The organism is Neobacillus niacini (genome assembly GCF_048572935.1).
GTDB lineage: Bacteria > Bacillota > Bacilli > Bacillales > Cytobacillaceae > Neobacillus > Neobacillus niacini.
In genome coordinates, this window is record NZ_CP183883.1 from 5,447,345 (window position 1) to 5,505,015 (window position 57,671).

At 36.8% G+C, this 57,671-nt stretch carries 61 protein-coding genes and 1 riboswitch (2 of these 62 running past the window's edge); of the genes, 23 read left to right on the forward strand and 38 right to left on the reverse strand.

Going from position 1 to position 57,671, the window contains the following annotated elements; translation table 11 throughout:
- The 5 genes from ACN6MT_RS26750 to hemE form a co-directional block, all read right to left on the reverse strand.
- Positions 1–693 carry the 5' portion of a lipoate--protein ligase gene (locus ACN6MT_RS26750; RefSeq protein WP_419888751.1) on the reverse strand. Its footprint begins 294 nt before the window's first position, so the window shows 693 of its 987 coding nt (coding positions 1–693); its start codon is at positions 691–693; its stop codon lies off the left edge, out of view.
- Positions 694–708: 15 nt separating this feature from the next.
- Positions 709–1,443, reverse strand: a complete 735-nt coding sequence (locus ACN6MT_RS26755; RefSeq protein ID WP_419888752.1) for an MBL fold metallo-hydrolase — start codon at positions 1,441–1,443, stop codon at positions 709–711.
- Between the two features lie 53 nt (positions 1,444–1,496).
- Positions 1,497–2,918, reverse strand: coding sequence for a protoporphyrinogen oxidase (gene hemY / locus ACN6MT_RS26760; protein ID WP_419888753.1), 1,422 nt, complete (start codon positions 2,916–2,918; stop codon positions 1,497–1,499).
- Between the two features lie 19 nt (positions 2,919–2,937).
- Entirely contained in the window at positions 2,938–3,885 is a 948-nt protein-coding gene (hemH, locus tag ACN6MT_RS26765) for a ferrochelatase (protein ID WP_419888754.1), read from the reverse strand.
- Between the two features lie 175 nt (positions 3,886–4,060).
- The gene (hemE, locus tag ACN6MT_RS26770) at positions 4,061–5,107 is read right to left on the reverse strand and encodes a uroporphyrinogen decarboxylase (protein WP_419888755.1); all 1,047 of its coding nucleotides are present in this window, start codon (positions 5,105–5,107) and stop codon (positions 4,061–4,063) included.
- A 231-nt stretch (positions 5,108–5,338) separates the two neighbouring features.
- Between hemE and ACN6MT_RS26775 the strand changes: the two genes are divergently transcribed.
- Both ACN6MT_RS26775 and ACN6MT_RS26780 read left to right on the forward strand, forming a co-directional pair.
- Positions 5,339–5,833 (forward strand): antibiotic biosynthesis monooxygenase family protein, encoded by a 495-nt coding sequence (locus ACN6MT_RS26775; RefSeq protein ID WP_419888756.1) that lies wholly within the window; start codon positions 5,339–5,341, stop codon positions 5,831–5,833.
- 208 nt (positions 5,834–6,041) lie between these two features.
- The gene (locus ACN6MT_RS26780; protein WP_063253203.1) at positions 6,042–7,439 is read left to right on the forward strand and encodes a hypothetical protein; all 1,398 of its coding nucleotides are present in this window, start codon (positions 6,042–6,044) and stop codon (positions 7,437–7,439) included.
- Between the two features lie 64 nt (positions 7,440–7,503).
- On the opposite strand, the gene ACN6MT_RS26785 is transcribed toward ACN6MT_RS26780, so the two are convergent.
- A complete protein-coding gene (locus ACN6MT_RS26785; protein ID WP_419888757.1) occupies positions 7,504–8,142 on the reverse strand; it encodes a phosphatase PAP2 family protein in 639 nt (212 codons plus the stop codon).
- A gap of 127 nt (positions 8,143–8,269) precedes the next feature.
- Here ACN6MT_RS26785 and ACN6MT_RS26790 point away from each other — a divergent pair, with 127 nt between their 5' ends.
- A complete protein-coding gene (locus ACN6MT_RS26790) occupies positions 8,270–9,448 on the forward strand; it encodes a M20 family metallopeptidase (protein ID WP_419888758.1) in 1,179 nt (392 codons plus the stop codon).
- 19 nt (positions 9,449–9,467) lie between these two features.
- Here the strand turns inward: ACN6MT_RS26790 and ACN6MT_RS26795 are convergent, their stop codons facing one another.
- Genes ACN6MT_RS26795 through ACN6MT_RS26805 form a run of 3 tightly spaced genes read right to left on the reverse strand, consistent with a single transcriptional unit; the run spans position 9,468 to position 12,182 of the window.
- A complete protein-coding gene (locus ACN6MT_RS26795) occupies positions 9,468–10,190 on the reverse strand; it encodes an EcsC family protein (RefSeq protein WP_419888759.1) in 723 nt (240 codons plus the stop codon).
- 47 nt (positions 10,191–10,237) lie between these two features.
- Positions 10,238–11,449, reverse strand: coding sequence for an ABC transporter permease (locus ACN6MT_RS26800; RefSeq protein WP_419888760.1), 1,212 nt, complete (start codon positions 11,447–11,449; stop codon positions 10,238–10,240).
- Entirely contained in the window at positions 11,442–12,182 is a 741-nt protein-coding gene (locus tag ACN6MT_RS26805; protein ID WP_419888761.1) for an ABC transporter ATP-binding protein, read from the reverse strand. Before ACN6MT_RS26805 ends, ACN6MT_RS26800 begins: the two co-directional genes overlap by 8 nt.
- Positions 12,183–12,770: 588 nt before the next feature.
- Between ACN6MT_RS26805 and ACN6MT_RS26810 the strand changes: the two genes are divergently transcribed.
- Both ACN6MT_RS26810 and ACN6MT_RS26815 read left to right on the forward strand, forming a co-directional pair.
- Positions 12,771–13,190 (forward strand): HIT family protein, encoded by a 420-nt coding sequence (locus ACN6MT_RS26810; RefSeq protein WP_063253209.1) that lies wholly within the window; start codon positions 12,771–12,773, stop codon positions 13,188–13,190.
- A 140-nt stretch (positions 13,191–13,330) separates the two neighbouring features.
- On the forward strand, positions 13,331–13,855 hold the full coding sequence (locus ACN6MT_RS26815; RefSeq protein WP_419888762.1) for a tryptophan transporter: 525 nt from the start codon (positions 13,331–13,333) through the stop codon (positions 13,853–13,855).
- A 59-nt stretch (positions 13,856–13,914) separates the two neighbouring features.
- On the opposite strand, the gene ACN6MT_RS26820 is transcribed toward ACN6MT_RS26815, so the two are convergent.
- Complete coding sequence (locus ACN6MT_RS26820) at positions 13,915–14,103, reverse strand: hypothetical protein (protein ID WP_419888763.1); 189 nt, start codon at positions 14,101–14,103, stop codon at positions 13,915–13,917.
- A 277-nt stretch (positions 14,104–14,380) separates the two neighbouring features.
- Between ACN6MT_RS26820 and ACN6MT_RS26825 the strand changes: the two genes are divergently transcribed.
- Positions 14,381–14,956, forward strand: coding sequence for an HTH-type transcriptional regulator Hpr (locus ACN6MT_RS26825; RefSeq protein ID WP_063253212.1), 576 nt, complete (start codon positions 14,381–14,383; stop codon positions 14,954–14,956).
- Here ACN6MT_RS26825 and ACN6MT_RS26830 read toward each other — a convergent pair.
- On the reverse strand, positions 14,953–15,291 hold the full coding sequence (locus tag ACN6MT_RS26830) for a DUF1878 family protein (protein WP_419888764.1): 339 nt from the start codon (positions 15,289–15,291) through the stop codon (positions 14,953–14,955). The genes ACN6MT_RS26825 and ACN6MT_RS26830 overlap by 4 nt on opposite strands.
- 219 nt (positions 15,292–15,510) lie before the next feature.
- Between ACN6MT_RS26830 and ACN6MT_RS26835 the strand changes: the two genes are divergently transcribed.
- Positions 15,511–15,690, forward strand: a complete 180-nt coding sequence (locus ACN6MT_RS26835) for a hypothetical protein (protein WP_063253273.1) — start codon at positions 15,511–15,513, stop codon at positions 15,688–15,690.
- Positions 15,691–15,773: 83 nt separating this feature from the next.
- Here the strand turns inward: ACN6MT_RS26835 and ACN6MT_RS26840 are convergent, their stop codons facing one another.
- Together ACN6MT_RS26840 and ACN6MT_RS26845 are read right to left on the reverse strand one after the other, a co-directional pair.
- Complete coding sequence (locus ACN6MT_RS26840) at positions 15,774–15,866, reverse strand: YjcZ family sporulation protein (RefSeq protein ID WP_063253214.1); 93 nt, start codon at positions 15,864–15,866, stop codon at positions 15,774–15,776.
- A gap of 60 nt (positions 15,867–15,926) precedes the next feature.
- The gene (locus ACN6MT_RS26845) at positions 15,927–16,016 is read right to left on the reverse strand and encodes a YjcZ family sporulation protein (protein WP_063253215.1); all 90 of its coding nucleotides are present in this window, start codon (positions 16,014–16,016) and stop codon (positions 15,927–15,929) included.
- Between the two features lie 328 nt (positions 16,017–16,344).
- On the opposite strand from ACN6MT_RS26845, the gene ACN6MT_RS26850 reads away from it, so the two are divergent.
- The gene (locus ACN6MT_RS26850) at positions 16,345–17,205 is read left to right on the forward strand and encodes a peptidylprolyl isomerase (RefSeq protein WP_063253216.1); all 861 of its coding nucleotides are present in this window, start codon (positions 16,345–16,347) and stop codon (positions 17,203–17,205) included.
- A gap of 40 nt (positions 17,206–17,245) precedes the next feature.
- Here the strand turns inward: ACN6MT_RS26850 and ACN6MT_RS26855 are convergent, their stop codons facing one another.
- The 6 genes from ACN6MT_RS26855 to ACN6MT_RS26880 form a co-directional block, all read right to left on the reverse strand.
- Positions 17,246–17,434: a sporulation YhaL family protein gene (locus ACN6MT_RS26855; protein WP_063253217.1), complete on the reverse strand. Its 189-nt coding sequence runs from the start codon at positions 17,432–17,434 to the stop codon at positions 17,246–17,248.
- A 111-nt stretch (positions 17,435–17,545) separates the two neighbouring features.
- Positions 17,546–18,490: a 3'-5' exoribonuclease YhaM gene (gene yhaM, locus ACN6MT_RS26860; protein WP_419888765.1), complete on the reverse strand. Its 945-nt coding sequence runs from the start codon at positions 18,488–18,490 to the stop codon at positions 17,546–17,548.
- A 38-nt stretch (positions 18,491–18,528) separates the two neighbouring features.
- A complete protein-coding gene (locus ACN6MT_RS26865) occupies positions 18,529–21,531 on the reverse strand; it encodes an AAA family ATPase (RefSeq protein ID WP_419888766.1) in 3,003 nt (1,000 codons plus the stop codon).
- A 16-nt stretch (positions 21,532–21,547) separates the two neighbouring features.
- Entirely contained in the window at positions 21,548–22,765 is a 1,218-nt protein-coding gene (locus ACN6MT_RS26870; protein ID WP_419888767.1) for a metallophosphoesterase family protein, read from the reverse strand.
- A gap of 113 nt (positions 22,766–22,878) precedes the next feature.
- Positions 22,879–24,132 carry an ABC transporter permease gene (locus tag ACN6MT_RS26875; protein ID WP_419888768.1) on the reverse strand — a complete coding sequence of 418 codons (1,254 nt, stop codon included), beginning with the start codon at positions 24,130–24,132 and terminating at the stop codon, positions 22,879–22,881.
- Positions 24,125–25,024 (reverse strand): ABC transporter ATP-binding protein, encoded by a 900-nt coding sequence (locus tag ACN6MT_RS26880; RefSeq protein ID WP_419888769.1) that lies wholly within the window; start codon positions 25,022–25,024, stop codon positions 24,125–24,127. Before ACN6MT_RS26880 ends, ACN6MT_RS26875 begins: the two co-directional genes overlap by 8 nt.
- Positions 25,025–25,140: 116 nt before the next feature.
- Here ACN6MT_RS26880 and ACN6MT_RS26885 point away from each other — a divergent pair, with 116 nt between their 5' ends.
- On the forward strand, positions 25,141–25,326 hold the full coding sequence (locus ACN6MT_RS26885) for a YhzD family protein (protein WP_419888770.1): 186 nt from the start codon (positions 25,141–25,143) through the stop codon (positions 25,324–25,326).
- A gap of 50 nt (positions 25,327–25,376) precedes the next feature.
- Here the strand turns inward: ACN6MT_RS26885 and ACN6MT_RS26890 are convergent, their stop codons facing one another.
- The 5 genes from ACN6MT_RS26890 to ACN6MT_RS26910 form a co-directional block, all read right to left on the reverse strand.
- Positions 25,377–26,165, reverse strand: a complete 789-nt coding sequence (locus ACN6MT_RS26890) for an enoyl-CoA hydratase (RefSeq protein WP_419888771.1) — start codon at positions 26,163–26,165, stop codon at positions 25,377–25,379.
- A gap of 160 nt (positions 26,166–26,325) precedes the next feature.
- Positions 26,326–27,942, reverse strand: a complete 1,617-nt coding sequence (locus ACN6MT_RS26895; RefSeq protein WP_419888772.1) for a long-chain fatty acid--CoA ligase — start codon at positions 27,940–27,942, stop codon at positions 26,326–26,328.
- 408 nt (positions 27,943–28,350) lie between these two features.
- Positions 28,351–29,862 carry a coproporphyrinogen III oxidase gene (locus ACN6MT_RS26900; protein WP_419888773.1) on the reverse strand — a complete coding sequence of 504 codons (1,512 nt, stop codon included), beginning with the start codon at positions 29,860–29,862 and terminating at the stop codon, positions 28,351–28,353.
- A gap of 123 nt (positions 29,863–29,985) precedes the next feature.
- Entirely contained in the window at positions 29,986–30,855 is an 870-nt protein-coding gene (locus tag ACN6MT_RS26905) for a Cof-type HAD-IIB family hydrolase (protein ID WP_419888774.1), read from the reverse strand.
- 125 nt (positions 30,856–30,980) lie between these two features.
- Positions 30,981–31,331, reverse strand: coding sequence for a YlbF family regulator (locus tag ACN6MT_RS26910; RefSeq protein WP_063253229.1), 351 nt, complete (start codon positions 31,329–31,331; stop codon positions 30,981–30,983).
- Positions 31,332–31,508: 177 nt separating this feature from the next.
- Here ACN6MT_RS26910 and ACN6MT_RS26915 point away from each other — a divergent pair, with 177 nt between their 5' ends.
- The 8 genes from ACN6MT_RS26915 to ACN6MT_RS26950 all read left to right on the forward strand — a co-directional run bounded on the left by ACN6MT_RS26915 (position 31,509) and on the right by ACN6MT_RS26950 (position 39,163).
- A complete protein-coding gene (locus tag ACN6MT_RS26915; RefSeq protein ID WP_419888775.1) occupies positions 31,509–32,870 on the forward strand; it encodes a YheC/YheD family protein in 1,362 nt (453 codons plus the stop codon).
- On the forward strand, positions 32,871–33,974 hold the full coding sequence (locus ACN6MT_RS26920; protein ID WP_419888776.1) for a YheC/YheD family protein: 1,104 nt from the start codon (positions 32,871–32,873) through the stop codon (positions 33,972–33,974).
- A complete protein-coding gene (locus tag ACN6MT_RS26925; protein WP_419888777.1) occupies positions 33,952–35,319 on the forward strand; it encodes a YheC/YheD family protein in 1,368 nt (455 codons plus the stop codon). Before ACN6MT_RS26920 ends, ACN6MT_RS26925 begins: the two co-directional genes overlap by 23 nt.
- Positions 35,313–36,377, forward strand: a complete 1,065-nt coding sequence (locus ACN6MT_RS26930) for a YheC/YheD family protein (RefSeq protein ID WP_419888778.1) — start codon at positions 35,313–35,315, stop codon at positions 36,375–36,377. The genes ACN6MT_RS26925 and ACN6MT_RS26930 overlap by 7 nt, the downstream gene beginning before the upstream one ends.
- 75 nt (positions 36,378–36,452) lie before the next feature.
- Positions 36,453–36,662: a YheE family protein gene (locus ACN6MT_RS26935; protein ID WP_034675245.1), complete on the forward strand. Its 210-nt coding sequence runs from the start codon at positions 36,453–36,455 to the stop codon at positions 36,660–36,662.
- 57 nt (positions 36,663–36,719) lie between these two features.
- Complete coding sequence (locus ACN6MT_RS26940; RefSeq protein ID WP_157411767.1) at positions 36,720–36,923, forward strand: hypothetical protein; 204 nt, start codon at positions 36,720–36,722, stop codon at positions 36,921–36,923.
- Between the two features lie 108 nt (positions 36,924–37,031).
- Entirely contained in the window at positions 37,032–37,934 is a 903-nt protein-coding gene (locus ACN6MT_RS26945) for a PucR family transcriptional regulator (protein WP_419888779.1), read from the forward strand.
- 119 nt (positions 37,935–38,053) lie between these two features.
- Complete coding sequence (locus ACN6MT_RS26950) at positions 38,054–39,163, forward strand: ABC transporter ATP-binding protein (RefSeq protein WP_034675251.1); 1,110 nt, start codon at positions 38,054–38,056, stop codon at positions 39,161–39,163.
- 42 nt (positions 39,164–39,205) lie between these two features.
- Here the strand turns inward: ACN6MT_RS26950 and ACN6MT_RS26955 are convergent, their stop codons facing one another.
- Positions 39,206–39,448 (reverse strand): hypothetical protein, encoded by a 243-nt coding sequence (locus ACN6MT_RS26955; RefSeq protein WP_419888780.1) that lies wholly within the window; start codon positions 39,446–39,448, stop codon positions 39,206–39,208.
- Positions 39,449–39,829: 381 nt separating this feature from the next.
- Here ACN6MT_RS26955 and ACN6MT_RS26960 point away from each other — a divergent pair, with 381 nt between their 5' ends.
- Complete coding sequence (locus ACN6MT_RS26960; protein WP_034675254.1) at positions 39,830–40,033, forward strand: alpha/beta-type small acid-soluble spore protein; 204 nt, start codon at positions 39,830–39,832, stop codon at positions 40,031–40,033.
- Positions 40,034–40,109: 76 nt separating this feature from the next.
- Here the strand turns inward: ACN6MT_RS26960 and fumC are convergent, their stop codons facing one another.
- The 12 genes from fumC to thiT form a co-directional block, all read right to left on the reverse strand.
- A complete protein-coding gene (fumC, locus tag ACN6MT_RS26965) occupies positions 40,110–41,489 on the reverse strand; it encodes a class II fumarate hydratase (RefSeq protein WP_419888781.1) in 1,380 nt (459 codons plus the stop codon).
- Between the two features lie 272 nt (positions 41,490–41,761).
- Positions 41,762–43,777: an ABC transporter ATP-binding protein gene (locus ACN6MT_RS26970; RefSeq protein WP_419888782.1), complete on the reverse strand. Its 2,016-nt coding sequence runs from the start codon at positions 43,775–43,777 to the stop codon at positions 41,762–41,764.
- A complete protein-coding gene (locus tag ACN6MT_RS26975; RefSeq protein ID WP_419888783.1) occupies positions 43,774–45,531 on the reverse strand; it encodes an ABC transporter ATP-binding protein in 1,758 nt (585 codons plus the stop codon). The genes ACN6MT_RS26970 and ACN6MT_RS26975 overlap by 4 nt, the downstream gene beginning before the upstream one ends.
- Positions 45,532–45,843: 312 nt before the next feature.
- On the reverse strand, positions 45,844–46,044 hold the full coding sequence (locus tag ACN6MT_RS26980; RefSeq protein ID WP_063253234.1) for a hypothetical protein: 201 nt from the start codon (positions 46,042–46,044) through the stop codon (positions 45,844–45,846).
- Positions 46,041–46,388, reverse strand: coding sequence for a YxlC family protein (locus tag ACN6MT_RS26985; RefSeq protein WP_419888784.1), 348 nt, complete (start codon positions 46,386–46,388; stop codon positions 46,041–46,043). Before ACN6MT_RS26985 ends, ACN6MT_RS26980 begins: the two co-directional genes overlap by 4 nt.
- Entirely contained in the window at positions 46,342–46,899 is a 558-nt protein-coding gene (gene sigY / locus ACN6MT_RS26990; protein ID WP_063253236.1) for an RNA polymerase sigma factor SigY, read from the reverse strand. The genes ACN6MT_RS26985 and sigY overlap by 47 nt, the downstream gene beginning before the upstream one ends.
- 138 nt (positions 46,900–47,037) lie before the next feature.
- A complete protein-coding gene (locus ACN6MT_RS26995; protein WP_419888785.1) occupies positions 47,038–49,062 on the reverse strand; it encodes a transglycosylase domain-containing protein in 2,025 nt (674 codons plus the stop codon).
- Positions 49,063–49,189: 127 nt separating this feature from the next.
- Entirely contained in the window at positions 49,190–49,645 is a 456-nt protein-coding gene (locus ACN6MT_RS27000; protein WP_063253238.1) for a helix-turn-helix transcriptional regulator, read from the reverse strand.
- A gap of 105 nt (positions 49,646–49,750) precedes the next feature.
- Positions 49,751–49,906: a FeoB-associated Cys-rich membrane protein gene (locus ACN6MT_RS27005; RefSeq protein WP_063253239.1), complete on the reverse strand. Its 156-nt coding sequence runs from the start codon at positions 49,904–49,906 to the stop codon at positions 49,751–49,753.
- Positions 49,907–49,924: 18 nt separating this feature from the next.
- Positions 49,925–51,931 carry a ferrous iron transport protein B gene (gene feoB / locus ACN6MT_RS27010; protein WP_419888786.1) on the reverse strand — a complete coding sequence of 669 codons (2,007 nt, stop codon included), beginning with the start codon at positions 51,929–51,931 and terminating at the stop codon, positions 49,925–49,927.
- Positions 51,932–52,156, reverse strand: coding sequence for a FeoA family protein (locus ACN6MT_RS27015; RefSeq protein ID WP_419888787.1), 225 nt, complete (start codon positions 52,154–52,156; stop codon positions 51,932–51,934).
- A gap of 133 nt (positions 52,157–52,289) precedes the next feature.
- The gene (thiT, locus tag ACN6MT_RS27020) at positions 52,290–52,865 is read right to left on the reverse strand and encodes an energy-coupled thiamine transporter ThiT (RefSeq protein ID WP_419888788.1); all 576 of its coding nucleotides are present in this window, start codon (positions 52,863–52,865) and stop codon (positions 52,290–52,292) included.
- Positions 52,866–52,993: 128 nt separating this feature from the next.
- A riboswitch (TPP riboswitch) is annotated at positions 52,994–53,100 on the reverse strand.
- A 196-nt stretch (positions 53,101–53,296) separates the two neighbouring features.
- On the opposite strand from thiT, the gene ACN6MT_RS27025 reads away from it, so the two are divergent.
- The 4 genes from ACN6MT_RS27025 to ACN6MT_RS27040 all read left to right on the forward strand — a co-directional run bounded on the left by ACN6MT_RS27025 (position 53,297) and on the right by ACN6MT_RS27040 (position 56,724).
- Positions 53,297–54,430, forward strand: a complete 1,134-nt coding sequence (locus ACN6MT_RS27025; RefSeq protein ID WP_063253243.1) for a histidine kinase N-terminal domain-containing protein — start codon at positions 53,297–53,299, stop codon at positions 54,428–54,430.
- A gap of 200 nt (positions 54,431–54,630) precedes the next feature.
- Positions 54,631–55,008 (forward strand): MerR family transcriptional regulator, encoded by a 378-nt coding sequence (locus tag ACN6MT_RS27030; RefSeq protein WP_419888789.1) that lies wholly within the window; start codon positions 54,631–54,633, stop codon positions 55,006–55,008.
- Between the two features lie 62 nt (positions 55,009–55,070).
- On the forward strand, positions 55,071–56,420 hold the full coding sequence (locus tag ACN6MT_RS27035; RefSeq protein WP_063253245.1) for a hemolysin family protein: 1,350 nt from the start codon (positions 55,071–55,073) through the stop codon (positions 56,418–56,420).
- A gap of 127 nt (positions 56,421–56,547) precedes the next feature.
- Complete coding sequence (locus ACN6MT_RS27040) at positions 56,548–56,724, forward strand: hypothetical protein (RefSeq protein WP_169803686.1); 177 nt, start codon at positions 56,548–56,550, stop codon at positions 56,722–56,724.
- A gap of 80 nt (positions 56,725–56,804) precedes the next feature.
- Here ACN6MT_RS27040 and ACN6MT_RS27045 read toward each other — a convergent pair whose 3' ends face one another.
- Complete coding sequence (locus ACN6MT_RS27045) at positions 56,805–57,140, reverse strand: hypothetical protein (RefSeq protein WP_419888790.1); 336 nt, start codon at positions 57,138–57,140, stop codon at positions 56,805–56,807.
- Between the two features lie 306 nt (positions 57,141–57,446).
- Between ACN6MT_RS27045 and ACN6MT_RS27050 the strand changes: the two genes are divergently transcribed.
- Positions 57,447–57,671: the 5' portion of a HesB/YadR/YfhF family protein gene (locus tag ACN6MT_RS27050; RefSeq protein ID WP_419888791.1), read on the forward strand. 60 nt of this gene lie beyond the right edge of the window; the window shows 225 of its 285 coding nt (coding positions 1–225); the start codon lies at positions 57,447–57,449; the stop codon falls past the right edge of the window.

A 57,671-nucleotide genomic window follows, 5' to 3' on the forward strand; every position in this document is an offset into this window, starting at 1 on the left:
TTCCTTGGATAGTTGGTGGATTTTCTCCCAATCCTCTTCCGTTAGTACATATTCCGTTACCTCTTGCCCTTGGAAGATAAACTTCAACAAGGCAGAACGAAACTCTTCAATCGTCCATTTATCTGTCAAGAATTCTGAAATATTAGCCACTCTACTCCGAACAGACTTGATTCCCTTGGATTCAATTTTATCTTTTTTCACTCTTAAGCTTGAGACAATGTGATCCATTTCCGAATTAAAGAGAAGCGTCCCATGGGTGAACATACGCCCCCTTGTTGAGAACTGAGCATTACCTGATATTTTCCTGCCCTCAGCTAAAATATCATTTCTACCACTTAATTCTGCATTAACTCCCATCTGTTTCAGTGCCTCAATTACAGGCTCTGTAAACTTGCGGAAGTTATGAAAGCTATCGCCGTCATCTTTTGTGATAAAGCTAAAATTAAGATTGCCAAGGTCGTGATAGACGGCTCCCCCGCCAGACAATCTGCGTACCACATGGATACCGTTACTCTCAACATACTCTGTATTAATTTCTTCTACTGAATTTTGGTTTTTTCCAATGATAATCGATGGTTCATTTATGTAAAATAATAAATAGGATTCATTAATATCGAGATTTTTTAACGCATACTCTTCAATGGCAAGATTTATTCTCGGATCGGTAATACCTTTATTATCGATAAATAACATACTTTCTTCCCCTTCTTATAGTGAAATGGTTTGAAATTCATCTGCTAGTTTTATTATACCAGTATATTCTGTACTAGCTTCATTAATCAGCTTAGATAAATCTCCGTAATGCGGCAAATGGGTTAAAACCAATTGTTTAACACCTGCTCTGGCAGCAAATCTTCCCGCGTCAATGCTATTCATATGTCCCGCAGACTTCCCATTTTGGTGTTGATAAAAATTACATTCACATAACAATAGATCGGCACCTTTAGTAAACTCAATAAATTCTTCTTTAAAGGAACTATCTGCTGTGTAAACAATTGACTTTCCGTTTGCTTCTATCCTCATGGCATAGCAAGCCACTGGATGATCTGTTTTTAAAAAGGAAGCCTTAAAAGGTCCAACAGTAAGAACTGCATTAGGTGAATATGTAATTCCCTTTGTAATTTCTTTATAGGTTAATTTCGCAAATTCCGCATTGTCCAATGAGTGTCCATAGATTGGTAATGTTGGAAAGCTCTTTCCTAAGAAGCCCTGGATTAACCGAGCGTGCTGCAGGACTCCAATATCCGCAATGTGATCTGGATGATAGTGAGAAACTAAAACAGCGTCGAGCTCTTCCGGCTCAATGATATTTTGCATTTTTGCAAGAACGCCGCTGCCACAATCAATCAATAGTTTAAATTCTTCATGTTCCAGTAAATACCCTGAACTTGCGCCATTTTGTTTTGGGTATCCGCCCCAAAACCCAACAATTGTTAACTTCAACTAAATACCCCCTTGGTTAAAAAAAAGAAGCTATTTATAAAACAGCTTCGCGTTTATTCTTTAACATTTAGATACTCTAATACAGATTTTACAGCTTCTTCACCTTGATCAATACAATCAGGAAGCCCTACACCGCCGAATGAGGCACTCGCTAAAAAGACACCTGGAAGCTCTGATTTGATATGCTTTCTGATGGTCTCTAAACGCTGTTTATGTCCCACTGTGTATTGCGGCATGGAATCCTTCCAGCGTGAAACAACAGCAAACTCAGGCTGCATTCCAATATCCATTGTCCTGCTTAAATCATCAAGAACAATCTGAATAATTCTATCATCAGAAAGATCAACTATCGTTTCGTCTCCTGCTCTTCCTACATAACAGCGAAGCAGCACCTTACCTTTTGGAGTAGAATGAACCCACTTTTTATGTGTCCAAGTGCAAGCTGTTATTGAATAATCACCATTTCTAGATACAACAAATCCGGTGCCGTCAATATCATTTTTTATTGCTTCTTCAGGAAATGCCAGAGCCACCGTTGCCACAGATGTTGATGGTACTGACTTAAAAGGATCAAAAAAACGATAGTCTGAAAACATAGATTGAGTTATTTTATGCGGTGTTGCCGCAACAATACAATCAGCAATCAATGTTTCACCGTTATTCAGATATAGCTCATATTGATGATTAGTCTTTGTAATTTTATCGACTCTGTGCCCTTTTAAGATTGATTTAGGGTCCAGTTTCGCTTCAATACCTTCTGCAAAGGACTGAAGGCCAGACTTAAAGGTTAAAAATGCCCCTTTTTTCTTCTCGGCAGGTTGATTTGCTATCGGTTTGGAAGGTGTGGTTTTCTTCATCCCAAGGATAAGGCTGCGATATTTTTGTTCAACTTCATAAAATTGTGGGAAGGTTGACATTAAACTCATTTGATCAATATCACCCGCATAAATACCCGATAATAACGGTTCAATTAAATTTTCAACTACCTCATCGCCCAACCTTCTTCGAAAAAACTCACCTAAAGATTGGTCAGTATTTCCTGCGGACCTTGGTAAGATAAAATCCGCAGCTGCTCTTAGTTTACCTGGTATTGAAAACAACCCCGTCGTTATAAATGGTCCTATTTCAGTCGGAATACCCATAATGGAGCCCCCAGGCATCGAATAGAGCTTGTCATTTACAAGAACATAGGATTTCCCAGTAGAATTAGATACCAGCTGCTCCTCCATCCCTACTTCCTTAGCAAGTCTAATCATGCTCACTTTTCTAGCTAAGAAGGAATCGGGACCTCTTTCAATGGTGAAACCGTCTCTTATCACGGTTTGCATTTTACCTCCGAGACGTTGTGAAGCTTCGATCAATTTGATTTCAAGAGGCAGCTTTTTATCATTTATGATTTTTTGAAGATAGAATGCCGCAGTAAGGCCCGCTATTCCGCCCCCAATAATGGCTACCTTCTTTTTTTCTTCCGTCACGGATGTCATCCTTCTTTCTTTATTCTGATTGCATTTGGCTGGATAATTTTTTTTGTATGACCGTTGCCATAGCATCAATTAAATCATCATGTGCGTTCGGCATTTCAGGACGGTAGTATTTTGCTCCTACTTCCTCTGCCGCTATTCTACACTCATAATCGTTATCATAGAGGACTTCCAAGTGTTCGCATACAAAGCCCACTGGCGCGTAAACAAAGGCTTTATAGGAATGTTCTTTTGCTAAGTCCCTCGTTAAATCCTGTACGTCTGGTCCTAACCATGGGTCAGGAGTGTTCCCCGCACTTTGCCAGCCAATCGTATATTTAGTGACACCAGCTTGTCTTGCAATTAAATCAGCGGTTTCCTGAAGCTGGCTTGGATAAGGGTCACCAAACTGTAAGATTTTCTCTGGAAGGCTATGCGCTGAAACAATCATCATAGCGTCATTTTTTTCTTCTTGCGGCATTTGATCATATATTTCCTTAATTTTATCTGCCCAGTAGTTAATAAATTTAGGTTCATCATACCAGCTATCAACGGAAGTAATTTTAATACCTCCAAGTTTTTCTGCTTCTTCATTTGCCCTGTTATTATAGGACTTAATGCTAAAAGTGGAATAATGAGGCGCCAATACAATACTAACTGCCTCTTTAATTCCATCTGCGTGCATTTCCTTAACAGCATCCTCGATAAATGGTTCAATATGCTTTAAGCCAAGATACATTTTGAATTGTATGTCATCTTGAAGCTTATTAAGATGTTCTTCTAGTTTTTTTGCCTGCTCCATCGTAATTTTAGCTAATGGTGAAATACCGCCAATTGCTTCATAGCGATTTCTTAACTCTTCAATCATTTCTGGAGTAGGCTTTCTGCCACGGCGAATATGTGTATAGTAACGTTCCAAGTCATCTAAATGATAGGGGGTACCGTATGCCATTACAAGTAAACCCATTTTCTTTTTCGTCATCTTCCGCACCTCGTTTTTATTTCTTGCTGATATAAAAATGTAGATTTTATCTTATGTTAAGGGCTCATATCAGGATTTAGAGGGCCTCTAATTTTTTAGGGCCCTCTTTTTCATGCATATTATATTGTGCCAAAAAAACACTTATCTTACCAATATTAACACTCGATCACAGTATTTATCTGCTTCGTTTTGATGCAGAATACTCATGGACAAATGAAGTTAATTTCTTTAAGGTTGCAGGGTTTACGGACGGGAAAACGCCATGGCCAAGATTAAAGATATAGCCGCCCTGAGCCATCCCCTGGTCTAAAATTGCTTTAGCTCTTTCTTCAATCACTTCCCAAGGGGATAACAGGATTGCTGGATCTAGATTACCTTGAACCGTTTTATGAATCCCCATTTCTCTTGCTTGTTGAATCGGAAGACGCCAGTCCAATCCAACTACATCAACCGGAAGGTCATTCCACTCTAAAGCAAGATGACTCGCACCTACTCCAAACATAATAAGTGGAACATTCTCTTCTTTCAGTTCTGTGAAAATCCTATTCATGACTGGCTTAATAAAATAGCGGTAGTCCTCGACATTTAGAGCTCCAACCCAAGAATCAAAGATTTGAATCGCTTTAACTCCGGCCTTAATTTGTGATTTCACATATGTAATAATCATATCAGCAAGTTTTTCCATAAGCGCAAACCATGCTTTTGGTTCTGAGTACATGAATGCTTTCGTCTTATTATAGTTTTTTGAAGGTCCTCCCTCAATCATATAACTAGCGAGCGTGAAAGGAGCCCCGGAAAATCCAATTAAAGGTACTGACAATTGTTCTTCGGTTAATAATTTAATCGTATCTAAAACGTATGGTACGTCCTCTTCCGGATGAATTTCTCCAAGTTTTTCAACATCTGCTAATGATGTAATTGGATTGTCGATGACAGGACCAATGCCTGATTTTATTTCAACCTGCATACCAATCGCCGGCAGCGGCGTCATGATATCTTTATAAAGTATAGCCGCATCAACATTGTACTGCTCTACTGGAAGGCGGGTTACATACGCACAAAGCTCAGGCTGGTGAGTAATTTCAAATAATGAGTACTTTTCTTTAATTTCTCTGTACTCTGGCTGTGAACGACCTGCTTGACGCATGTACCAAACTGGGACATGATCTGTCTTTTCTCCTCTTGCTGCTTTTAAAAATGTATCGTTGATTTGCTTCATCATGTAAATAAATCCACCTTTCAAAAGACATGTCTCGTTATATTCTAATATATGTAGCAAAAAATTAACAACTTTATAGAGTACATAGCACTGTTTTCACTATATCGATTATTCCTATTTATGTATAGGTTACAATGGAAAGTGTCAAAAAAAAGTCGTTTTTATGTAGGAATGAATTTATATAAGTTAGGGAATATACCCTTATAAGTAAAATTAACGAATGAGGTAATGAAAATGAATGTATATATCACCACAGGGACTTTTGAATACTTGAAAGGAATAGAAATGACGTATCCTTCTGAATCAATGGCAACCATGGTTAACCAAGATGGTGCCCTCCTGTTGCATGAAACTAGTAAAAAGTCAGTATTTAAGGAGCCAAGGAAATATGAGATATTAGAATCATCAGGGTTAATTGGGAAGGAAGGCTTTGCTGTTATAAACAACATACCAATAACAGAAGAAAGCGTCCCCCTATTTGAACACCAATTTAAGGATCTTCCCAGCCTGCTAGAGAAAGAAAAGGGTTTTATAGCCATTCGAGTCCTACGCCCTTTATCATCAAATACTTATATAATCCTAACAATTTGGGAAAGTGCGATTACCTTTGAAAACAGAAAAACACTTTTGGATTCTGAGATAAAAAAAGCTTATGAAAATGTTAAACACTCACACATATTTACTAGCGCACCATATGTCAGCAAATATACTATCGTTACTCCACAATAAGGTTTCAAAATAAATCCCCGACACTTGGTCACATGAACCTCTCATGTGATCTTTTTTGCTTTTACCTACACTTGATCTGGTCACATTTTATAAATAAATTTTTTTAAAAACCTCTCACCACAGAAATCTTATTTCATATTCTGTATTACATCAAAAGGGCGAATTACCTAATTATTGCTCTTAGATGAAGATGAAAGGAGGTCATTGTATGCTTGTCGAGCTTTCCGCTCTTCATTGGATATATGTTGTCTTTATTGCTCTTATTATCGGATTTATGGTCAAACGAAGAGATACCACCCTAATTTGTATCCTCGGAATATTCCTTATTGCTATTACTGCGACGGGCTCCTTAAGCAGTTCGGTTAGCAGCATCTTCAACAGTTTTATTTACGCAATTACAGAGTTGTTATCGACTATTTTAGTCATCTCGATTATTGTAGCTATGAGTAAAACCTTAACATCTACTGGAATAAACGATGTCATGATTTCACCTTTTACAAAACTAATTCGTAACCCTGCGCTCGCCTATTGGACCATTGGTATATTAATGATGGTCATTTCCTGGTTCTTTTGGCCGTCACCGGCTGTTGCGCTTCTTGGAGCCGTACTGCTTCCAGTCGCCTTACGAGCAGGTCTGCCAGCTTTGGGAGTGGCCATGGCAATGAACTTGTTTGGGCATGGTATAGCCTTATCAGGAGACTTCGTCATTCAGGCAGCGCCAAAATTAACATCGGACGCAGCAGGAATTCCAATCGGTGATGTTATCAATGCTAGTATTCCATTAGTATTTGTAATGGGGATTGTGACTACTATCGCTGCCTTCTATTTTTTAAGAAGAGATATGAAGAATGGTGTGTTGCAGCCAACCCCATTTGTACCTATCGAATCAACCGAAGAAACCACATCCGAGAAAAAACTTCTCACAATTGGGCAAAAGCGATTTTTTGCCATTCTCGTTCCGATTTTATTTGCTATAGACGTTGCCTCTATGTTTATCCTTGACCTTACTGGAGGAGACGCCACTGCTTTAGTCGGGGGAACATCGATTTTCATCCTTCTCTTAATCACAATGGTAAGCCATAAAAACAAAGGTCTCGAAAAAACAACCAGCTATTTAATAGAAGGATTTACTTTCGGATTTAAAGTCTTTGGTCCGGTGATCCCAATAGCAGCCTTCTTCTATTTAGGTGATGCTGGATTTGGTAAGATAATCGGAGATTTTTTACCAGATGGTTCTCAAGGTATTGTAAATGATCTAGGGATTGCACTAGCCAACATTGTTCCATTAAGTAAAGTGGTCGGAGCAGTCACTCTAACCACTGTAGGAGCGATTACAGGTTTAGATGGTTCTGGATTTTCAGGAATTTCACTCGCAGGTTCAGTAGCAGGTTTGTTTGCTGTTGCAATTGGTAAAGGTGTGGCAACTCTAACAGCCCTTGGCCAAATAGCAGCCATTTGGATTGGGGGCGGAACATTGGTACCCTGGGCATTAATCCCTGCAGCCGCAATTTGTAACGTCGACCCTTTTGAATTAGCAAGGCGAAATCTTCTCCCAGTGGTAATTGGTCTTGTAGTGACTACTATCGTAGCAATGTTTTTAATCTAAAGGTATCATCCTGACTAAATGATTAACATTAAAGCAAACAAAAAAGAGGCATCCGCCTCTTTTTCTATGCTTTTCTCAATCTTTTTTTAACAAGTTGGTATATATAGATCGATAAGAACAGCCAGATATATCCAAATGCAAAACCAGCGATTACATCTGTTGGATAATGTACTTGGAGTATGATACGGCTTGCACCAATCAGCAAGAGTAACAATACGGTGACAGTCACAACAATCCTTTTAGCAGCTGGAGACTTCATCCCCTCTTGCATGAGATAAGCTGTAAAAAAGTAAAAAACTAATCCAACCATTGCATGTCCACTAGGAAAACTTAAACTGTCAACATGTGCAAAATGTTCTAATTCGGGTCTTGGACGTGCAATCCAATCCTTTAAAAGCTTATTCACTTCATTTCCCAATCCGGTTGATAAGGAGAGTGCCGCTGCTCCCAAGAAATGCCGTTTTCTTAATAATAGCCAAACCAATACAATCAATGCAACGATACCAATACCCTTTTTATCACCTAATTCGGTCACCAGAAGAAAAAAAGGATGCAGGGTGTCAGGTACATCTGCAAATAAATCTGCTAGTTTAGTATCTATCCAAAAAGTTTCTTTTGCTGCCACTTTAATAGATATAAAAATGGCAATAATAACAGCTAAAAATAAGAATATGTACGAAAAATTATTCCCTTTTGTTTTCATAGATTAGATAAATCCTTTCTAATTCAAAATTCTTTAAAATTATAAATAAAAAAACAGTAAAAATCTACATAATAGTGTAAAAGTGTTAAAATAGTTTGAAAATGGGATAGGTGATGGGAGGATTCATATGTTGAAGCATTTATTTTCAAAATTAGAAGATTACTATGATGAAATGGTCACAATACGCAGGTTTATGCACCAACATCCAGAATTGTCCTTTCAGGAATTTAACACGGCCCAATATATAAAGAAATATTACGAAAAACTTGGAATCGAAGTAAAAGGAAATATTGGGGGAAATGGTGTTGTAGCAAAAGTATACGGCAATACCCCCGGCAAAACTGTCGCACTAAGGGCAGACTTTGACGCGTTACCTATTCATGATGAAAAGGATGTACCTTATAAATCATTAATTCCTGGTGTAATGCATGCTTGTGGTCATGATGGACATACCGCTACTCTTCTTATACTTGCAAAAGTATTAAATGAACTGCGGGCTGACCTAGTAGGAAACTATGTCTTCATTCATCAGCACGCTGAAGAATATGCACCAGGTGGAGCAATCACCATGATTGAGGATAGCTGCTTAGAAGGCGTTGATGTCATATTTGGAACTCATTTGTGGGCAAGTGAACCGACCGGTACCATCCAATATCGAACTGGCCCAATTATGGCTGCAGCAGATCGTTTTGAAATAGATATACAGGGTAAAGGCGGCCATGGTGCCCAGCCTCATAAAACAAAGGATGCCATCGTCACAGCTTCACAGTTAGTTTTAAATCTCCAACAAATTGTCAGCAGAAAGGTGAATCCAGTTGAATCAGCTGTAGTCACCGTAGGCTCTTTTATGTCTGAAAATGCATTTAATGTAATCGCAGATAAAGCAAAGCTGGTTGGCACCGTCCGAACATTTAATGATGATGTCCGCCAATACATTGAAGAGGAAATGGAAAGAATTATTCAAGGCACATGCCACTTGTCTGGCAGCACCTATACTTTTTTATATGAGAGAGGCTATCCAGCAGTAGTCAACCATGCAAAAGAAACAGAATTTCTCATTGCTGCTGCTAAAGAGGTTCCTGAGGTCATGAATATTGAGGAATCTGAGCCGCAAATGGGTGGAGAAGATTTTTCCTATTATTTAAAGGAAGTACCCGGAACTTTCTTTTTTACAGGCGCAAAACCACCAGGTGCCACCCCAAGCTATCCACATCATCATCCAAAGTTTGATATCGATGAAAACGCAATGTTAATAGCAGCGAAAACACTCGGGACAGCCGCAATACAAATACACAGTACTAAATAAGCTAATCCCCTGAACACAGTTAAAGTTCAGGGGATTTTTTTAGGATCCTTAATCTATATACATTCATCGCAGTTTCTCCCAAATGTTTAAGAAGATTGTTATTGGCATACGCACCTACAAACGCTCCAATTCCAGGAACTAACTGGAACATCTTAACAAGATCGATATAATCTCTATATTCCTGTTGAAATTTACGCCAATCCATTTCAACGAGCTCTTGCTTTCTCATATCCCAATTTTCAATCTCTGATAATGTTTCGCGGCGTATTTCATCACTAGAAAATGCAAGCTGGAAAATATGAAGAATAAACAGCCGCTCTTCAAACTCCTTCGTGTTAAATCCATAAATGGCAGCCGCTTCAAATAGAAATTTCATTTTAATCGACAGGAGTAAGGGAAAATCAGCCAGCCCCAGAAGAATTCCACCGGCGCCCGTTCCTGCACCTTCAACCAAAGCTGTTTTTTGGAAGACCGCTGTTTTTTTCCGCATTAATTCATCGCGTTCTTCCAGTGTCAGACCAGCAGCTTGATTTTTGTTGGTCGTAAGCTGCGACCCAAATAAGGTAGTTTTCACCATACCCTTTATGCTTTCTGTCATCACCTCGTGGACCTTATCAGGGATCATTTCATTTATTTTCCCTTGCGCCTTTTTAGAAATCCGATTCATCATTCCCGAACGTCTGGTTAATTTTCTTTTCCATTCGACCACTTCACCATATACTTTCAGCTCATATTCATTCATACTTACACCCCCTCAGCAAATAGATATTAGGCTTTTTTCCAATCCATTCATGCTTTTAGTCTTTTCTTACTATAAACAGTAACAAATAAAAAACTAAACAAGAGTCCAGATAGGAAAATTAATAACGAAAATATCCACTCCCCTTTAAACAAGATCACTAACGCAAATATGGAGGATTGAATAAATAAAATCCTAGTAAGAAGGGAATGAAAAGCAGTTAATTTATACTCTTGGGAAACTGGATACAAATCAATCCAAAGCTTGTTCTGGTGATGATTCCATAATGGCAGCAGCTGGAATCCGGTTAAATAGATAAATAAGAGCGAAAATACGACCTGCCCTGCTCCAAAGGAGATAAAATACAGTGCTAACCCGCCTATTACCGTTAATCGAATAAAAAGACCCAAATAATCAGATGATCTCAAGAATGTTCTTGCGAATAAATAATCAAGAGTTTTAGCTTGTGAAAAGGGTATCTGATTAATCAAAATATCAAGCCATTTTCTTCTTTTCACGGTATCTTTTAATTTTGGTACATCTGTGAATAAATTCGCTAATCGATAAAAAGAAGCCATCCGCTTTTCTTCTTGTGCAATAAGCAAATCCCATTTCAAACCCATTTTTTCCGCCCTGACATAGAAGGCTCGATAATAAGAAGCCATAATCAAAGCAAATATTAATAAAAAAAGGATAGGTGCGTTATTGAAAAGCAAAAAAGTAAATAACACATTAATAAAAAAACGGACGACCATGTCCGAAGTATAAACGGACGGCTGCACATAAAAGTGGATTTTCCAATTTACTGCAATATTCCAGCCCTTGATAACCAACAAAACCATTAAGAAAATAAAAAAGGATTGAAAGCCATTTTCGCTGACATGAGCATACATTGGCATAACAATGGCTAAAACCATCAATAGAATGTATCCCTGAAAAACTAAACTAAGCAGCCCAGAACGTAAAAAGTACCCTTTTAAACGCGTTTCAAGTGGAATTAAAAACACTTGGTCTGCTTCAAGTAAAAATGTATAAACAGGACTGTGTGTTAAAAATACACCTAAAATAACAGCAATAATGATCTCCGCGGGAAATTCATGAGACAATGATTTTACCCAGTCTTGATAATAAAAAGCAGCTGTGCCTAATAAAAACAAAAGGACAACGACAAGATGGCCATTAAGAATATATCGAAGATAAACACCAAATTCTTTTAAACGATGAACAGATCGGTCTTTCCATAGCTTTTTATCATCAAACATAATTTTCTTCCTTCGTTAATTGGATATATAGGTCATCTAAAGAAGCTTGTGGCATCGAGAACTGTTCTCTCAAATCAGTAAGAGTACCCTTTGCACGAATCTTTCCTTCATGAAGAATAACGAATCTGTCACAGTACTTTTCTGCGGTGGTAAGAATATGGGTAGACATTAATATGCCCGCCCCGTTTTCTTTCATTTTTTTCATTAAGTCAAGTAATGACTGAATTCCAAGTGGATCAAGACCAACAAATGGCTCATCAACAATATAGAGGGAAGGCTGCACCAGAAAAGCACACATGATCATTACCTTTTGTTTCATTCCTTTTGAAAAATGAGCCGGAAACCATTTCAGTCTTTTCTCCATTCGAAACTGTGTTAATAAATTTCCAATTCTTTTTTTATATGTAGACTCATCTAATCCGTATGCCATAGCCGTTAATCGTAAATGTTCTTCAAGGGTGAGTTCTTCGTAGAGTACCGGAGTTTCCGGGACAAAGGTAAACATCTTTCGATAAGCTTCCTTATCTTCCGTAATTGATTTTCCATTTATTTTCACTGCCCCGCTATGAGGCTCCATTAAACCGATAATGTGTTTAATTGTTGTACTTTTCCCGGCACCATTTAAACCGATTAGTCCTACTAATTCTTTTTCCTTTACCTCAAAAGTGACATCTTTTAGGACTGGATTTCTTGTATATCCTCCTGTAAGGCTTTCTATCGATAATAAAGACATGTGCTCCGTCCTTCCATAGCATAATAATTACCTTACATTTTACCAAAACAATGGCCATAAAAATAGGAATTCAAATTTTTGATTTTTTTTTGTATATTCTTCTCGAAACGGGTTATCATAATATTCGAAGGGGAAACACCTACTCGATGAAGTGATTCATCAAAAATTTGAAATGAGGTGTCTGTCAAAGACATTTAACTTTTCAAACCAGTAGCTTCTAAACGTTTCAAATAAGGGGATGGTTGTTTTGCACAAGTTGCCTGGTAACCATTTAGAGTTCATTTAACACCAGCTATTTATCAAAAAATAAATGAGGTGTTTACGGCAGATTATCATCCGTTTTTATAAGTTGATGCAACTATAAAAACAACATAGGGGATGGTCAGCTTGAACAATAATTACCGTTTATAAAAAACACTAAATTGTCAAATGAGGTGTTTATCAAACGTAATTCCTGATGAACGTATAATATGAAGCAATTCCCCTTCGAGAGGGCAGGATTCCATGCGGATCCTGTCTCTTTCTTTTTTTATTGCTCATTTATATGGTAAAATACGGATATAAAAACCAAAAGGGGTTGTATAGTTAATGAGTGATTGTATCTTTTGTAAAATTGTTAATGGTGATATCCCTGCTGCGAAGGTGTATGAAAATGAACATATTATTGCCTTCCTTGATATCAGTCAGGTCACAAAAGGTCATACATTGGTCATCCCGAAAGTACATAAAGAAAATTTATTTGAATTGACTCCTGAAATATCTAAAAACCTGTTCGAATCTGTACCCGAAATTGCCAATGCACTAAAAAAGGAGTTTAGTCCACTCGGATTAAATCTCGTTAATAATAACGGGGAACATGCAGGGCAAACAGTATTTCATTTCCATATTCATTTAATCCCGCGCTATGGTAAAGGAGACGGATTTGGAGCAGTTTGGAAAAGCAATACCAGCGATTATACTCAACAGACATTGCAAGAAATGGCAGCAAATATCAATAAACACCTCTAACAAAAGATTGAATTGTCCGAAAATTATTTCTTTATCATTTTTATATTCCTGTGATATAATGAAAACAAGTTTTTCGCTGCAGGCATTTAGGGCACTGCAGGAGGAACTAATAGCTTAGTTAAGCAGAGGAGAGATGAGAAATGAATACAAGGAATCTAGTAGTCCTATCACTTTTGGCGGGAATTGGGGTAGTTTTGCATACGGTAATGCCAGCCTTCCTCACTATTAAACCAGATATGATGCTGGCAATGATGTTTTTGGGAATTATTCTTATTCCAGAAATTAAAAGTGTTATGTTACTGTCAATTGTGACAGGAGGTCTTTCCGCACTCACAACAGGTTTTCCCGGAGGCCAACTGCCAAATATCATTGATAAGCCCATAACTGCCTTAGTCTTTTTTGGTTTATTTTTGGCATTAAAGCAATACCGAAACTCCATTATTAGTGTGGCCGTCTTAACTGCAATTGGGACATTGGTTTCAGGATCTGTCTTTTTGGGTTCTGCCTATTACATTGTAGGCTTACCAAGTTCTTTCACAGCTTTATTTGCTGCTGGTGTTTTACCTGCAGTTGCACTGAACACAATTATTATGGTTATTTTGTATCCAGTTGCTCTTTCTGTTGTAAAAAGAACAAAGACATCATCTATTGTCATTTCAAAATAACACCAAAAAGAAAAGAACCCGAGAAAGGTTCTTTTCTTTCTATAACATCAAATACATGATTAAAAGCGTGATAAAATAATTGTCACTAGCAAAAATATCACGCCAGCGACTGCTAAAGATGCAGCTCTCTTCTTTAATACTTGTTTAGGTGGATAAAATCCTGGTCTTTTTAAAGCTAGAGCATTCCAAAAAGCACTGATAAATAGCACTATACTTAGCAAAAAAAGGACCGAAGTTACGCTCTTCATTTAATACCCCCTATTGAAGAAACAAGAGTTGATATTATCATTAGTATGTATTGCCGAGCTCCCCTATGTAGAATATTCAAAAGGTTGGCATTATTTAAAGAAAAACCTTAAAATAAGGGAGAGTTATTTTTTTACATTTGTATTAAATATAAAAAAATATAAATTACAAGTAGAAAAAAACATAATTTCTAAAAATTTTGTGAATTTACATCTTTATTAATTTTTATTTTATTGGCATAATGTTAATAGAGAAATAAAAAAGTAGGTGAAATTGGGGATGTCGGAGAAACAGTATTCAATGAAAGAAGCGATGCTATTTAGCCAAAGGATTGCACAATTAAGCAAAGCCCTGTGGAAATCGATTGAGAAGGATTGGCAGCAATGGTTAAAGCCTTTTGATTTAAATATTAATGAACATCATATCCTTTGGATTGCATACCATTTAAATGGAGCATCAATTTCGGATGTGGCAAAGTTTGGTGTTATGCATGTCTCAACAGCGTTCAATTTTTCGAAAAAGTTGGAAGAAAGAGGTTTACTTACATTTTCAAAGAAAGAAAATGATAAACGAAATACGTATATTCAGCTCACCCCTGAAGGTGATGAGATCTTTCTTCGCTTAATGGAATCCTATCATCCCAGTGGCAATGCTGCATTTGTTGGTGCCTTGCCATTAAGAGATTTGTATGGAAAGTTTCCCGATATTATTGAAATGATGGCGATTGTTCGTAATATTTATGGTGAAGATTTTATGGAAATCTTTGAACGTTCTTTTCATAATATTGAAACAGAATTTAACGAGAATGATGGAAAACTTAAAAAGTCAGAAAAAACAGAACAAGAACTCTCTTAAAGACATTTAGTAAACTCTTTAAAAAGCGGTTCGAATAAATGTTGTTTTAAACAAGCATGAACAACTTCCTTTGCATTAAGATTTTCCGGTAAACAATATAGAAACTCATTAAAAAGCGGATGAAAGTTAATAAACCCTTCCGCTTTTTGTTCTTCCATTTTTTTGTTCAAATGCTCACATAGCTGGTTAAACGCCTCTACCTCATGTTCTGATACCCCGTTCTCGATTACCAATCTATAGAATTCAAGATTTGGGGCAGTCAGCAACTTTAAAAGTAATTTTTGATGGTATTCGAGAAGATTAACACGAGCTTGCAGTTCAACGTAATTGTCCATTGATTTTCGACCTCCGGGTCATTGCTTTACATTTCTACCTTCATTATGTACCTTTATCAGTCCGAGATAAACCTATCTAGAATAGAACGCGAAATAAAATTTTCCATAGTTTTTATTTCAATTTATTTCCTACTTTTCTACCATTCCTTTTAACTATCTTTTTATGTAAATTTTTGATAATGTATTAACATATCATGAACATCAGGGAGGGAATCGATGATGATCTCCATTTTTATTGTTTTGGCTATTTTCATTTTGTTCTACATTAACAAAATGACCAATTCCCTATGTATTCAAAAGGATATACCGGAAGAACGTCAGCATAAAGTATTTCGCACAATAAATGTACTTGTCACGATATTATTGATCACATCCTATGTGGAAATATTGTATACATAGGTTTACTTTATGTAATGTTTAAATGTTAGAGAAAAACAGAAGCGATGAGAAAACTTTCTCATCGCTTTTACATTTGTTTTTGATTAAAACCAAGAAGCTCCAATAATTATTAATAGGATGAATAGGACCACGACTAACGCAAATCCTCCACCGTAGAAACCAGTTGCTCCAGACACACATTTCTCCCCTTTCGTAGATGGTAAAGTTGTTGTCTGCCTCAGGCGGTAAGGCTTAAATTAAAACCAAGCCGCTCCAACAATAACCAATAGAATGAATAGGACTACAATCAATGCAAATCCTGCTCCGTATCCGTGTCCACCACTCATCGTAATACCTCCTTTATTATTTACTACGATATACTATTCAAGCTGTATGCATTTCGACTAGGCGCTTACCTTATTTCTTAGGAAAAAGTCCAGCTTTTTCTTACTGGGTTCTTATACATAGAAATCATGACGTTCAGCCGATGAGCTTAAATAGATCTCTTTTTTGTTACATGTTATCGTATGTACGAATTTCTAAATCGCAATGGTTAAATGCCCAAAATTCAGTACACAAATTCAGGAAATATTTTTGCAGACGTTCTCATTTATGATATAGTATAGTTTGTGGACAAAAACCCACAAGAATTTTACTGTTTAGGAGAGGTTCCTCATGAAAAAATGGATGTTAGCCCTTACATTAGCTGGCGGGGTTTTTGCCTTAACTGCGTGTAATCAGAGCGGAGGTTCAACTGTGGCAGAAAGCTCTGCTGGAGATATTACACAGGATGAACTTTATGAAGCAATGAAGGAAAAGGTGGGTGCACAAGCACTACAACAGCTTGTCTATGAAAAAGTCCTATCTGAGAAATACGAAGTAACTGACAAAGAATTAGACGCAAAAGTTGATGAATTGAAGGCTCAGCTCGGAGATAACTTTCAAGCGGCGCTGGCACAATACGGATACGCTAATGAAGAAGATTTTAAAGAGACAATGAAACTTGGTATGATGCAAGAAAAAGCTGCCATGAAGTCTATAAAAGTAACAGATAAAGAAGTAAAGGAATACTACGACAACTACAAGCCTGAAATCAAGGCTCGTCATATTCTCGTTGCTGATGAAAAAACAGCTTTAGAAGTTAAGCAAAAACTTGACGCTGGCGAAAAATTTGAAGATGTAAGCAATAAATATTCTACTGATGAAGCGGCAAAGCAAGCTGGCGGTGACTTAGGCTGGTTTGGTCCTGGAGCAATGGATCCGGATTTTGAAGCTGCTGCATATGCCCTTAAAAAAGATGAAATTAGCGGCCCAGTAAAGAGCTCATTTGGATATCATATCATTCAATTAACAGACAAAAAAGAAAAGAAGTCTTATGAAGAAATGAAAGACCAAATGGAAAAAGAATTAAAATCTTCAAAATTAACAAATGAGAAGATTAACGAAATTATGCAAAAAGAAATTAAGGATGCAAAAGTAAAAATTAGCGATAAAGATTTAAAGGGTGCGTTAGATCCAGCACCTGCGGCTCAGTAATTGATGCAAAGAAGGAACTCTCATGGAGTCCCTTCTTTTTTTATTCCCCTGTGGCTCTTTCTCCTTCACGGCGTTCTTTTTCTTGTTCCAACCGTGTTAAATAAATTTCTCCCTCTTTTTCAATATTTTCCATCTCCAACATACGTTCTTCTCTACCCGTTTTGATTGCCATCAACGCGCTTATCACGATACCAACCACGACTGCATATACCCAAATAGGAATAGTCATTTTTTTTTGCTCCCTTCATTAGTGGTTGTCCACTTTTTTATACAACATATTCGATTTATTGATAAATATTCATACTGAGTATAAAAAAAATAACCCAGTAGATGGGTTATTTTATTTATGAAATATCGGTTTATAGAATGATCGGTTGTCTAAGGCAAATACACGTTCAGTAAATTCACCAGGTTTAACTCTTTCTAATGCACGATCGAGCATGTTCATTTTTGCATCGAGATTATCGATATAATGAAGAATTTCTGCTTCTTTAATTAATGGCGGCTTTGGACTTCCCCACTCAGCCTTTCCATGATGACTTAAGACTAAGTGTTTTAGTATTAACACTTCCTCACCAGTTATCCCGAGTTCTTCAGCGGCTTTGCCGATTTCATTTACCATAATGGTTATGTGACCTAGTAAATTTCCTTCCACTGTATAAACTGTAGAAATTGGTCCGGATAATTCAACCACTTTACCCATATCGTGTAATATCACTCCAGCATAGAGTAAGTCCTTATCAAGACTAGGATAAAGTGAAGCAATTGATTTTGCTAGGTCGAGCATACTAACAACATGATAGACAAGTCCTGATACAAACTCATGATGATTCTTCGTTGCTGCCGGATATTCTAAAAAAGCCTTTTGATGTTTTTTCAATAAATGGCGGGTAATCCTTTGGATATTTGGATTTTTCATATCAAAGATATATTGTGTCAGTTTACTTATCATCTCTTCTTGACTTAATGGTGCGGTCTCTAAAAAATCCTCCAGCTTTACTGAGTCACTTGGCCCTGTTCTTCGAATCTGCCGAATTTTCAGCTGGCTTTTACCACGATAATTATGAATATCCCCGATAATCTTAACTATTTTTTGCGCGGTATAATTCTTTTCATCCTCTTCATTAGAGTCCCATAGTTTTGCTTCTATTTCACCACTTTGGTCTTGAAGGATAAGTGTTAAGAACGGCTTTCCATTACTAGCAATCCCTTTTGTGGCGCTTTTAATAAGTAAATACAGATCAACCTGTACTCCGAAATCATAATCAAGTATTCCTTTAGTCATCTGTCTCTCTCCTCCCCATAGCACTAGTATAACATTCTCTATGAAATTACTTCGACTTTACCTTTATGAAGATAATAAACATTTTCTGGGTTAAAATATTGAAGCAAATGTGTGTGACAAGTAAAAAATAAAATTTGATTATATTTAAGATTGGTTAAAAGCTCCATTACCTTTTTGGTACGATTAGCGTCAAAATTCACGAAACTATCATCAATGATAATTGGAAAGCGATACTTTTCGTAGAGGGTGGCGGCAAGCGCCAATCTTATAGAAACGTACACTTGCTCGGTAGTAGCTTGACTTAACTCATTTGCCTCAAACAGAGTATAATCGCTTCTTTCTATTAAAAAACCAGTTCCTGACTGTTGCAGATGTATACGCTGATATTGTTTTTCTGTCAGGAAGTATAGGTACTCCTCTGCTTTCTCCAGTATTCTCGGCAAATGAACGTTTTTGTACTTTTCAACTGTTTGGGTTAGTATGTTTTGTGCTAAACAAAAAACTGACCATTCTTTTGCTGCTTCTTCAAACTCAAACTTTTGCTGTTTATAGTGGTGGAGTAACTCAGAATATGATCCTCCTTCTTCAAGAATTTGAATCTGGTAATTTACAGCCGCTTGCTTTTCCTGCAGTTCCATTAGTCTTGACGATAACCTTTCTATCTCATCATGATAAGAAATTAATTGTTCTTCTACATTATGAATTTGTAAGAATCTTTCTATATCGTCTGCCTTTAGAAAAGAGTATTGGACCTGCTTACTAATATCCTCCAGCCTCTCGATGAGCTTTAACTTTGTTTCAAATTTTTTCCCAAGCTCATAAAATGCCCCTTCTTCCTCCACATTCGCTTCTTCCAGAAGTTTTTTCTTTTCCGAAATGAGATGTGCTTGTTCCTGTTTCATTTGGTGCAGGTCTGCCTCAAGATCATCTAGCTTTTCCTGCTTTTCTTGGACTTTTATTAACTTTCCATGTTCTTCCTTTAATTTAGTCCGCAATAAGTACCCCATCTTCGATAAGTCACTACCAAGGTCTGCTAAATATTGTTTTGCGTAAGAGAAGAGCCTTTCGGAAATGTTAGTCTGTGCGAGGTGAATCTGTTTCAACCTTGCATGCAAATTCTTTTTTTCTCTGCTAATTAGTTTATATTGTTCAATTAACTCAAAGGCTTCAAGAAAAAAAGCATCGGCAATATACTCTGGTATATGAAGTTCACTACTCAGTTTCAGTAACATTTCCTTATTTTCAGCTGCTTCAATCTCCCACTCCTCAAATTTCATGATGACTTTTTCATATTGTGTTTGCTGCTGTTCGAGCTTTATTTTGAATAGCTGCTGCTGTTCTTTCCAATAATTATCCTGCTTCAATTTTTCTTGGAGAGCTGGGATGTTACTATTTTTATATCTCTCGAGTATTTGAATGCACCTTTTTTCATCGTCTAACAACCGACTTAGAGCCACATTGATTTTTGCATTATTTTTACGACTATTGTTATTACCTAGAAAAAAACCGATTAGTAAGGTTCCTAATACCCCCATCACTACCAGTATCCATTGCTTGGAATACAAACCATATAGTGATAGAACCAGCAATAATACTCCAATAGTTAAAAATTGAATTTGTTTTTGCTTTTTTAATACAGCAAATGTTTTCTTATCCTGTTCTTGAGTATGCTGATAATACTCTATTTTGTCTTGTACAGCTTTTAATTCGTATTCAACTTTTCTTTTTTCACTTTCATCATTGACTAACTTTTCAAGGCGCGATCTATCATCAGCTGGAATCATCTGAGTTTCTGCAAAGCTAACTTTCTTTTCCAGCTCCTCAAGAGAGTTTTTTTCTTCTCGAAACTTCTCCTCAAGTTCCTGTTTTACTTCTAAGAGCTTTTGCTTTTTCCTTGCTGCCTGCTCCACCTGATTTTTCATATAGATATTGGTGTTAATCGTATGAACGTCTTCTTCTCTTAAAGGTAAGTGAAGTTTCTCATTTATGATGATGATTTTATCTTCTAAATCTACTAATTTTAATTCACACTGTTGTTTTTCTAGGACCAACTGTTCATAGATGGGAATTTGGTCTAATGCACCTAGGAGCTGGGATTCATCCGCAAGCATTTGCTTATTTGGCTGTTTTGAGGAAACTTCACTTTTAATTTGAGTGATTCTGTCCAGTAAACTTGAAATCTGAGCATTGTACGGATAAATGAGCTGATTAAATTTTTCTATTCGTTCAATACCTCTGGCAGGGAATGGGTCTTCCCCAAGTAATTTGATTTCTGTATTTATCCATCTTTCTTCTTTGACGAGGGAATGGATTCTTTGCCATTCACTTAGCCTCTCTACCTCGCTTTTTACATTCTTCAGTGCCTGGCTTACCTCTGCCATTTCCTTAGTGATTTTTTCTTTATCAGAAACTATTACTTCATATTCAAGATTTTTGGCGGCTGCTTTTTTTAGCTCACCGCTAAGTTCATGAAGTGCTTTAAGTTTTTCATTTATCAACGGCTTCTTTCCGCTTGGTTTAAAACGAGCTTCTAACTCCTTCTGAAGTTCTGCTTCTGTTTTCGCTAGGCGCTCTGTTCCAAGTGTACCAGTAGAAAATAAAAACTTACCCAATTCCTCCCCTTTCATTTGATGGATATTTTGCAGCCCATGTAAATTAAAAGAAAATATAGCTTGAAAAAGTCCTTTATCAATATTCCCAAGCAGTTGTTTAAGCAGTTCTTCTTCACCTTGGGTACCATCCTCCAGTGTGACTGTAACGTCCCCAGAAGCCTTGCCTCTAATCCTTTCTATCGTGGCAACACCAAACTCATCAAACAATATTCTAAGCTTACCGCCATAGTTTGAGCCGTTTTTCGGTACATAGCGAAGTTCTGATGATTGCTTCGTTGGGAACCCAAACAGGATTCCATGAATAAATGCCATGATCGTTGATTTTCCTGCCTCATTTTCACCATAAAACACGTGAAAATCAGATAGGTCCTTAATAACGGTATTCGTTAATTGACCAAAGCCATATATATGTATCTCCTGGATTTTCAATCAATCATCTCCTTCACTATTGATATAATAAGCCAATTAATAGTTTCTCAGCTTTATCCATTAATTCTTTCTGTTCACTTTCTGTTAGACTTATTAAATATTTTCTACCCAATTGGTGCTGATATAAAGGTGCAATTGCCTCCTCAGTAGTCTGGTAGTCATCGATGGTGGCAAACAGCTCTGTATAAAAATCTGCTTCATTCATTAATTTTTTTCTATCAAGCTGCTGGTTCTCTTCCAGGTTTAATGTAACGGTCCAAACAAATGATTCTTCATCATTTTCATAGTCTAACAGTACCTCTAGAAGTTCAGTATCTAGAATTCTTTTCTCTTGAGTATTATCTAATTGAACATTTTTTAGGTTTAAGGTAACAAGCGTACCTTTACCAGCTTTACGCAACCGTTCAATGTTTAGCTGACATAATTGCAGTATTTCTTGGAAATTGTTTGCCCCTGCAGCGTCAATCGTAACTTCCTCCCAAAGAATATCCGAAGTTTCGATAAATTCCTTTTTAACTTCGAAATCATTTAATGTGATGTGATAACATCCTTTTACGCCTACTTCTTTCTTATTACGCCCTTGAAGGTTTCCTGGGTAAATGATGGGCGGCGATTCTGATAATATCGTCCGTTTATGAATATGACCTAAAGCCCAATAATCAAATCCTTTCTCATAGAGATCTTTAATAGAAAAAGGAGCGTAATTATCATGGTCTGTTCCTCCACCTTCATTCCCGTGGAGAATGCCGATATGAAAATCCGCAGGATCATGTTTTTGATAGTCATCTATTCTTTTATTAAAAATATGTCTTTGTAAATAACTAAAGCCATAGAGATGGACGGTATCCCCACGTTTCGTATGAAATACCTTGATTTCGACATCACTGCCAAAAAAATGAACGTTTGACGGCATATCAAGGTTTACCCATGAGCCACTTAAATGATCATGGTTTCCATGGATAACATAAACAGGAATATCCTTTTTTGAAAGCTTTTGCATTTCATTACGAAAGCGAGATTGTGCACGTAAACTTCTATCCTCACCATCATATAAATCCCCGGCTAAAATGACAAAATCAACGTTGTTGTCAATAGCGGCTGCTGTAAGCTTTCCTAACGCAGTGAACGTACTCTCTCTCACTCTTGAAAGGATATTCGCAGGTAAATGCTTTAAACCAACCATAGGACTGTCCAAATGCAGGTCAGCAGCGTGTATAAATGATATCTGTTTCATTAGAAAGCTCCTTTCAGAGTTTTCTTTCATTGTAACATCTCAAAAAAGCGAATGCACGTTCTTAAATAAAATATTAAAAGGACTTTGTCCGTTTTGACAAAGCCCTTCACATTTTATTCTTTTTTGGTTAGTTGCAAGGCCTTTTTTATATCTTTAAAGGAATTCGATTTTCCATACATTAGTACTCCTCCGCGGTAAACACGTGCACCAAATACCGCTAAGATGGCGATCGTAGCCATCAGGATGGAAATTCCTAAGACCGCTTCCCAAACCGGAATATTCAGCATACCTACTCGTAAAAACATAATCATTGGGGTGAAGAATGGGATATACGATGTTATAACAATAAACGGTGAATCTGGCTTTCCAAGACCAAACATCGCAATCATAAATCCTGCTACAACGAGTAACGTCATTGGTGTAATCATTTGTTGAACATCCTCAATCCTGCTAACCAATGAACCTAAAAATGCCGCAAGAGTAGCATAGAGAAAATAACCTAAGATGAAGAAAATAACCGCATAGGCAATGGTTGATAAAGAAATATTCCCAAATCCAAATGCGTCAAAAAAGCCGCCTTCAAGAGAGGACATATTCCGTTTTATAGAAAAATAACCTACAGAAAGAAGTACCGCAAGCTGAGTTAAGCTTAATAAACCAATACCAAGTATCTTACCAAACATTTGCTTTATGGGAGACACACTTGAGATCAGGATTTCCATCACCCTTGAAGACTTTTCCGTAGCCACTTCCATTGCAATCATACTGGCATACATGATGACAGCAAAATAGATGATAAAAAGCAGGACATAGACGAGTCCCCGGGCCTGATTTAGTTCTTCTTCGGTTTTCGCATTTTCTTCAAGAGCAATTTTCTCGAAAGAAACTGGTTCGTATAGCTGCTGAAGCTGTGCTGGTGTTAGATTAATTTTTGAAGCCGCAAGCATCGTCTTGATTTGTTGGAGCCCTGTCTGAAGATCAGAAAATAATGATGAATCTGCAACAGTCAATGCTTTATATATAGCTTTAGGCAATTGTTCCTCATCAAATTGGAGCTGAACAAACGCAACAAAATTCCCCTCTTCCACTTCCTTTTCTGCCTCTTCCTCTGTACCATCAAACTCTGTTAGCTGCAGGTTTTTATTTAATGCACTCATTTGTTCTTTAAGCGGTGCATACAACTGACCTGTTTCATCTAAAACAGCTACCTTTTCTTTACCTCCGCCTTTATCGAAAGCTTCAATAATATTATTCATATTGGTTAATGCTAGCGTAATAACTACCGTCATTAAGGTTGTGATTAAAAATGACTTTGTTTTCAATTTGTTTACATACGTATGGGATAAAATAATCCAAAATTTATTCATAGGAATCACCCACTTTCTCGATAAAAATATCATTTAAAGAAGGCTCTTCAAGGTCAAATTTTCTGATAAATCCTTGGTTGACGATCTCTTTAAGGATTTTTTCTGCAACAGATTCGCCATCGATTTGCAGATGAATCCCCTCGGTTGTCGATTTAGCTTTCACTACCCCTGGATATTTTTTTAGAAAATCCAATGGAAAATCAGCATGAATAACAAGGTTTTTTTTACCAAACGCACGTTTAATTTCTTTTAAAGAACCATGAACAATGGGGGCCCCTTTATGCATAATACAAAGATGCTCACACATCTCTTCAACATGATGCATTTGATGGCTTGAAAATACAATTGTAGTTCCCTTTAGCTTTAATGAGAGAACGGCCTCTTTAAGCATTTCAACGTTTACAGGATCCAAACCGCTGAATGGCTCATCAAGAATTAATAATTTGGGTTTATGTATGACCGCTGCAATGAATTGGATTTTTTGTTGGTTTCCTTTTGAAAGCTCTTCTACTTTTTTATTTTCATATTCTGGGACTTTAAATTTCTCAAGCCAATATTTTAATTCAGAAACAGCCTCACTTTTCGAAACACCTCTTAATCTTGCAAGGTAGACAATCTGATCACTAACCTTTAATTTTGGGTATAGCCCTCTTTCTTCAGGAAGATAACCTACTAAATGACTTGTAGAATAATTTATGGGCTTTCCATCCCAAGTAATCTTTCCCTCACTAGAATCTAGCAGCCCTAAAATCATCCGAAAGGTTGTCGTCTTTCCTGCACCATTTGCTCCTAAAAAGCCAAACATTTCATTTTCAGGTATTGTGATGGAAAGGTCATTAACAGCTGTGAAATCCCCAAATCGTTTTGTTACATGTTCAAGTTTTAAAACCATACAAATTCCCCCTCTCAAAGATTACAATACGAAAGTCCTATGGAAAAGTTTCACTTTTGCAAAATATCAAGAATTGTGCAAATATTATAATATCAATATTTTAGGGGGAGAACTAAATGAATACTTACAAATTAACAGCCTTTGAGGCAAATGGGGAAAAAATAATAGATGAGGCTATTCAAGCTGAACATGATGAGGCAGCAAAAGAATTAGCTGAGAAATTATTAACAGAAAAGAATTTACTAGATAAAACACATCGGTTTACATCACCTAGCGGAAAGCTTTTATTGTTCCATTCTTAGTCTTCAGACAGAAAAAAAGAAGCAACAAATGCTTCTTTTTTCTGTCTAACTTATTTGCCGATAAATTTTGCTGGTCGTTTTTCTATAAAGGCTCTTATTCCTTCTTGGTGGTCGAATGTTCGACGCATGTTTAGCTGCCCATTTTTTTCTAACTCTAGAATCTTAAGCAAATGGGGTCTGTTCATATCTGCTAGTATCTTTTTGGTTTTGATCATTGCCTGAACTGGACGTTCCAGCCAATTGGATATTCTTGCTTCTAGAGTTTCTTGCAAATCTTCTGCAACTTCTTGGACCAATCCTATTTCCAATGCTTCTTGTGCGCTCATCATTTTTCCATCCCATATAACTTGTTTTGCCTTGACTTCTCCTAATCTTTTTTCTAAAAAGAAGTGAGAACCGCCATCTGGTATTAAACCGATTCCGATGAAATTCATTGCCAGTTTGCTCGTTTTATCAGCTATGATGTGGTCTGTAGCCAACGCAAGACTAAATCCAAGCCCCGCCGCCGCACCACTCACAGTACTAATTGTTAATTTAGGTAAACTATAAAGAGTTATGATTAATTCACTAATACAATCCATCACAGGAAAGAATTCGCTTTCATCAAGGGTAGAAAGCATCGTTTTAATATCTCCCCCTGCTGAAAAGGCTTTACCGTTACCGGTTAAAACCACAACATCAATATCATCCGATTCAGCTATTTCCTTAAATTTGCTTACCAGCCCCTTTATCATATCCACATCGATTGCATTTAATGATTCTGGCCTGTTCATCTCTACCGTTGCAACTCGTCCATTCACCCACAACTTCACCTTATCCGTTACAAAATTGATTGTCACCCCAAACGCCTCCCATAATCTTAGTCACTTCCATTATAGCTTGAATACCATGGTTAAAAAATAAATTTTCATAATATATAAAATTTTCACTGATAGTAATTTTATATATTTTTTTTTATAAGTAAAAAGGACAAAGATCAGACTCTTTGTCCTTTACAACTTATTTTCTTAGTACTTCCTTTTGAACCTGTTCTCTTAGTGTCATCTTTAAGAACTTCCCAACCGAGGTCTTCGGAATTTCCTCCAAAAACAAAATTTCATCGGGAAGCCACCACTTAGCAAACTGCGGTGTTAAAAATTCAATTAAATCTTCCTTTTTCACCTTATCCTTATATGAATCTTTTAATACCACACAAGCAACCGGTCTTTCTTGCCATTGTTCATGCGGGACTGCAACAACCGCCGCTTCAAACACTGACTCATGCGCCATTAATGCATTCTCTAAATCAACGGAAGATATCCATTCTCCGCCGCTCTTAATTAAATCCTTTGTTCGATCGACAATTTTTACAAAGCCTTCTTCGTCGATGGTTACAACATCTCCAGTGTGGAGCCAGCCGTCATGGAAGGCGTCTTGTGTTCTCTCATCCTTATAATACTCTGAGGCAATCCACGGACCCTTAATACATAACTCTCCCATTTCTTTACCATCCCAAGCAACTTCCCCATCCTTGCCCACGACTTTTATGCTTAAGCCAGGAACAAGAACGCCTTGCTTTGCTCTTATTTCTAGTCTTTCTTCATAATCTAAATTCTCCTGATAGCTTTTTAATGTTGAAATAACCACGAGCGGGCTTGTTTCAGTCATTCCATAAGCATGTAGGAATGGTACGTTATGCCGCTGCTCAAAGGCCTTAATCATCCCTTTAGGCGCAGCTGAGCCTCCGCAAAGCACTCCTCTTAAACTACTTAGATCATAAGAGCCCTCATCAAGTTCCTTTAACAGACCAAGCCATATGGTTGGAACACCAGCAGTGATAGTAACCTTTTCGCTTTCTATAAACTCTGCCAGCAGTTTTGGAGTAAAATATGGTCCAGGCAGCACCAATGATGTCCCAAACCAAACTGCCGCAAAGGGCATACCCCAGGCATTGGCATGAAACATCGGGACAACTGGCAATGCTATGTCTTTCTCACTCATAGCGGCACTATCTGCCAGCCCTAACGCCATACTATGAAGAAAAATCCCTCTATGCGAGTATACAACCCCTTTTGGATTTCCTGTAGTCGCAGAGGTATAGCACATACCTGCAGGGTCGTTCTCTTCTATATCATCTGGATATTGAAAGTTAGGATTTGCTTCCGCTAATAATGTTTCATAATCATAGATTGGTGAAAGTGTAGTTTTAGGAAGTACCTTGTCGTCTGTCATAATCACATAAGCCTTAACGCTTTTTAATTCATGTGCACATTTTTCTAGTAATGGAACTAAGTCTGGGTCTACTAAGAGGATACTATCTTCTGCATGATTGATGATATACGAAATATGCTGCGGAGAGAGTCGAATGTTAATGGTATGTAGGACAGCACCCATACATGGAATGGCAAAATATGCTTCTAAATGACGGTGATGATTCCACGCTAGTGTTCCTACCCTATCACCTTTTTCTACTCCTAGTTTATTTAAACTATCTGCAAGTCGTCTTGTTCTTTCACCGATTTGTTTATACGTAAACCGATGAATGCCACTTGATGTTCTGGAAATAACCTGTTTCTTTGGAAAATACTTTTCTGCTCTCTCAATCATCTGTGACATTGTTAAAGGTGTTTGCATCATTGCTAAATCCCCTCCATAATTGAAAGCGTTTTCAAATCATAGTATTCTTTTGTCCTATTAAATATTCGTTATGTATAAGACATTTCCTCTATAGAGAACGATTTTTTTTAGCAAATATGCATGAGCAATGCTATTTGACCTAATTTTTGATTTTTCCTTTTTTCGGTCAAGTGGGAGCCTCCCATTTGACCCAATTTCTGATTTTTGCTTTTTTCGGTCAAGTAGGAGCCTCCCATTTGACCCAATTTCTGATTTTTGCTTTTTTCGGTCAAGTAGGAGCCTCCCATTTGACCCAATTTCTGATTTTTCCTTTTTTCGGTCAGGTATGAGCCTCCCATTTGACCCAATTTTTGATTTTCGCTTTTTTCGGTCAGGTAGAAGATTACTCCATTAAAAATCCCCTGCCATTTATGCAGGGGATCCCTTTTCTGAGAAGATTGTATCTAGTATTTTTATTTTTTCTTCCGTATAAGCTTCAAAGCTTTCATTATATGTTTTAGGGTCTTTAGGATTAGCAAACTGAGTGATTTTTCCTGAAAGCGGGTCAATAAATTTGCTTGAAGCACCACAGCCAATCCCGATAATCGTCTGCTGCTCCTCCATAATCATGATATTGTATATGCTTTCTTGATTTGGAAACGCATAGCCGACATTCTCAAGGTTACCAAGAATATTTTTTTGACGGTAGAGATAATAAGGAACATAGCCATGACATTCAGTCCACTCTGTTGCAAGATTCATCATTTTTTCTACTTCATCTCGACCTGCAACTTTATATTTATCCTTGTTTTTTGTCATTTCAGAAGCTCGTTTAAACGATAAAGTATGCACCGTTAGGGATTCTGGCATAAGTTTTTCGGTTTCAGCAAGTGAATGTGAAAATTCAGCCATCCCCTCACCTGGCAGACCAATAATGAGATCCATATTGATATTGTTCATGCCCATTTCTCTCGCTAAATGATACTTATCAATAGTTTCTTTAACAGTGTGATGACGCCCAATTGCCTTTAATGTTTCTTGTGTATAAGATTGAGGATTTATACTAATCCTGTCTATTTTCCACTTCTTTAATACCTCTAATTTTTCAGGAGTAATCGTATCCGGACGGCCTGCCTCAACAGTTATTTCTCGTATATTCTCAACATCCGGGAATGACTCATACATCTCTTCATAAAGCATATCCATTTCTTCTGCCGTAATACTCGTTGGTGTACCACCGCCATAGTAAACCGTTGTAATTCGTACACCTTTTTTCTTTAGCCATTCACCAATTTTCTTCATTTCATAGTGGAGACCACCTAAGAAGGAATCCACTGATCCTTGTCTGCCGTTTATTGCATAAGCGGGGAATGTACAGTAGGCACATTTTGTTGGACAAAACGGAATTCCGATATAAATGCTGACTTCCTTATGCAGGTCATAAAGATCAGGAACAATGGCTAACTGCCTGTCGACAATATGCTGCATAAGCTTGATTTTTTCATCTGAAATCAGATAATCATTTTTTAATTGCTCGTGGGCAAGTTCTTCAGACACACCCTCCTGGACTTTACGATGTAAAAGCTTTGTCGGTCTGACCCCGGTTAAGATTCCCCACTTTTGAGTTATGCCTGTCCAATTCTGCAAAAGAGTTAAATATACATGGGCGACAGCAGTTTTGACCTGTTTAAAATATTCCTTATCTGTTTGAAAGGGCTGTACAGCTTTTTGATAATCTGTTGAAAAGGATTTCCCTTCAGTATCTAGTAAATCGGCCGAAACCTGAATGTGATGATCTACATTTATAATAAATTTTATCGTTAAATCTGCCTCATCGTCTAAAACCTTCACAATCTCTGTTTCTTCAAAAAACAAATTTGCAATCAGGGTCAATTGCCGGTCGAATCTTGTGTCCCCTAACCCGATTATCGAAATTTTCATTAGAATCACTCTTTCAAAATAAACTTCTTTAAGTGTACATAATCACCAAAATAAGGTCAATACAATGGAAATCATTCACAAACGTAAAAGACATCATCGTGCGGGACGATGATGTCTGCTCATTTACTTTTTAATAATATTCATTTTTCTTAAAAACTCAATTGGCTGCTGCTTTCTGAAGTGTTCCTTAACCATATAGGCGACACCGTGCTCATTTTTCGATCTAGTCACCCAGTCTGCTGCTCTTTTTACTTCAAATTCAGCATTCCACATAGCCACTCCTAATCCTGCTGCCTCAATCGCTGGGATATCATCCAACCCTTCGCCAATTACGACCATTTCCTTGAGCTGGATACCAAGATGACTGCCAAGAAAAGCTAATCCCTTTAACTTTGAAACACCAGATGGGACAATATCTAATCGTAAACGATCTAGTTGAATGGTTTCAATTTCTGTAAACATTTTTTCAATCGCCTTTTTTGCATCCTGAAGATCACTTTCCTCTTCAAAATAAACCTCAATTTTCGGAGGAGTCACTGGTTGATCATGTAAGTATTCACTTAATGACGAAACAAATTGCTGGGAATAAAAAACAGGATCACCTGATGTAAAGACAGTTTTGACTAACAAACTGTTATTTAATTTCAACCTATTTGCTAAAGAAAATTGTTCATGCACCAGCCTAATTTGGCACGGCATACCTTCTAAGAAACGAACGGTATCATAAGTAATATTCTCGTTAATTCTTTCGACATAATTTTGTTTATCCTGAATATTTGCAATAACGGCACCTTGATGCGTAATTAGCGGGTTTTTTATTTTTAATGCCCTTGCAACCTTCTTGGCTGAAGGAAAACTTCTCGATGTCATAAGCGTTACATAAATTCCCTTTTGCTGAACATACTCAATGGCTTCCTTTGTTGACTTATGGATTTTCCCATTACTTTGTAAAAGAGTTCCATCAATATTTAATGCAAGCAAACGATAAATCATTACGCTGCCCCCTGTTCTTGGTGAAGTTACCCTTATAACACTTTTATGATTTTTCATCCAAAGATAGAACGAGTCAGCAGAAAAGAAAAAACTTCCGGAAAAACCGAAAGCTTTTTTTAATGAGATTATATATTATTTCCGTATAGTTCCTCTAAAGGCTTCATAATTAATTGATTTAGTTCACCAATTATCATGCTCATTCGCTGTTCTGCCTGCATGAGTCGTGCTATTTTTTCATTTTGTTGTACAACGGCCACCGTTGATTGAGCCTGCTGAACTTCCTGCTCCGATATCTCTTGCCCCATCATTTGTTTTTGCTGTAAATTCATCTGAATTTGACGAAATTGATCAAACATTCTTTTTGCTGTGGGGTCTGCATTTACTTCATGATACATCTGCTGTAATTGTTTATATTCATCGCTTTGACGAATCGCCTTTTCTAATGCATAAGCCGCATCGTATAAATTAACGGACATTTTTTCCACTCCTCTTAAGAAAATAATCCTACTAACTATAACAAACTATGTTGGTAAATGCGAGGATGTTCAACCTGAGCACAATTAAGTATCACCAACCTATAGGCGATAACATACGATACCATATCTACGAATGCCTATTTTTAACATATATTCGCTTATAAATGAGGAGTGACTATGCCCCCAATCACAATTATTCCTATAGAAGCAGGAAGCAGAACTGACATTTTTGCTCAGATGTCCTCGCAACTGTTCAAACTACTGAGACTTGATGAACACCAAATCAAAATTTCTATAGGAAAAAAAATGGTGAATGTAACGATCCAAACAGTCGAGATGAAACCTAATGAGATTCATTTCCCTGAGTATCTATTTCAACAATTTTCCTTACCCATTCAACCATATAAATTTCTCGCTATATATAAAAAAGACATGAATTTACTTTCTTTAGGTCCAATCATTGGTTTAGTTACAGATTTTAAACATAAAGGAAATGATGAACCCCATTTTGGTTCGATCCATAACTTTTGTGAAGAACTTCATCACGGGATAACAGATAATGGCGGATTTCTATATGTATTTTCCTATCCAAACTTTTCTGTTCAAGGTTTTTATTTTGACGCTGGCATTTGGAAACCTGCAGAACTCCCTCTGCCAGATGTAATTTATAATCGCATTCACTCCCGAAGGTTGGAATTTGGTAAAGAGTATCAGCTATTTCGTCAAACGCTTGCAGAGTTATGTATTCCTATTTTTAATGATCGCTTTCTTTCGAAATGGGAGGTTCATGAGCACTTAATTCATGAAAACCATCTTCATTCTTATATACCTGATACAAATATTTTCACAAAAGATAATCTGACTTCCTTTGCAGAAAGGTATGAAACCATTTTTATTAAACCTGTCCATGGAAGCCAGGGTAGAAATATTTTTAAACTACAAAGAGAAAACAATCTTTTTTCATTAGAATCATCTGTTACATTACCACTAGAAAAAAAACAAACAATCCTTTCTTTTGAGGAGATATATCGGCTTCTAAGACCTTTACTGAACAATCGCATCTACATTATTCAACAAGGAATCTCCCTTCTTACTTACCAGTCTAGAGGAATGGATTACCGAGTATTGTGTCATAAAAATCATCAAAACAACTGGGATGTTACTTCGGTGGTTGCACGGATTTCCGCTGAAAATGAGTTTGTATCGAATATTGCAAGGGGCGGGGAAATCATGACTCCAATAAATGCCCTAAAAGAGAACATGAGCATTAGTAACGCAAAATCGATCATATCTCAAATGAAAGATTTAGCCATTGAAACGGCCTTGATTATTGAAAGAAAAACACCTGGAATCACGGGAGAACTAGGAATCGATATTGGTCTTGACCAAGATGGAAAGCCCTGGATTATAGAAGTAAATTCAAAGCCTTCAAAAAACTTTGAAGATGGCCAAATGAAAATACGACCATCTGCCAAGGCAATTATTCAGTTTTGTACAAAGCTTGCATTAGATACAACCTCAGAAATGGAGGATTCATAGATGATACCCTTTGGAATTATGACCTTAAACATAGAGAGTGAAGCATCATATATTCATGAGATTGCAGCACGCAGCCACTCCTGCGGCATGGTGTGTTATCACTTTCTTCCCTCTTCTATTAATCCACTGACCAAGCTGGTTCAAGGGAGACGCTTTTGTGAGACGAAACAGCGCTGGGTCGATGATCAATTTCTAATTCCCTCCCTTATCTATGATCGCTGTTTTTATGGAGATGATGCACATTCAAAGCAATGTATCCCGATTGTTTCTTGGTTAAAAAGCAGAGATGATATTACTTTTTTGGGCTTTGGCCTTCCTAACAAACTAGCATTATATGAAACTTTGTCCAGCTCTCGATTAGCTCCCTACCTACCTCATTCAGGTTTAATCAAAGATTGCTCACAAGTAATATCTGCCTTAAACAAACAAAAAAAGATTATTATAAAACCCATTAATGGATCTCAAGGTTACGGGATTTATTATTTAAGGAAAAACGATAAAACCATCCATGTGAAAACCGAAAAGAATAAAAAAATTATCTCTAGAATATTCCCAAATGAAACGAAACTGTTTCAATGGCTGCAGCTCCTGATTAATTTCCGGCCATACCTTATCCAGCCGTACCTTGAATTATCAAATACTGTATCACAGCCATTTGACATTAGAATCCTGCTGCAAAAGGATGAACAGGGGGTCTGGCTAGAACGCGGGAAGGGAATTCGAATCGGAAATACTGGAGGTATTCTTTCAAACTTAAGTGCTGGAGGCTCAGTGTTGGACTTCACTACCTGGTCCTCCACTTTATCACAAGTCAGCAAAGAATCTATTTGCTCGGAGCTGCATTTTATCACCACCAATCTCCCGCATATTCTTGAAAAAGAAATTTCACCATTATTTGAAATAGGAATAGATATCGGTGTGGCGAAGAATGGTGCCCTTTGGATTCTCGATGTGAATTCAAAGCCAGGAAGAAAAGTAGTTTTAAAAACAGATCAAGATTTAAAAGAAACCTTATTCTTTGCACCACTTCTATATGGAAAATACCTATTTCAATCCGATAGTAAAGAAAGGAAGAGCCACTATGAGAAAACGCTATACCATTGAAATAGCAGATAACAGCCATTTAGTTGTATATTGCCCTCAAGAGCTCTTACAGGATAAGGTTATTAAGAAAATTGCTTTTGGATCAAAAGCTATTGAAGTTGACTTTAGACCTCACCGTATGAAGAACAATTGTATTGTTATCAGTAATGAGGTAAAAAAACAATTACTCTTTCCTGACTTTTCCCTAAAATTGCATGTATTTATTGAGGATTCTGTTCTCAATGTGGGGCCGCTAGTTGGAATATTTACTGCAGGTTTCACCCCATTCCCCCACCGGCCAATAGGAGACAGAACTAGTTTTTTCTCAAAATTATTATCGGTTAAAGCAAACGTTGGGGCGATTCCGTTTGTTTTTGGAGAAAAGCATATCAATTGGGATACAGGGACCATTAGCGGGTATGTTTATCATGATCACAATTGGGACAGTATTGAGGTGCCTTTCCCAAACGTTATATACGACCGACTGCCAAATCGAAAAAGTGAAAGAAACCCCAAACTGGCAAAAGTGAAAGAAACTTTACAAAGAGACTATCTTATTCCATGGTATAACCCTGGCTTTTTCAGTAAACTGGATATTTATGAGAGATTACAGCAGGATCATTTAGTCACTAGATATCTCCCAGAAACACACCCATTTACTTCCTTTTCAATGATTGAAGACATGCTTTCCAAATATGGTCATATCTATTTAAAACCAATTAATGGAAGTTTAGGATTAGGAGTACATCAAATCCTTTATGATAAAGTCCAAGACGAATATTACTGTCGCTATCAAGACCGCGAGGGTGTCAATCGTCTACGGAAGTTCTCCTCCTTAGAAGGAATGTTTAAAACCGTTCTCGCAAACCGTAATCTAGACAAAATGATTGTGCAGCAAGGAATCCATTTATTGCGGCATGAACAGCGGCCAATAGACTTTCGGATACACACAAACAAAGATGATAAAGGTGTTTGGCATGTCACTGCATTGGCTGCAAAAATAGCAGGACTTGGAAGTGTAACTACCCATTCCCGAAATGGCGGGGAAATTAAAACCCTTTCTGAAATTTTCCAACCTGAAGAATGTAATCTTTATAAAGAAAAGCTGGAAAATGCTGCACTTCTGGTAAGTAAAGCAATAGCAAACAACATGGAAGGCTTTATCGCCGAGATTGGTTTTGATTTAGGAATTGATAAACACGGTGATGTTTGGTTATTTGAAGCAAATTCCAAGCCAGGGAGATCGATATTCAGTCATCCAGAGTTAAAGGATTTCGATCAACTTACATGTAAATTATCGCTGGCGTTTGCAGTTTTTTTGACTGAACAATCTATCCTTTATCCCGAGGAAATTATCAAATGGTAATGAACCGTTCATGGAGCAATAGAAAAACACCCGTTATCGGTATTTTGACTGCACGGAAGAAAGATGGATTGATTGCTGGGAATGGCACACTTTTTATGGAACTTCAAAAAAAGCTTATTTCACTTAATGGAATAAGCTTTATCTTTACACTGGATGGAGTCCACCAAGAAGCTATTGATGGATTCATATTTAATCCTGAAAGAAATGGATGGGAGAAGATTACCACTCCTTTTCCCGATCTTGTTTATAATCGAATACCCTTTCGAAGGTCAGAAGAAGAACTAAAAAGGAGTATGTTCTTTGCTTCCTTAAAAGAAAAAAATATTCCCTTTTTTAATCCTGGATTTATTGATAAATCTGAGCTCTATCACCTCTTTAAAAACCATCCCTATCTTCATACCTTCATACCAGCTACCATACCAGCCAATCATAAACAAATGCTTTCTGCCTTTTTATCTCACCATCAATCAATATACTTAAAACCTTCTCGGTCAGCTAGAGGGAATGGGATTTTTAAATTAGAACTAGATACGGAGAAAAAAATACAAATAAAAGGATTAATAGAAAATCATGAATTCATCTCATTCGATTATTTTTGGGAAGAGTGGGAAAGCAAGCTATTGGAAGATAACTATTTGGCTCAAGAGGAGATAAAGTCCATTCTTTATGAAGGAAAAAGAATCGATTTTCGTATTCTGGCACATGCCGAAAATAATCATTATAAGGTGACTGGAATCGGAATCAGACAATCCCAAAAACAGGATATCACCACTCATATTCCTTCAGGGGGAAGACTTTTGCCCTATGAGCTGTTACAGAATGAGGAATATGATCTCTTATTCGAAACACTTGTCCAATATATCGGTGCTTCACTATCTGAAACGTTTGGCTTTTTCGGTGAATTTTCCATTGATATGGGAATTAGTCAATCAGGGCAGTACTATATTTACGAAGTAAACTCAAAACCGATGAGCTTTGATGAGACCGACATTGAAGAAAGAAAAATTGAACACCTTTGTCAGCTGTTCCTGGAATTAACCGGCAAAAATAAAGACTGAAAACTTTTACTGGAATGTATTCCTAATTTCCCGTAATCTAGTAGTAATCACTAGTATGTAAGGGAGATGTAGCCGTTGCTGACACACTTTCAATTTAAGCCTTTATTTGAAAATAAGAATATTCCAGGTTGGAATTTTTCCTTTTACTATAAAAGACAAAGATACTCAGGTATCTATCACCAAACCGGAAAAATCGAATGGACAGTGAATACTCCCGAACAAGATGACATTGAAACATTAACCAGCCAAATTCATGAATTAATGCTATTTCATGTATACGAATAATCCCTGGCCTGAATGAAATATCCCCCTTTCCGCAAACTAATAAAAACAGGAAAGGGAATGGTCATTGTGGAGGAAAAAAATAACGTTCAGGCAAAAACAGATTTGCAATATGAAGGAAAAGACAAGGTCTATTTAGATATTGACAGAATGATAAATGAAGGATTATCAGGCGGTTCAGTCCATGCCCGTCACGATACTGCCAATATAGAAGAGGCAAGAAATCTGACAGAAGAAGAGCCTCCATCTAAAGTAAATGAATAAGCAGAAAAAGGCTGACATGTTAACATCTTAACGAGTCAGCCTTTTATAATTTAAGCAGGATTAATGTTATAATTAGTGCATTATTCTAAAAAATAGGAGAAGTTAATCTTGTTAAAAAATCTCAGGACCTTATATAAAAATTCAATATTATATACTGAACAGCCGCAACATACTTCCGATCAATTTTACATATTCTTTGACGAATCCGAAAAAAACTGGCTTGCCATACCAAAATCAACTTTATCTGAAAAAGAATATAACCTTCTTCAAGTACTATATGAACAAGTGGAGTTTTCGTACAAGCCCTTAACCACACAATCAAGAAAATGGCATGATTTTCTTCTATTAAATGGGCCCGTGCCCTCACTTAGTACCGACAGTAATTTTCGATTCATTCAGTTCCATATTAAAGGTCTTGGAGTTGACCCGACAGAAATTGAGCCCGCAATCAAAGGTTTTTTTTCAGATGAAGTACAAATTATTTGGGAAAATGGCCATACTGGGATTGTGATTGAAGAGAGAAGACAATTGTCCCTCACAGAAAGTGAATTAACTTCCATGGCAGATACGCTAGAAAGTGATTTTTATGTAAAGATATCTTTTTATTTCGGAAAAGTTTACCCATTCTCCAGTCATTTACGTACGAACTTTTTACAAGAAAAAGAGTATTTTGATTTCGCTAAAGAAAATCTTGAACATACCAATATTCTTACCTTTGAAAAGATTTTTCCGGCTTTTGTAGCATTCAATCTTCCTGAATACATGAAAGAAAAAATTAATATGGAGCTTTCCTCTGTATTCTCAGAAGATCTTGAGTTATATACAACAATAAAAGTCTTCCTTGAAAATAATCTGAATGCTAGTTTAACGGCAAAAAAGTTATATATCCACCGTAATACACTTCAGTATCGGATTGATAAATTTATTGATAAAACAGGAGTACAATTGAAAGACTTTTATGGAGCTTTTACCGTCTTTTTAGCATGCCTGCTTTTTGAACAAAAGAAATAGAAATTGGGATAGGACACAATGCACAAAATTTTCTTTAGGAACTTTGTGCATTGTGTCCATATTTTTTGTAAACCTTTTCATTTAAACTTAAGTTAATCAAATCAGGGAGGTTTTACACAATGGCTGAATTAAAATTAGATCACATTTATAAAATCTATGACAATAAAGTAACAGCGGTTACAGACTTTAATCTACATATTCAAGATAAGGAGTTTATCGTATTTGTAGGTCCGTCTGGCTGCGGTAAATCAACAACTTTACGTATGGTTGCCGGTCTTGAAGAAATTTCAAAAGGTGACTTTTATATTGACGGTAAAAGAGTAAATGATGTAGCTCCTAAAGATCGTGATATCGCAATGGTATTCCAAAACTATGCACTATATCCGCATATGACGGTTTATGATAATATGGCTTTTGGTCTAAAACTTCGTAAATTTCCGAAGGATGAAATTGATCGCCGTGTAAATGAAGCAGCTAAAATCCTAGGATTAGAAGCTTACCTAAAAAGAAAGCCAAAGGCTTTATCCGGTGGTCAACGTCAGCGTGTTGCCTTAGGACGTGCGATTGTCCGTGACGCGAAGGTATTCTTAATGGACGAGCCTCTTTCAAACCTTGATGCGAAACTTCGTGTAGCCATGCGTGCTGAAATCGCTAAGCTTCACCGCCGTTTAAACACAACGACTATTTATGTAACCCATGACCAAACAGAAGCAATGACAATGGCTTCTAGACTTGTAGTTATGAAGGATGGAATTATCCAACAAGTGGGAACACCAAAAGAAGTATATGAAAAGCCTGAAAACGTATTCGTTGGCGGATTTATCGGTTCTCCTGCAATGAACTTCTTCAACGGAAGACTTGAAGATGGTAAATTTGTAGCTGGCAAAACTTCTATTGCAGTTCCTGAAGGTAAAATGAAGGTCCTTCGTGAACAAGGTTATGTAGGAAAAGAAATTATCCTTGGTGTTCGTCCAGAAGATATCCATGATGAGCCTGTATTTATTGAAGCATCTGCTGGTACAAAAATTACCGCAAATGTTGATGTAGCTGAATTAACTGGTGCAGAATTAATGGTTTACTCTAGTATCGACGGTCAGGACTTCGTTGCCCGCCTAGATTCAAGAGCTGATATTCACCCAGGAGATAAATTAGATCTTGCATTTGATTTAAATAAAGGTCACTTCTTTGACGCTGAAACTGAGTCCCGCATTCGCGTGGCTAATGAATAAAATAGATTAAGGTCCTGCATATGCGGGACCTTTTTTGTATTGCTATTCTTTAATAAAGATGACATCATCGTTATGACAGGATGGACACGTATACAGGTGGGGGCATTTTTGCCCTGAATTCGTGTCGGGAAATCCGTCCTCCATTTTCATTAAATCAATTTCCATGTATGGACTGTAGTCATCATAAAAATCAATAAGTCTTCCGCTATCCAACATTTGTTCCCCGCAATGCGTACACAATAGATACATTTCACGTAAACCATTACATATTGGGCATATTGACATTTCCATTCACCCTTTTATTTTTTGTATGAGGTTAGTTTGCGTTACTACGACTCCACTATGTAAAGGTAAAAATTACCATAAAAATAATCGAATAAGCAGTCCGATTTTAATCATAATAAATATTACAAAGCAAGCAACACCGCAAGCCGCAACATTAAATCAATGGGTTACCAAGTGAAAAAGAATTCGCTTTTTCACAACTAAAGGGTCTAAAGCCGGTGCAAGTCCGGCTAACCCAGCCACACAAAAAGAAAGTATGAAGTAGCTCCACTATCTTATAACTTACAAGATGGGTTAGGCCATGGTGGCAATGGTTAGCATAACCATAATGGTTCAATTCCATACTGACCCCAAAATTATTAAGAGGAGTGTTATTCAACTATGGCTAGTAACAACAACTCTAATCAACTTTTAGTACCAGGCGTTCAACAAGCACTTGATCAAATGAAGTACGAAATCGCTTCAGAATTTGGTGTAAACCTTGGAGCAGACACTACTTCACGTGCTAACGGTTCTGTCGGAGGAGAAATCACTAAGCGTCTTGTAGCAATGGCAGAGCAACAACTTGGCGGATTCCAACGCTAATTTTAAGTAAAACATTGTAAAAAATTAAATAATATGGCTTAAGCCCCCTCCACTCTCGGAGGGGGCTTTCAATGTCTTAGATCATATTTTCAGGTTTAACCCATTCATCGAATTGCTTCGGGGAAACATATCCTGTTTTTACGGCTGCTTCCTTTAACGTACTATTTTCTTTGTAGGCAAGCTTTGCAATCTCTGCAGCCTTTTCATATCCGATATAGGGATTTAACGCTGTAACAAGCATTAACGATCGCTCCACATGCTGTTTCACTACTTTTTCATTTATTTCAATTCCAATCGCACATTTTTCATTAAAAGAACGAATGCTGTCTGTTAATAGGGATAGCGATTGAATGAAATTATAAATAATGACCGGCTTAAAAACATTCAATTCAAAATTACCCTGGCTAGCTGCAAATCCGATCGTCGCGTCATTTCCAAAAACCTGGCAGGCAACCATTGTTAATGCTTCACTTTGAGTGGGGTTTACCTTACCTGGCATAATGGAACTTCCCGGCTCGTTGGCTGGTATGATTAATTCACCTATTCCACTGCGAGGCCCGCTTGCCAGCCATCTGACATCATTGGCAATTTTCATTAAATCTGCTGCCAGAGCCTTCAATGCACCATGTGCAAAAACAATTTCATCATGACTCGTTAAGGCGTGAAATTTATTGGTTGATGTCTTAAACGGGAAACCCGTTAACGCTGAAAGCTGTTCCGCCATTTTTTCTCCAAATTCACGATGGGCATTAATTCCAGTACCAACCGCGGTACCGCCAATTGCAAGATTGAGTAAATAGTGGCTTGAATCTGCAATCATCTTTTCTTCCTTCTCAAGCATAAACCTCCAGCCGCTTATTTCTTGACCAAAAGTTAACGGGGTCGCATCCTGCAAATGGGTTCTGCCAATCTTTATTACATGCATAAATGCCTTTTCCTTTTTTAATAAAGTGGCTTTTAGCTCCCCAATAGCAGGCATTAAATTCTCCGTAACTTTTAAGTAGGCAGCGATATGCATGGCAGTTGGGAAAGTATCATTCGAACTCTGCGACATATTTACGTCATCATTTGGATGAACTTTCTCCTTACTTCCTTGACCTATAAACCATTCGTTTGCCCGGTTAGCAATCACCTCGTTTACATTCATATTCGTTTGGGTCCCGCTCCCCGTCTGCCAGACCGCAAGAGGAAAATGTCCGTTATATTTTCCTGAAAGGATCTCGTCGCAAACCGAAACAATGGCTGTCATTTTACTTTCAGCCAATTTCCCTAATTGGTGATTAACAATAGCTGCAGCTTTTTTAATTAGTGCTAACGCATGGACAACTTCAATCGGCATTTTTTCGTTGCCAATATTGAAGTTGTTAAGGCTCCTTTGTGTTTGTGCACCCCAAAATTTATCAGCCGGTACCTTAACCTCACCAAGTGTATCTTTTTCGATTCTACTATTTTCCATGTATGATTCACCTCACTATCATATGTATTCCCAATAAATAAAAAAAAACTACAGACATTTGTCTGCAGTTTAATGTTTTACGATCATATAACCAATATAATATGAAAGAATTAAGAAACTACCAATTACATTAACAATTGAAAAGTCTGTCATTATATCCCACCCCTTTAATGATGTAGACCTTAAACATATTTAAATTATCATAATAAAGGGTATTTACCTGTGATAAAAATAACAGTTTATCACTAAAATATTGAATATTTTATGAACAATCATCCTGCGAGTCCGGCACTGCCTTTTTGGAGTTGATACATTTGATAGTATTTGCCTCCGAGAACCATCAATTCTTCATGTGAACCACGTTCAACTATCTTTCCACGGTCCAACACAAGTATTTGATCAGCATTTCGAATGGTTGATAACCTGTGTGCAATAATAAACGTCGTTCTCCCTCTTTTTAAGACATCCATGGCTTCTTGGATAACGGCTTCGGTTTCAGTATCTATGCTTGACGTGGCTTCATCTAAGATTAAAATAGCTGGATTAAAAGCTAGGGCCCTGGCAAAGGAAACTAACTGGCGCTGACCACTGGATAAAGTACTTCCTTTTTCGATTACTGGTTCATCATAACCATTTTCTAAGTTTTTAAAGACCTTATCTGCTCCAACATCCTTTAACGCCTTTTCTACCATTTCTCTCGTTATCAATGGATCACTTAAACTCACATTGGAGGCAATCGTACCCGTAAATAGATATGGATCCTGTAAGACGATACCCATATGATTACGAATCGTTTGACGTGGAATGCTGACAATATCCTTTCCATCAATCAAAATTTTACCCTTTTGACAATCATAGAAACGGAAGAGCAAATTCATGATTGAGCTTTTTCCAGATCCAGTGTGTCCTACGAGGGCTACAGTCTGCCCTTGTTTAGCCTCAAAGTCAATATCTTTCAACACAAACTCGCCATCTTTATATCCAAATGACACATGTTCAAATGTAACATTACCATCAAATCGTTCCATTCTATCTGAACTTACATTCTCACCTGGTTCATCCATAAGTTTAAACACTCTTTCACCAGCCACTAATGCGGCTTCCAAGTTGGCTAATTGATTGACAATCCCCTGTACTGGCTGAAAAAGACGATTAATATAATCCACAAATGCATATAGCACACCTAGCGAAATAACGGCAGCAGGATTTAATGATAACCCGCCAAAATACCATATGAATGCAACAAACACGATATTTCTAAGAACTCCCACTAAATTATGAGAAGTTAAAGCATTCAAGCTTAATAATTTATTTTGATAAGTAAAATGTTCCGTATTAAGTTTTTCAAATTCCGTTTCTGTTTCCCTTTCTCTCCTAAATGCTTGAATAATACTCATACCGCCAATAGATTCATTAATGGTCGCATTGATATCACTTATCCGAGAACGAATAACATGATTGTAACTTGAGGCAAACTTCCGATAAACTAACATCCATCCGTAAAGGATTGGCAATAGCATTAAACAAATGGCTGCCAGCTTCACATCCAAGATAAAAAGGGCAGCATATATACCCGTAATATAAATCGCACTGGTAAAAAATTGGGCAAGAACGGTTACATATAGTTCACGGATTGCTTCAGTGTCATTGGTAATCCTGGCAACCACTTTTCCGGCTGGAAGATTATCAAAGTATTGGATTGGAAGCCGTTGTATCTGACCAAAGACATCCTCCCGCATTTTTTGGATGATTCGATTTGCTGACTTCTGAAGTAAAAAGCGCTGACCATATTGGAAAATCGCTGAAATGACTAATAAGCAAAAATAAATGACCAACAGCGTAATAATACCCGGTATCTCCAACTCATAAAACGCCATCAGTTCTTTAGTTGTAAGGACTTGTGCGTTATATTCCGCTTTTTCCGTTCCCTTTTGAACCGTTAACACACCTTCTCTAAAGGTTCTTTTCCCATCAAATTCAAGATTTCCTTCTACAATGACAAACCTTGGCCCAACCTGCAAAATTCTTACTTCTTTCCCCTTTTCTTCACCGTTTGAGAAGTTCTTTTCCTTTTTATAAAATTGTCCATTATATGCTGCAGTGTTTTTTCCACTAGATGTTTCATACCAAACAGATTCAATACCTAAAATATGCTGGTCAATAATATTTTTCGCAATGAATGGACCTGCTAAATCAGTAACAACGGAAATGGACAGCATAAATAGTGCTGCAAAAATGATTTTTTTATAGTTTAATGCATATTGCATTAATCGCCGGCCTGTATTCATGCTGTCACCTCTTCTTCTAAATTATTTTCCACTTGTTGGCGTAAAAATTGCTCTTTATACCAGCCATCATTTGAAAGCAGTTGTTCATGTGTTCCTGCTTCAATTACTTTTCCATCATCGAAAACGAGAATTCGGTCTGCATGCTCAACCGCTGACATTCGGTGAGTTGTGATAATCGTGGTTTTGTCTTTTCTAATCTCACGAATATTATCAATAATTCTCTTTTCTGTTTTAGCGTCAACGGCTGACAACGAATCGTCTAGTATCAAGATGTCAGGATTTTTTATTAACGCTCGCGCAATCGATATTCTTTGTTTTTGACCGCCGGAGAGCGCTACACCTTTTTCACCCACCAGCGTTTCTAATCCTTCCGGGAGCATCTCTAAATCCTTTCTTAGAGCTGCTAAATCAATCGCTTTTTCCAATTCTTCACCTGTTGCCTCCGAATTCCCAAATAGAATATTCTCTTTAACACTTTTTGAAAAAAGAACATGATCTTGAGGCACATAACCAATCCATTGACGAACTTGATTTAGTGTCTGCTCTTGTAGAGGTACACCTGAAATAGACAGTTCACCGGTTCCAAGAGGATATTGTCGTAATAACTGTTTAATCAGTGTTGTTTTCCCGCTGCCTGTTTTTCCGACAATCCCCAACGTCTGCCCTTGAAGCAATTGTACAGAAACATTTTTTAAATTATCCTCCTTTGAAGATGGATAGCGAAACCGTACCTCTTTAAAATCGATTCTGTCCGGTGTTTCCACTGTAACTGGCTTTGCAGGATTCTCAACGGTTTCCTGAAAGGCCAATGTTTCATTTACCCTGTCCAGGGACGCATTTCCTCTTTGCATGATATTAATTAATTCACCTATCGCAAACATTGGCCAGATTAACATTCCTAAATAAACATTAAAGGAAACAAGGTCACCTAAGGTTATTGCCTGGTTAAAGACTAAAAATGCACCATACCCAAGACCAATCATGTAGCTTATTCCAACCAGTATTTTTACTGTTGGGTCAAATAACGAGTCAATTCTTGCTACTTTTATATTTTTTTGAAAGACATCTTCTGTTAGTTGGTGGAACCTTCTGCCATCGGCCTCTTCTTGAACATAGGCACGAATAACCCTTACACCCGCAACTGATTCTAAAACCCGATCGTTTAATTCCCCAAATGCATCCTGAGCTTCCATAAAGCGCTTATGAATTCTATTTCCATAAATTTGCATGATATAAGCCATAATTGGCAATGGAAGGATTGCAGCAATGGTTAATTTCCAGCTAATTAATATCCCCATCGTAATAATTAGTGTAAGCATCCAAACACTTGAATCTACCAAGGTTAATATCCCAAAGCCGGCTGTGGTGGAGATTGCCTTTAAATCATTTGTGGCTCTTGCCATTAGGTCACCCGTTCGATTTTTTTCATAAAATGTTGGCGACATTTTTAACAAGTGCTTCATAAATCGTGATCTTAACTTCCTTTCGACCAGGAAAGCTCCACCGAATAATTTATACATCCACACATAGGTGATTCCATATGAGAAAACCATTATTAAAATAAGATAGCCTAGGTATTTTATGATTTTGCTATTTTCCATAACACCAAGATGAATATCATCAATTGCCATCCCGATTAATTTAGGCGGAACAACGTCAAGAATCCCAACTAGAATTAATAACGATACAGCAATTAGATACCGCTTCCAATATTCTTTAAAAAACCAACCCAATTTCTTTAAAACCGAAAACATCCCATTTCCCCCCTTGTAAAAAAAAAGAGACATACCACACAAGAGTGCAGTATGCCTCAGAAACTAAAAAAAGAGACAAAAAAACACACGTTACGTATAAAAAAGAACGCAACCTGTGTTTTGATTATCAATGAATTAAAATAGACTCACTTAAAAAAAGTTATTAGGGAGCAGGTTACATTCGGATATTCAGTTGCTGATAAAGTTCTGTGTAAAACAATCATTTTGTAACCCTCCTTTTCCTTTTTTTACATCCTTTGTTAGATTATCACCAGTTTATTTATATGTCAATTCCTATTTTTCAGAATTATCTCAATCAGCCCTTTTTCGAAAAATCTTTCGAACAAATAATAAATAAAAAAGTGTTGGCATTGGAGCTTGAATAAGACCAACGATTCCCCATAACCAATAATTGTGATTGCGTTTCCTCGCATCTAAAAATAAATAGATACTTTGCAGTAAAAGAATAGCAGCAACGAGAATAATCACAGTGGGTGATAAGTCTTGAGTCATTGATTCCTCACCTTCTTACGAAGCCCATTAATGGTGTAGAATGCCACAAAAACCGGAGTAACGATTTGAATGAAGAGAAAAACGACTGGCATTTGATAGAAAGAAACAATGATTCCACTTAATATCAATAATGCGATGATAAGAAATAACGATAATTCTTTCATTAATTTTTTTCTGCTCTTTTCCTTTTCGGTTACTACCATATTTTCAAACCATTGTAAATCCGGAGTATAGACAGGGAATTGATCAACCTTGCTTAACCCATCTTGCAGTTTGTGAATAGCATCCAAGTCATGATTATTTAGTTGTTCGTTGTCGAGTATGACGACCTTCTGTTTCTTCACCTAGTTTCAGCTCCCTTCTTACCGCCAAAATCCCATTATGAACTCTTGATTTCACCGTTCCCGAGGAAATTTTCATCCATGCACCAATCTCATCATATGAGTAGCCATAATAATGCTTAAGTACAATAGGAACTCGAACGTCTACTGGTAATCGCCCTAATGCTTCCAACGCGTCGTTCCATTCCTCATTCCGGCTTTCAAAATGCCATTTTAGCTTACGATAAACTTCTTCTTGTCCTTTCCAATTAGATTCTCTCTTTTGCTTTCGGCATTGGTCGATATAAGCATTAGTGGCAATTGAAATCAACCAAGTGGAAAATTTACTTTGACCATTATAGAGATGAATTTTTTGTATACATTTCGCCATGGTTTCTTGTGCTAGTTCCTCTGCAATATCTGGATTCATTGTAATCTTCATTAAATATTTTACAAGGAACGGATAATTTTCTTTAAACAACATGGCAAATGCAAGATGATCCCCTTCTTTAGCACTTTTAACCAACGGATCCATCACACTTGTCCTCTCTTTCCCCCATCTACCCTTTAATTCTGTCTATGTATAAGACGTGAAAGTGCCAATTTCGTTCATTATTTTGGTGAATAATTAAAATTCTATCACAAAAGGCACGAATTTCTTCGTGCCTTCCTGTTAATGATTCATGTTTGGACCTATATTTCTCCAACGCTTTTCCCACTTTTCTTTTTGCTTTCTCCACCTATCTTCCCATTTACTTGAACCCTTTTTAAAATGTTCATCAAGTGATTTTCGGTTCTGTTCTACCTCTTCCTTCTTTTTCATCAATATGTCAATGTGCGGCACTCTAAAACTACTAGGGGGTAACCCTTGTAATGCCTCTTTCATTACTTCGCGAAATACGATAGCAGCTCCCGCTCCGCTTGTCGTTTTTAGATAATGTTTTTCATCTGTTTTATCATAGCCCACCCACACTGCTCCTACAAGTTGCGGTGTATAGCCAACAAACCATTGGTCCTTTACCCCTTTAACTCCTTCGATTGGTACTTGTGTTGAACCAGTTTTCCCAGCAATTTCTCTTCCAGTAATTTGTGCGCTTTTTCCAGATCCATGTTCAACAACTCCAAGGAGCATGGTATTAATGCGATCAGTCACAGCTTTTGAAGTGACCTTTTCCTTTTTTTCCTTCCACGCAGAAACTATATCACCCTGTGCATTAACGATCTTTTTAATTACATGAGCTTTCATTCTAACCCCATTATTAGGGAAAACAGAATATGCCTCAGCCATTACAAGCGGTGATACTCCTTGTTCTAATCCACCTAATGCCAGTGAAAGATTACGATCACCTTTTTGTAAGGGAATTCCAAAGCGTCTAGTGGAAGCCACTCCTTTTTCTATCCCTATTTCATTTAATAACCAGACTGCTGATACATTCTTAGAATCCTTCACAGCTTCGTACATCGGTACTTCTCCACTATATTCATAATTATAATTTTTCGGCTCATATTCGCCAAAGCTCATTGGTTCATCCTTTAACATATCTGTTATTTTCCAGCCAGCTTCGAGTGCAGGTGTAAAAACTGCAATCGGTTTAATAGAGGAACCAGGCTGTGCTTTTAATTGCGTGGCACGGTTATACCCTCTAAAGGTATGTTCCCCTCGACCGCCTACAATTGCCCGGATTCCACCTGTTTTTGGATCGAGTAATATCCCGCCGCTTTGGACCACCTGGTCTGATCCTCTTGGAAATAAATCATCTCTTTGATAGGTTTTCTCCATTGCATTCTGCATAGCAGGGTCGAGTTCAGTATAAATTTGATAACCACCTGTTAATAATTCATCCTGTGATAAATGATAGACATTTATCGCTTCTTCAAATACTTGATCCACATAATGCGGATACTTCCCTCGGAAGGGATCACTCCCTTTATTATTCAAGACTACTTTTTCATTTATTGCTTCTTCATATTGCACTGTTGATATGTAGCCTTGATTCTTCATTTGAGATAGTACAATATCTCTCCTCTGGGTTGCTTTATCTAAGTGACGATAGGGATTTAGTAAAGAAGGCGCTTTTATTAGACCTGCTAGTAAGGCTGATTCGCTAATCGTAAGATCCTCTACCTCTTTGGCAAAATAATTGCTGGCTGCATGCTTAATCCCCCATGCACCATCACCAAAATAGATTTGATTTAGATACATTTGAAGGATTTCTGATTTACTGTATTGCCTCTCAATTTCAATAGCTAAAAACACTTCATCTATTTTTCTTTTCAGAGTTTTCTGGGAGGTGAGTAAAGTATTCTTTGTTAATTGCTGGGTAATTGTACTGCCTCCTTCTACCATTCCACGAGCTTTTATGTCCCGTATGAGTGCTCTTGTAATACCAAGATAATCAATACCATGGTGTTCATAAAATCGACGGTCTTCTATCGCAATCACTGCATTTTTCATTGAGTCGGGTACCTGATTAATCGAAATACCTTCATTTTTATTCGCAGATACTTTACTTGCAACCTCACCATTCAAATCATAAAATACAGTTGCCTGGGGAAGTTCATTCTTTAGTGAAGAAATATCTGCATCCATGGAATAAGCGTACACAATACCAAGAAAGCCCAAAACTAAAAGAGATAACGATAGAACCAATACCTGGTTCATATGCCATCGCTTCCAATTATTCACTACCTTTTTCATAATTCCTCCTTAATCATAATACGGAATGAATGACATTATTTTCTTTTTCCCAAAAAGGGGAAAAATTAACCAATTTAATGGATATAAAAAAGAAAAGCATTCGACTAGAAAATTCGAATGCTTTCCTTTATTCATTCTTGGTTAATTCTTTAAAGCGGATTTTGGATTGCTTTTCATCAAAGCTGCTGTACACTCGATAGTGTTTTTCGTCCAATATCCGGAAATGTTTACTAAGAATATTCTGCTGGAGAATAAATCCGTTCTTTCTCGAGATTTGACGCCACCAAATTCTCCCTCCAAAGGTTTTCATACCTCGATAATCTATTCCTTCGCGTGCTACAGTTTCCAGGACCTCGAGTGGTTCATTTCCAAATAAAAATTGAACGGTTTCCGTTTCTCTAAATAAAGCACAAATGGTGACAACCGTAGACCAGCCTGCTTGCAATCTTCCTTTTTCTATTTGAACCAAGGTTTTCTTTGAAACACCAATGATTTCTGCCATTTTATCCTGGGTATATCCTGCTTCTGTACGAATTAATCGTAGTTTATCTGAAACTAGCTTAATAATTTCATCCCTTTTCAATTAAAAACCCTTCCTTCAAAACACCTATTAGTGTAATTTTACACAAGTTCTATCATAATGAAAAGAAAAAAACTGCTATCTTTAAATCGATAGCAGTTTCAGGACTTATTTAGACGGAATTCCACATTGACTTTGACTAGAGCAAGATTTTTCGAGGTCACATGCAGCACATTTCCCTTTTTTAGATTTATTTACAAACTTAACTAATGCCCAAGTGGCATAACCAAATATTGCAGCGCCAATGATGATATTCGCTATCATACAGTACACCTTCCTTATTTAGACTAATCCAACCAGTTTGCCGCCCTGATAAATAATCAAGCATAAAACATAGGCAATAAATAATGCATAAAGAATGGAAAATATAGTCCATTTCTTTGAGCCTGTTTCTTTATAAATAGTAGCCGTAGTTGCTAAACATGGAATATATAAAAGAATAAAGACCATAAAGCTATAAGCTGCAAGCGGTGTATAGTAATGACTCAATAAACCTTGTAAGCTCGCATCATTTGGGACAAAGTAAATAATATTCATCGTTGATATAATTGCTTCTTTTGCTAAAAATCCTGTTATTAAGGAAGCGGCTGCCTGCCAAGTACCGAATCCAATCGGTTCTAAAATCGGGGCAAACAAATTACCTATAGCCGCTAAAAAGCTGTTATCCATATCCACTTTTAAACCATCCGGACCAGCATATGATAACAGCCATATGAAAACCGATCCTGCGAAAATGAATGTTCCTGCTTTTCTAACAAAACCTTTCCCCTTATCCCACGTACTTCTCCAAAGCGACTGAATTTGAGGAAGGCGATAAGGCGGCAGTTCAATGACAAATAGTGATGTTTCTGATTTTAATAATGTTTTCGTAAATATCTTTGCTAAAACTAAAGCGACAACGATACCCAGAATATAAAGACTTAATACCACGAGTGCTTTATGACCTACAAAAAATGCGCCAACAAATAATGCGTACACTGGTAATCGCGCAGAACATGACATTAGTGGAGTTAACAGTATTGTCATTAGTCTCTCACGCGGTGTTTCAATTGTTCTAGCAGCCATAATACCAGGTACATTACAGCCAAATCCAATCATCATCGGAATAAAGGCCTTGCCATTCAGCCCAACAGACTCCATAATCCTGTCCATTACAAGAGCTACCCTCGCCATGTAACCAGAATCCTCTAATAAGGATATAAAAAAGAATAGAATAAATATCTGTGGCACAAACACAAGTACTCCACCAACACCAGCAATTAGTCCTTCAATTATCAATGCATGTATAAAGTCTGAGGCGTGAATAGCGCCAAGGAGTTTTTCTACTCCTATTGTCACTGGCCCAGTTAGTATTCCATCCAGAACATCTGATAATGGAGTTCCCAGCCAATCAAAGGTCAACATAAACATTAAATACATACATATTAAAAAGATTGGCATTCCTAAATAACGATTTGTAACGATGGCATCAATCTTCTCTGACAGTGGTACAACGGTACTTACCTTTCGAACCGAAGCTTCTAGTATTTTTTCGATAACTTCTTTTCTCTTTAAATAAATATAATTGGACAGTGTTTTTACATGATCATTGTCCTGAATCAATAGTGAATGCAAATCAGAAATATATGATTCAAGTTTTGCAGTTTCTAAAATGTTAGATAGATAATTTTTTACGTATTCATTCTCCTCAAATAATTGAACAGCCAGCCATCTAGGTGAATGATCGGTTTTACCGTTCAGTTCAATACTTAATTTGCTAATAGCGTCTTCGACTTCTTTTCCATAATAAACATGTTTTTTCACCTTAGAATAACTTGAATTGGTTGAAATGACCTCTATTAATTGATCGCAGCCTTTACCACTTCGCGCTACAACAGGAACAACAGGTACTCCTAAAATCTGAGAAAGTTTCTCAGTATCAATTTGTATGCCTCGATTGGCAGCGACATCGACCATATTCAAACCAATAAGGGCAGGCTTTTCATATTCCAGCAATTGTAGTGTTAAATGCAAGTTACGCTCTAATTGTGAGGCGTCCAAAATATTAAGCAGCCGGTCCACAGGTTCCTCTAAGAAATAGGTAGTCACCACCCCTTCATCCTTGGATAATGGATTCAGTGAATAAACTCCTGGTAAATCAATTAATCGTCCTATATGATTCTTAAAGACTCCGACCTTCTTTTCAACTGTAACACCGCTCCAATTCCCAACATACTCATAGGACCCTGTAAGATTATTAAACAAAGAAGTTTTTCCAGTATTGGGATTTCCAATCAGTGCGATTTCCATTTAGACTCTCTCCACTTCTATTAAACATGCTTCTTTACGGCGGATTCCGATACATTGTCCACATGATTCAATCATGACTGGTCCCCCAAAAGGCATGACGCATTTAACACAAACCTCAGAACCTTCCGTTATTCCCAGGTCCAACAACCGTCTTTGCACCAATCGTCCAACTTTCGATATATTAATGATTTTTCCTTTATCTCCTACTTTAACCGACCCGAACATTGCTATCACCCTTACCTACGTTAATTGAGAATGATTATCTTTATTATATATTATTTTACCATGAACCAAGGCTGATTTTGTGACAAAAGTTCGAAAAAAAATAGAAAAGCCATAGACTTTTCTATTTTTCAACTTATATCATTTTTTTCGGTGCAGCACTGATGACAAGGATGACAATAATCGCACAAACGATAAAGCTTGGAAGCATATAGGTCCCATTGTATAAAAGGGAATAAACAGCTACGGGCTGTCCCTCTGGTGCGTATTCGCCAAAAAACACAATTCCTGATATAACATGAGCAAGGTATCTCAGTGCACTGCCTAATAATGTTCCCAATAACACAAATGTGACCCATTTTCTCCTATTATTGTTTGAAAGAGAGTCTTTAATTTGAGAAGCAAAAATACCTGCTAAACCAACTACAGAAAAAGCAATTCCATAATCAATAATTCCTTGCACAAGTGTGTAGATTTGTGAGAAACCAAGGATGAACTGAAGTAATCCTAGTAAAAATCCAGACAGGATTCCCCCTTTAACTCCCCAACGAAATGCCATAAGAAAAATGGGAATCATCGCAATTGATATGGAACCTCCCTGTGGCCATATTTTTAGAGACAACAATCCCGAAACCAAATCTAATAAATATGCTAATGCCGAAAATACTGCTACCTCAACCAAGAATAATGTGTTACTACGCTTTTTCTCCATACATGTTCCCCCTAATTTGTTTGTATTGTGGAGAACGTTCGAAAGGATATGCTGAACTATTCATATGGTGCCATATAACAAAAAAAGCAATGCAGGACATATAAGGATAGTCTGCATTGCTTGCATTCATTTTCGGCAAACCACATCCCTACGCTAGTCTTAACTAACAGGTTCATAGGGTCAGAACTCGAACGTTCACTCTCAGCCACCAAAAGCAGCTCCCCCTGTGGAAATATTTAATTGTCCATTATTGAATATACTATTTTCATAGTACTTTTACAAGGTAAAACTTCCAATCATGTTATAATTAATTTACAAAGAGAACTGAGATAGAAATTGATAAAATTTACCTATATTTATTTAAAGGGATTCCAAGCGATCATCACGAATTTAATTTAATCAGTTCGGCAATGTCTTAGGAGGAAACTGTGATGTTATCTGAAGTACGAATGGATTTAATAGCTTTTTTTGAAAAGAATAAGGACCAATTGCTTCGTGAATGGGAGAATTCCATTGTTATTTCTAAAGGCGATCCCTATAAAGAAAAAATAAGTCAAAATGGAATAGCCATTTTTAATATAGTGTTAAACATGCATACTATGAGTGAAAAGGAACTCTTAAATTCTATTGAAAAGTATGCGATAGAAATTTCTGAAGAAAGAGCCCTAGCTAATATCAATATTGGGGACTTTGTTTATAATGTTAACCTGGGCAGAACGGTTTTATATAGCTATTTAAGTAAGACGGGTATAGAATGGGCTGATCTTCAAGAGTCCATAAATAACATAAACTTCTGCTTTGATAAATTTCTATATTTCGCTGTTACTCATTATACAGAAGCTAAGAACAAAATTATTGAAGAAAAAACGATGTTTATAGATTCAACACATCAAGACCGTTTAACCCTTTTAGGACAAATGACATCAAGTTTTATTCATGAATTTAGAAACCCGCTTACTTCTATACAAGGATTTATCCAGCTTCTAAAAGCAGACTATCCAGAAATGAAATATCTAGATATTATCTCCAGTGAGCTGGATCAGCTTAATTTCCGCATATCACAATTTTTACTATTGTCTAAAAAAGAACTAATCGGAAAAGAAAAAGAACAATTTAATCAGAATAAATTAATTGATGAAGTGTTAAATTTCTTATACCCAAGTATTTTAGACGGTAAAGTGAAAATTAAAAAGGATATCGTCGATGATATTACCCTTTATGGATATGCAGATGAAATGAGACAAGTCTTTATTAATATTATTTTTAATGCGATTGATGTGTTAAACCATAACAGAATACCAAATCCCACAATTGAAATTAAATGCTGCATAGAAAATAATACACATATTGTTATATCTATTTCTAATAATGGTCCAATGATTCCTGCTGAATTAAGTAAAACCATTTTTGAGCCTTTTTTCACAACAAAAAAACTAGGTACTGGTCTTGGTCTATTTGTCTGTAAAGAAATCATTGAAAAACATAAAGGTAACTTACACTGTATTTCAACTCCCGAGCTAACAGTATTTACGATTAAATTACCTCTCGCTGCGTCTTCATTGTAGAAGACGTTTATTTTTTAAATTTTATAATTTTCCGACTCATATAAACAAGAATTTTTTCATAAAATGTTAATACCATCCAATTATATAAACCAGTACGTTTGACTGTACAGTTGTAATTGACTATAATTATTTCTAAATTTAGAATACCGAGGTGATTTGATGGGGCTGTCTATCGTATCGGTGAATTAGCAGAAATTGCAATGGTTTCTAAACGGACAATTGATTATTACACATCAATTGGTTTACTAAGTGCAGAACGATCCAAATCTAATTACCGAATATATTCTGATGAATCCTTAAAGGATTTAAAGTTTATTGAAGAATGTAAGAGTTTGCACTACCCGCTCGACGAGATTAAAAGAAAACTAGATATGAAGAAGGATAAAACAATTCGTGATTCAGAAGTGGAGAAATATGTAAATGCGGTTATACAGGAAATGCAGCAGCTGCAAAATGGTTTATTTGACTTAATTCCAATCGTTGAAAAATTGGATGACCTTCAGAAAGAAAAACTTAAATCGAACCTATTGATGCTAAAATCAGTGTTGACGAACTCCCTTTTGAATGAAAAGAGTTAATTTTTTTTAAATTACTAGGAGGTGACTCCTTAACTCGTATGTAACGAGCTAAGGGAATTTATTTGGACATATTTAACTTGGTTTTAATAGCCATTTTAATTGCGTTAACTGCTTTTTTTGTAACTTCAGAGTTTGCTATTGTTAAAATTCGCAGTTCAAGAATTGACCAGTTAATTGAGGAAGGTAATTCGAGTGCCATTTCAGCAAAAAAAGTCATTTCAAACTTAGACGAATATCTTTCAGCTTGTCAGCTTGGAATTACCATTACTGCCCTTGCTTTAGGATGGATTGGGGAATCAACCATTGAACATTTACTCACTCCCCTTTTCAATGGACTAGAAATTCCTGAAGGCGTTTCCCACGTGTTATCAATCGGGATTGCATTTGCGACCATTACTTTTTTACACGTTGTCGTAGGGGAACTAGCACCTAAAACACTGGCTATTCAAAAAGCTGAACTAATTACTCTGATTATGTCGCGGCCACTAATCTTTTTTTATAAGGTGATGTATCCATTTATTTGGTTATTAAATGGGTCTGCTCGCATTGTAACGAGCATTTTTGGTCTTAAGCCGGTCTCTGAAAGCGAAATGGCACATACTGAGGAAGAACTCCGAATTATCCTCTCAGAAAGCTATAAAAGTGGCGAAATTAACCAATCTGAGTTTAAGTATGTAAATAAGATTTTTGAATTTGATAATCGGATTGCCAAAGAAATTATGGTACCCAGGACAGAAATTGTCTCATTGTCTAAAGACGATACGCTGGATACTTTTCTCGAAGTGATTCGTGAGGAAAAATATACGAGATATCCAATTATTGATGGTGATAAAGACCATATCATTGGGCTGGTAAATATTAAGGAAATGGTTACGGATTTAATCAGTAAAGAAACGCTATCAACTAAAACACTTGAGCACTACACTCGTCCGATTATTAGAGTTATCGAAACGATTCCGATCCATGATTTGCTTGTAAAAATGCAAAAGGATCGAATGCACATGGCTATATTAATGGATGAATATGGTGGTACATCCGGGCTTGTTACAGTTGAAGATATCCTTGAGGAGATTGTTGGTGAAATCCGTGATGAATTTGATTCGGATGAGATTCCAATGATACGTAAAATTAAAGAAAACCATTATATTATAGATTCTAAGGTTTTAGTCACTGAAGTAAATGATTTGTTGGGGGTCGATATCGATGATGAGGATATTGACACCATTGGCGGTTGGATATTGACCGAGAATTATGAGGCCAAAGAAGGAGACTCGATTCATCACGAATCCTATACCTTTAAAATACTTGATATGGAGGATCACCATATTAAATATGTTGAGGTAACAAAGATTGCAAACGATGAACCAATTACAAATAAAATACCTTTGCCTCAAACAGAAGTACTTTCTTAAATCGGCATTCTAAAAACAGACCAATCTTGGTCTGTTTTTTTGTAATAAAACTGTAATATTTCCTCAATAATCCAATCACCTTCATTCTTGGATTCATACTCTATAACTAAAGGGGGGAGAAATTACGATGGAATTAATTTTCTTATTTTTAGCATCAATACTTTCTGGCTTTGCATTAATGAGCTTTGAGCCGGTATCATTTTTAAGTTTCTTAGGTCCGATTTTAGATATAGTGGGCGCATTAGCAATTATTATTTTCTCATTAGCGCTACTATTCAAAGGTGTAAAATCACTATTTAAGTAATTTTGTAAGCGATTACAGAGTTGTTTAAATAATTGAAAAGAAAAAGATCAGATACAAAAATCTGATCTTTTCCTTTTCAATTATTTGTTTCTTAACATGATAATTTCTTCTTCTGCTTTAGCTAATTTAATTAGGTGTGAATCCAGGCGGCGATTAATGTGCTTAATTTCCTCTCCATTACCTGCGTTTTCTTCTAACTGTTTTACCACATTACCTTGTACGTCTTCAATGCGTTGCAGTGAATCTTTTATATCTGATAAGTCAATTTGATTAACCTCAACTCGGTGCTCAATTCTGTCCATTTGCTCCAAACGAGAAAGTCTATGTTCAATGTTTTCTAACGTTTTATTAAACGTATTTATTAGCGTTTTAATATCAGAAATGTTCTCAGTTAACTGATCAAGTTTTTTCTCCATAGTTCGTATCTCCCTTTTGGTATTATGTTCATTTTATCACCTTTAACACTCTGAAGATGTTACAAATTCTAAAACAATACTAAACGGTATTTTTTAGTATCCACTTTTTATGACGATTATTGCGAAAATATGAACATTTTTTAAAATAATCTATAGCAGTGAATTACTTGTGAAAAATATCACATGCAAATCTAACTTAAAGCCTTAATCTAATGATATAAGAAATGGTTAACATTTCTTTTTAAATAATCAGTTTTTCAATTTAATTATGACTTTTACCATTTTGAAAAGGTTGGTGCATTTTATATGTTACTTTCTATTGATGAAAAAGCGGCAAAGTGGTTTACGAGTGAATTTGAGGTCAACACTGTAAGAATGTTTCCCCAATATGCTGGTTTTGGAGAAAAGCACAAGGGTTTTACCTTGGCATTTTCTGCAGAGGCACCATCAAATATTGGCTTTACGAAAGAAATAAATGGTATTAACTTCTATGTAGAAGGAAATGATGTATGGTTTTTCGAGGATACCGAA

Bases quoted from the DNA above. Each gene is read 5' to 3' on its own strand.
- ACN6MT_RS26875 (WP_419888768.1), bottom strand. From the start codon at position 24,132: ATGAATAAATTTTGGATTATTTTATCCCATACGTATGTAAACAAATTG.
- ACN6MT_RS26900 (WP_419888773.1), bottom strand. From the start codon at position 29,862: ATGAAAATTTCGATAATCGGGTTAGGGGACACAAGATTCGACCGGCAA.
- ACN6MT_RS26830 (WP_419888764.1), bottom strand. From the start codon at position 15,291: ATGGACAATTACGTTGAACTGCAAGCTCGTGTTAATCTTCTCGAATAC.
- ACN6MT_RS26955 (WP_419888780.1), bottom strand. From the start codon at position 39,448: ATGTCAATATGCCCAATATGTAATGGTTTACGTGAAATGTATCTATTG.
- ACN6MT_RS27005 (WP_063253239.1), bottom strand. From the start codon at position 49,906: ATGATAGCGAATATCATCATTGGCGCTGCAATATTTGGTTATGCCACT.
- ACN6MT_RS26810 (WP_063253209.1), top strand. From the start codon at position 12,771: ATGAGTGATTGTATCTTTTGTAAAATTGTTAATGGTGATATCCCTGCT.
- ACN6MT_RS26825 (WP_063253212.1), top strand. From the start codon at position 14,381: ATGTCGGAGAAACAGTATTCAATGAAAGAAGCGATGCTATTTAGCCAA.
- sigY (WP_063253236.1), bottom strand. From the start codon at position 46,899: ATGGATCCGTTGGTTAAAAGTGCTAAAGAAGGGGATCATCTTGCATTT.
- ACN6MT_RS26815 (WP_419888762.1), top strand. From the start codon at position 13,331: ATGAATACAAGGAATCTAGTAGTCCTATCACTTTTGGCGGGAATTGGG.
- ACN6MT_RS26980 (WP_063253234.1), bottom strand. From the start codon at position 46,044: ATGACTCAAGACTTATCACCCACTGTGATTATTCTCGTTGCTGCTATT.
- ACN6MT_RS27040 (WP_169803686.1), top strand. From the start codon at position 56,548: ATGGAATTAATTTTCTTATTTTTAGCATCAATACTTTCTGGCTTTGCA.
- ACN6MT_RS26855 (WP_063253217.1), bottom strand. From the start codon at position 17,434: ATGACTATTCCTATTTGGGTATATGCAGTCGTGGTTGGTATCGTGATA.
- ACN6MT_RS26960 (WP_034675254.1), top strand. From the start codon at position 39,830: ATGGCTAGTAACAACAACTCTAATCAACTTTTAGTACCAGGCGTTCAA.
- ACN6MT_RS26930 (WP_419888778.1), top strand. From the start codon at position 35,313: ATGGTAATGAACCGTTCATGGAGCAATAGAAAAACACCCGTTATCGGT.
- ACN6MT_RS26975 (WP_419888783.1), bottom strand. From the start codon at position 45,531: ATGTTTTCGGTTTTAAAGAAATTGGGTTGGTTTTTTAAAGAATATTGG.
- ACN6MT_RS26880 (WP_419888769.1), bottom strand. From the start codon at position 25,024: ATGGTTTTAAAACTTGAACATGTAACAAAACGATTTGGGGATTTCACA.
- ACN6MT_RS26970 (WP_419888782.1), bottom strand. From the start codon at position 43,777: ATGAATACAGGCCGGCGATTAATGCAATATGCATTAAACTATAAAAAA.
- ACN6MT_RS26790 (WP_419888758.1), top strand. From the start codon at position 8,270: ATGTTGAAGCATTTATTTTCAAAATTAGAAGATTACTATGATGAAATG.
- ACN6MT_RS26835 (WP_063253273.1), top strand. From the start codon at position 15,511: ATGATCTCCATTTTTATTGTTTTGGCTATTTTCATTTTGTTCTACATT.
- ACN6MT_RS26805 (WP_419888761.1), bottom strand. From the start codon at position 12,182: ATGTCTTTATTATCGATAGAAAGCCTTACAGGAGGATATACAAGAAAT.
- ACN6MT_RS27045 (WP_419888790.1), bottom strand. From the start codon at position 57,140: ATGGAGAAAAAACTTGATCAGTTAACTGAGAACATTTCTGATATTAAA.
- thiT (WP_419888788.1), bottom strand. From the start codon at position 52,865: ATGGAGAAAAAGCGTAGTAACACATTATTCTTGGTTGAGGTAGCAGTA.
- feoB (WP_419888786.1), bottom strand. From the start codon at position 51,931: ATGGAAATCGCACTGATTGGAAATCCCAATACTGGAAAAACTTCTTTG.
- hemE (WP_419888755.1), bottom strand. From the start codon at position 5,107: ATGATGAAGCAAATCAACGATACATTTTTAAAAGCAGCAAGAGGAGAA.
- ACN6MT_RS26775 (WP_419888756.1), top strand. From the start codon at position 5,339: ATGAATGTATATATCACCACAGGGACTTTTGAATACTTGAAAGGAATA.
- fumC (WP_419888781.1), bottom strand. From the start codon at position 41,489: ATGGAAAATAGTAGAATCGAAAAAGATACACTTGGTGAGGTTAAGGTA.
- ACN6MT_RS26950 (WP_034675251.1), top strand. From the start codon at position 38,054: ATGGCTGAATTAAAATTAGATCACATTTATAAAATCTATGACAATAAA.
- ACN6MT_RS27015 (WP_419888787.1), bottom strand. From the start codon at position 52,156: ATGTTCGGGTCGGTTAAAGTAGGAGATAAAGGAAAAATCATTAATATA.
- ACN6MT_RS26795 (WP_419888759.1), bottom strand. From the start codon at position 10,190: ATGAATGAATATGAGCTGAAAGTATATGGTGAAGTGGTCGAATGGAAA.
- hemH (WP_419888754.1), bottom strand. From the start codon at position 3,885: ATGACGAAAAAGAAAATGGGTTTACTTGTAATGGCATACGGTACCCCC.
- yhaM (WP_419888765.1), bottom strand. From the start codon at position 18,490: ATGACTAAAGGAATACTTGATTATGATTTCGGAGTACAGGTTGATCTG.
- ACN6MT_RS26895 (WP_419888772.1), bottom strand. From the start codon at position 27,942: ATGATGCAAACACCTTTAACAATGTCACAGATGATTGAGAGAGCAGAA.
- ACN6MT_RS26920 (WP_419888776.1), top strand. From the start codon at position 32,871: ATGATACCCTTTGGAATTATGACCTTAAACATAGAGAGTGAAGCATCA.
- ACN6MT_RS26870 (WP_419888767.1), bottom strand. From the start codon at position 22,765: ATGAAACAGATATCATTTATACACGCTGCTGACCTGCATTTGGACAGT.
- ACN6MT_RS26780 (WP_063253203.1), top strand. From the start codon at position 6,042: ATGCTTGTCGAGCTTTCCGCTCTTCATTGGATATATGTTGTCTTTATT.
- ACN6MT_RS26850 (WP_063253216.1), top strand. From the start codon at position 16,345: ATGAAAAAATGGATGTTAGCCCTTACATTAGCTGGCGGGGTTTTTGCC.
- ACN6MT_RS26845 (WP_063253215.1), bottom strand. From the start codon at position 16,016: ATGAGTGGTGGACACGGATACGGAGCAGGATTTGCATTGATTGTAGTC.
- ACN6MT_RS26800 (WP_419888760.1), bottom strand. From the start codon at position 11,449: ATGTTTGATGATAAAAAGCTATGGAAAGACCGATCTGTTCATCGTTTA.
- ACN6MT_RS26915 (WP_419888775.1), top strand. From the start codon at position 31,509: ATGCCCCCAATCACAATTATTCCTATAGAAGCAGGAAGCAGAACTGAC.
- ACN6MT_RS26940 (WP_157411767.1), top strand. From the start codon at position 36,720: ATGGTCATTGTGGAGGAAAAAAATAACGTTCAGGCAAAAACAGATTTG.
- ACN6MT_RS26820 (WP_419888763.1), bottom strand. From the start codon at position 14,103: ATGAAGAGCGTAACTTCGGTCCTTTTTTTGCTAAGTATAGTGCTATTT.
- ACN6MT_RS26910 (WP_063253229.1), bottom strand. From the start codon at position 31,331: ATGTCCGTTAATTTATACGATGCGGCTTATGCATTAGAAAAGGCGATT.
- ACN6MT_RS26905 (WP_419888774.1), bottom strand. From the start codon at position 30,855: ATGATTTATCGTTTGCTTGCATTAAATATTGATGGAACTCTTTTACAA.
- ACN6MT_RS26995 (WP_419888785.1), bottom strand. From the start codon at position 49,062: ATGAAAAAGGTAGTGAATAATTGGAAGCGATGGCATATGAACCAGGTA.
- ACN6MT_RS27025 (WP_063253243.1), top strand. From the start codon at position 53,297: ATGTTATCTGAAGTACGAATGGATTTAATAGCTTTTTTTGAAAAGAAT.
- ACN6MT_RS26925 (WP_419888777.1), top strand. From the start codon at position 33,952: ATGAGAAAACGCTATACCATTGAAATAGCAGATAACAGCCATTTAGTT.
- ACN6MT_RS26785 (WP_419888757.1), bottom strand. From the start codon at position 8,142: ATGAAAACAAAAGGGAATAATTTTTCGTACATATTCTTATTTTTAGCT.
- ACN6MT_RS26885 (WP_419888770.1), top strand. From the start codon at position 25,141: ATGAATACTTACAAATTAACAGCCTTTGAGGCAAATGGGGAAAAAATA.
- ACN6MT_RS27030 (WP_419888789.1), top strand. From the start codon at position 54,631: ATGGTTTCTAAACGGACAATTGATTATTACACATCAATTGGTTTACTA.